Consider the following 54,550-nt stretch of genomic DNA (forward strand, 5'->3'; position numbering starts at 1 on the left):
AGCGACCAGCCGGGGCCGTCCGCACGGACGATGCGGGCGCCCTCGGGGCCCGGCGCGGAGCGCACGCGGCCGGCGGGCGGGGGGTCGCTGGTGTAGCCGATGGCCTCGTCCAGCACGCGCTGGATGTGCGCGGGAGGCGCGGCCCCCGTCGAGTCGAAGGAGGCGTGCAGGCCGACCTGCTCGCGCCAGGTGAGCCACTGCTTGGCCACGTCGTCCGCGGCCATCCGGCGCTGCGCCGCGCCCCAGCCCTGCGGGTCGGGGGCGGTGAGCAGGATCTCGCCCGGCGCGGTCCGGGGGTCGTGGGGGTCGGGGACGCCCGGCGTCGCGACGGTGAGGGCGAGCGGCCAGCCCCCGATGGTGTCGACGACTGTGCGGTCGGGCGCGGAGAGCTCGTAGGGCATGCCGCAGTCCCACGCGGCGATCGCGCAGCCGATCAGCGCGGCGTCGTCGGAGACGACGGTCCAGCGCGCGCCGGTGGCGTCCTGGCCGAAGAGCAGGCCGTAGCCGTCCGTCCAAGGCTCGAGCCCGAGGGCCGCGCAGGCCTCCGGGTAGTCGTCGCCGAGCACGCTCGGGAACTGCCCCGGGGTCAGCAGCAACGCTGTGAGCACGTGAAACGTGTCCAGCTCGTCCTTGGCATTCGCGTTCACGGTCATGCACGCCCCCATCGCCCGGTAGGACCAGCACCCTGGTTCACCCGGTTGGCTCGGTGGTTCGCTCGTCGGGGGCATGCTAGTGACGCGCCGAGGCGCCACGCCAGGGACGAAAGGGACGGGCCGCCGTGACCGGCAAGGTCACAGCGGCCCGACAGCATCGAAACCGGTGTCGGCTCAGCCTGCCGTCACCGCGCGGATGCTCTCGCGCAGCGAGGACATCGTGGCCAGCACGGCCGTCGGCTCGTAGCCGCAGTGCGCCATGCAGTTGTCGCAGCGGGCGTCCTTGCCGCGACCGTAGTTGTCCCACTCCGTGGTGTCCAGCAGCTCCTGGTAGGTCTCCGTGTAGCCGTCCGCCATCAGGTAGCACGGCTTCTGCCAGCCCTTGAGCGAGTAGGACGGGATCGCCCACGGCGTGCACTCGAAGTCCTGCTTGCCCTCGAGGAAGTCGAGGTAGAGCGCGGAGTGGTTGAGCCGCCACTTCTTGCGGCGGCCGTCGCCGAACGCCTTCTTGAAGAGCTGGCGGGTCTGCTCGACGCCGAGGAAGCGGTCCTGGTCCGGCGCCTTCTCGTAGGCGTAGCCGGGCGAGATCTGCATCCGGTCGACCTTGAGCTCGTCGTTCAGGTAGTCGAGCACCTCGATGATGTCCTGAGGGCTGTCGTTGTTGAAGAACGTCGAGTTCGTGTAGACCTGGAAGCCCGCCGCCTTGGCCTGCTTGATGGCGGCGACGGCCTGGTCGAAGACGCCGTCCTTGCTGACCGACTCGTCGTGCCGCTCCTGCAGCCCGTCGATGTGGACCATCCACGCGAAGTTCCGGTGCGGCTTGAACTTGTGGATGTGCTTGGGCAGCAGCACCGCGTTGGTGCAGAGAACGACGAACTTGCCGCGCTTCAGCAACTGGCGGGTGATCTCGTCGATCTGCGGGTGCATCAGCGGCTCGCCGCCGGCCAGGGAGACCATCGGGGCGCCCGACTCCTCCACGGCCGCGACAGCCTGCTCCACCGGCATGCGCTGCTTCAGCACGCTGGCCGGGTGCTGGATCTTGCCGCAGCCCGCACAGGCGAGGTTGCAGGCGAAGAGGGGTTCGACCTCCACGATGAGTGGGAACTTCTCGCGGCGGAGAAGCTTCTGCTTGAGGAGGTAGCTACCCATCTTGACGGTCAGATTGAGTGGGAGTCCCATGATCTCTCTCTCCGTTCCCCCGGGCGACGGGTCCGTGGCCCTCTTCTAACATACAGTCTGTATGGAACAGGATGCAGGTATGACAGCACCTCGATCGACGCGTTCGTTGCGGAGTCGGCGCGCGGAACACACCGCCGACACCCGGCGCGCGCTGCTGCGCGCCGCGCGTACCCTCTTCGCCGAGCGCGGATACACCGCGACCGGGACCGAGGATATTGTCGCTGCGGCGCAGGTCACTCGAGGGGCGCTCTACCACCACTTCAAGGACAAGGCCGACCTGTTCCGCGCCGTGATGGGCGACTGCGCCCAGGACATGGCGGAGCGCCTGGTCGAGCAGGAGACCGCGCGCGCGGAGAGCGAGAGCGGCGACGCCTGGACCCTGCTGCGGCACGGTTTCCAGTCCTTCCTGGACGCCTGCAACGATCCCGACTTCCAGCGGATCGTGCTCGTCGAGGGCCCGGCCGTGCTCGGCCACAGCGCCTGGGACGCGCTCGTCGAGGAGCACGGCTACGTGCTGCTGGCCGAGGAGCTGACCCGGGCGATCGACGAGGGCAGCATCTCGCCGATGCCGATCGGGCCGCTCACCCGGATGCTGGCCTCGCTGATCTCCGAGGCCAGCCTGTACATCGCCCGGGCGGAGGACCACGTCACCGCGCGCAAGGAGGCGGGCGAGGTGCTGGAGCGGCTGCTCACCGGTCTGTCGCGTACTGGCGCGTAACTTCCACGGTCCGAAGCCTTCCCGAGCCGGAGCGTGTCCCCTACCCTCTCGATTGCGCCACTGATTACTGGCACAGTTAGGAGAGGGAGACGGCATGGGGAGCAGCGCGGTCCAACAGGTGAAGGTCGCCGTCATCGGCTCGGGATTCGGCGGTCTCGGCGCCGCGGTGCGGTTGCGCCAAGAGGGTGAACACGACTTCGTCGTGCTCGAGCGCGGCGCGAGCGTGGGCGGCACCTGGCGCGACAACAGCTACCCCGGCTGCGCCTGCGACGTCCCCTCGCACCTGTACTCGTTCTCCTTCGCGCCCAACCCGGACTGGCCGCGCACCTTCTCCGGCCAGCCGGAGATCCGGAAGTACCTGGAGGGGGTCGTCGACCGCTTCGGCCTCCGCGGCCACCTGCGGTTCCACCACACGGTCACCGGCGCGCGCTGGGACGAGGGGACCGCCCGCTGGGAGATCGAGACCGAGCAGGGCCGCTACAGCGCCCAGGTGCTGGTCGCCGCGACCGGCCCGCTCTCCGACCCGTCGGTCCCTGACGTGCCGGGGATCGCGGACTTCCCGGGCGAGGTCTTCCACTCCGCGCAGTGGAACCACGACTACGACCTGGCCGGCAAGCGCGTCGCGGTCATCGGCACCGGCGCCTCCGCGATCCAGATCGTCCCCGCGATCCAGCCGAAGGCCGGCAGGCTGGTGCTGTTCCAGCGCACGCCGCCGTGGGTGATGAACCGGATGGACCGCGACATCACCGCCGCCGAGCGCTTCGTCTACCGGCACCTCCCGGCCAGCCAGAAGGCGCTGCGCGGGGCGCTGTGGCTGGTGCGCGAGTACCAGGTCGGCGCCTTCGTGAAGCGGCCCGGCCTGCTGAAGGTGCCGGAGGCGTTGGCTCTCGCGAACCTGAGGAAGCACGTCAAGGACCCGGCGCTGCGGGTCAAGCTGACGCCCGACTACCGCTTCGGCTGCAAGCGCGTGCTGCTGTCCAACACCTACTATCCGGCGCTCGCCCAGCCCAACGTCGACGTGGTGGCCTCCGGGCTCAAGGAGATCAAGGGCAGCACGCTGGTCGCCTCCGACGGCACCGAGCACGAGGTCGACGCGATCGTCTTCTCCACCGGCTTCCACGTCACCGACCTGCCCGTCGCCGAGCACATCACCGGCATGAACGGCCGGACACTGGCCGAGGAGTGGGAGGACGGCATGGCGGGCCTGCGCGGCACCACCGTGCGCGGCTTCCCGAACCTGCTGCTGATCATCGGTCCGAACACCGGCCTCGGGAACAGCTCGATGGTGCTGATGATCGAGTCCCAGCTCAACTACCTGGCGGACTACCTGCGCAAGCTCGGGTCGACGGGTGCCGCGGCCCTGGACGTGACCGCCTCCGCGCAGCTGCGCTGGTCCGACGAGGTGCAGCGCCGGATGGCCAGGACCGTCTGGAACACCGGCGGTTGCCGCAGCTGGTATCTGGACGCCAAGGGCAACAACACCACGCTCTGGCCCGGCACCACCGCCCACTTCCGCCGCGAGACGCGCACAGTGGACCTGCACGAGTACGACCTGATCCGCACCCCTGCCGCCGCGCCAGTGAACGTCTGAGAGGTATATCGAGATGTCGACAAGTAAGAGTCTGGCCGGTCAGGTCGCGGTCATCACCGGCGCCGCCCGCGGTGTCGGCGCGCAGTTGGCGCGGGTGCTGACCGCGCGCGGGGCGCGGGTCGCCCTGGTGGGCTTGGAGCGCGACGAGCTCAAGCAGGTCGCCGAGGAGTGCGGCCCCGAGGCCGGCTGGTGGGAGGCCAACGTCACCGACCGCGACGCGCTGCGCACCGCGGCCGCGGAGATCCTGGAGCGCTACGGCCGCATCGACGTCGTGGTGGCCAATGCCGGTATCGCGACAGGCGCGCCCTTTCTCGACTCCGACCCGGAGGTGTGGACCCGCGTCATCGAGGTCAACCTCGTCGGCAGCGCGAACACGGCCTGGGCCTTCCTGCCCGCGCTCGCCGACTCCCGCGGCTACTTCCTGCAGATCGCCTCGCTCGCCGCGATCACCCCCTCGCCGCTGATGAGCGCGTACTGCGCGAGCAAGAGCGGGGTGGAGGCCTTCGCCCACTCGATCCGCCCCGAGCTGGCGCTGAAGGGAGTCAAGGTCGGCGTCGGATATCTCAGCTGGACCGACACGGACATGGTCCGCGGCGCGGACGAGGACCCGGTGATGCGCGACATGCGCGCGGCGCTGCCGTGGCCGCTCAACCGGACCTACCCGCTCGGCCCCGCGGTGGACCGGATCGCCGACGGCGTCGCCCGGCGCAGCGCGCACGTCTACGCCCAGGCGTGGCTGCGCGGCATGCAGCCGCAGCGCTACCTGGTCCCCATGATCATGGGAGCGGTCGGCCCGATGCGGCTGCGTGCGATGGGCGAGCGGCTCGCCGAGTTCGCCGAGAAGCCGCGCGGCCTGGTGGGCCGGGGCGGCGCCGCGGACTCCGCGGACCGCCGGTCTCACGTCGGCTAGGCCTTAGGCGTACTCGTCCGACACGTCGTCCGATCCGTCGGGCGGCGTGTCGGGGCAGGGGTAGGCGAAGCGCACGACCAGCGAGTGGAACAGCTCCGCCTCCTCGGGCGTGAAGCCCGTGGTCATCCGCTCCTCCGTGCGCCGGACCGCTGCCATGACCCGCTCAAGTGTGGCTCGACCGGCGTCCGTCAGGATGACGGCGTGGGCCCGGCGGTCGGTCGGGTGCGCCTCGCGGCGCACCAGGCCGCGCGCCTCCAGTGCGTCGAGTGCGCGGACCATCGCGGACTTGTCCACGCCCATGCTGTCCACGAGCTGGCGCTGCGTCAGCATCCCGAGCAGGCCGACGTGCATGAAGATCCCGGCATGGATGTTCTCCAGGCCCAGGGGCTTCAGCTCCTCCGCGAAGAGGCGGGCGGCCCGCAGGTGCGCATGGCGCAGAGCCAGGCCCAGGGACGGCCGCTGTGGGGTAGGGGTCGCGTTCATCTCTTCCAGTATAGGCGTGCGCGAGACAATCTCATATGAGACTATCTCCACAGATACGAAAGATCGTCTCTGGGAGTACACGATGCCGCTCCAAAACGCCCGCCCGCGTTGGCCCTTGGTCTCGCTCCGGGTCACCGCCGCACTCGTCGCCCTGCTGGCCGTGGCCCAGCCGATCCTCGCCGGGGGGTTTCTGCAGGGGTTCTATCCGCTGCTCAACGCGCACATGGTGGCCGCGATGATTCTCGCGACGGCCGTCCTGCTCTCCGTCGTCGCGGGGCTGCTGGTGTGGCGCGTCGGCGGTGGGCCCAGCTCGTTCGCCGTGGGATACCTGGTGCTGCTGGTGCTCTGCGTGGCGCAGATCAGCCTGGGCTTCAGCCGGGTGCTGATCCTCCACATTCCGCTGGGCGTGGGCATCTTCGTGATGGCCGAGAAGTTCATCACCGACGTGATGCGCTACAAGCCCGGGGCCGACGCGGCCGCCACCGCGTCGACCGCGACCAACGAGCCCGCCGAGGCGGAGGCATGAGCGCCTGGAGCCGGCGGAGGTTCCTGGGCGTCGGCGCCGCGGGGGTCGTCGGGGCCGGGGCGGTCGCCGTCGGGCTGCCCGCGCTCGGCGCGCTGATCCCCAGCGGCCAGCCGGGACTGCTGCTCGCCAGTCAGGTGCCGCTGCCCAAGCGCTACGCTACGCAACTGCCGATCCCCTCCGTGCTCCAGCCGGTGCGCACCGACGGGACCACCGACTACTACGAGATCACCGCCCGCCCCGGGATGGCCCGGCTGGTGGCCGGCCACGACACCGAGGTCTGGGGCTACCAGGGCATGTTCCCCGGCCCGACCATCGAGTCGCGTTCGGGCCGCCGGACGGTGGTCACCCACAAGAACGAGCTGCCGCACCCGACCGTGGTGCACCTGCACGGCGGCCACACCCCGCACGACAGCGACGGCTACCCGATGGACCTGATCGCGCCGCTCGGCGGCGGCACGGGCGGGCCCGGCGCCGGTGGCATGGCCGGGATGGCGGGCATGGGCCCGGCGACGGCCAAGCCCGAGCGCGTCTACGACTACCCGATGAACCAGCGGGCCGCGACGCTCTGGTACCACGACCACACCATGGGGTTCACCGGTCCGCACGTGTACCGGGGGCTGGCCGGCTTCCACCTGGTCCGCGACGACGAGGAGGCCGCGCTCGGCCTGCCGCACGGCCCGCGCGAGCTGCCGCTGATGATCGCGGACCGCGCCTTTGCCGCCGACGGCTCCTTCGCCTACCCGGCGTTGGACCCGAGCGAGGTCAAGCCCGGTGTCCAGTCGGCCTACATGAACGGCGTGCTGGGCGACGTGATCCTGGTCAACGGCGCGCCCTGGCCGGTCGCGCCCGTGGACCGGGCCCGCTACCGGCTGCGGATCCTCAACGCCTCCAACGCGCGCCGCTACCGGCTGGAGCTGGACCCGCAGCCGCCCGGCGGCGGGGGGCTGCTGCAGATCGGCTCCGACGGCGGCCTGTTGGAGCGCCCGATCGCCCACGACGCGATCGAGCTGGCCTCGGCCGAACGCTTCGACGTCGTGGTCGACTTCTCCCGCTACCCGGCCGGCAGCAGCGTCCGGCTGGTGAACCGGCTCGGCAGCGGCAGTACGGCCGAGGTGATGCGTTTCGACATCGGCAGCGCGCAGGTGAGTGACGACTCCCGGGTACCGGGCGGCACGCTGGCCAAGGTCGAGAAGCTGGACGCCTCCAAGGCGGTCGCGACGCGAACCTTCACCTTCATCAAGTCGCAGAACAACTGGACCATCAACGGCCAGGGCTACCAGCCGGGTCAGTCCCTGGCCTCGCCCAAGCTGGGCCAGGTGGAGATCTGGCGGTTCGTCAGCGACGTCCACCATCCCGTCCACCTGCACCTGGACCCGTTCCAGGTGGTCCGTCGCAACGGGGACGCCCCCGGGGAGTTCGACGCGGGCTGGAAGGACACGGTCGACGTGCTGCCCGCCGAGGGCGTCGAGGTGGCCGTGCGTTTCACCGACTACGCGGGCCGGTTCCTGGTGCACTGCCACAACCTCGAACACGAGGACATGGCCAGTATGGGGGAGTTCACCACGCAGTGACGTGGCGTCATGTCGCATCCGCCGCGCGGCGTTCCGGGGCCCCTACCGGAGGTCCTGGCCCGCCGCGCGGCACTCCTCCAGCAGCACCCGCAGGTCGTCCTCGGTCGTCCTCGCGTTCAACAGGCAGGCGCGGACGGCCTCCTGGCCGTTCAGCACGGTTCCGGTGACGAAGGCGCGGCCGCGCTCCTGGACGGCCACGCCCAGCGCGACGTTGACGCGGTGCAGGGTCTCCGCGTCCGCGCCCGCCGGGGCGTAGCGGAAGGCGACGATGGAGGTCTCGACGGGCGTCAGCAGCTCCAGGTCCGGCGCCTCCTCGACCATCCGGCCCAGCTCGCGGGCGAGTTCGCAGCAGCGCGTGACATCGGCGGTCACGCCCGAGCGGCCGGCGGCGGCCAGGGTGGCCCAGACCTTGAGCGAGCGGAACGGGCGGGTCTGCTCGATCCCGTACTCCGAGAACCAGCCCAGCCCGCCCGCCGCGTCGTCGCGCAGGTAGGGCGGCACCAGGCTGAACGTGCCGCGCAGCTGCTCCGTGTCGCGGACCAGCAGGCAGCCGCAGTCCACCGGCACGCCCAGCCACTTGTGCGGGTCCAGGGCGAGTGAGTCGGCTCGCTCGAGGCCCGCGTAGCGCGACGCGGAGACCGGGTCGAGCCGCCCGAAGGCGCCGTACGCGCCGTCCACGTGCAGCCAGAGCTTCTCCTCGGCGCACAGGTCGGCAAGAGCGGCGAGGTCGTCCACGACACCGGCGTTGACCGTGCCGGCGGAGCCGACCACCAGGAACGGCGTCAGCCCGGCGGCCCGGTCGGTGCGGAGGCGTTCGCGCAGCGCCTCCGGGTCCAGGTGCCCGGCGGCGTCGGTGGCGACCGTGACCAGGTGGCGGCTGCCGAGCCCGAGCAGCTCGGCGGCCTTGCGGACGCACGAGTGGGTCTCCGCGCTCACGTAGCCGACCAGTGGCGGCAGCGCGGCCACGCCCTCCTCGCGCACGTTCACCCCGAGCTCGGCGGCGGCCCGGTTCCGGGCGGCGGCGACCGCGACGATCGTGGCCATCGACGCCCCCGAGGTCAGCAGCCCGCCCCCGGCCGGGTGCGGGAAGCCGACCAGCTCCGCGAGCCAGCGCACGACGCTCCGCTCCAGGTGCACGTCCGCGTGGTCGCCGCCGGCCGAGCTCGGGTTGACGGCCGCTGCCGCGAACGAGCCGAGGATGCCGGCGGGCGCGGGCGCGGCGTTGACCCAGCCGAAGAAGCGCGGGTGACCGTTGCCCATCGGGTACGGCAGTACGTCCGAGCCGATCGCCTCGACCAGCGCCGCCAACTCAGTGCCGTCCTCGGGCAACGGGCGCGTCAGCAGTTCCTCGCGGGCCGCGGCCGGCATGGGCGTCCACACCTCGCGTGCGGACAGGCCCTCGAGGTAGTCGGCGAGCAGCTCGACGGCGTCGTGGGCGGCGGAACGGAAGTCGCTGGTCATGCGGACACTCTAGGCATGGGGGCCAAGGGGTCCCGCCGCAGGACCCCGTTCCGCGGCGGCGTCTGCGGCGGCCTCAGCCCCGCGGCTCGCTGAGGGCGACCGAGTCGTCCGGCGGCGTCGGCTTCGGGCGGCGGGGGAAGCGGTCGCCGGACGGCTCCGGGCCGGTGTCGGGCCCGGGGTGGTCGCCCCTGCCTCGCATCCGGTCGGAGACGAACCGCAGGGGCGCGCCCAGGGCGACGGCCAGCGGGTGACGGGTGATCCCGGACCCGAGGTGGTTCCGGCCGGAACCCGAACGGATCTTGCGGGGTTGCGCGTTCTCTGATGCCATGTCAGCCTCCCGACCCGTCCAGCGTGCCTCGCGATGACGGCGCGTGCAAACAACGTGCTCATCCGTTGATCGCAAGGGAGACTGGAGGGGTCCGACCCGTTGTGGCGTGGGAGAGGGGCACCGTGAGCGTCGTCGCTGGCAAGAAGGCGATGGGCGAGCAGGACGACGCGTCCGCGCCGCGCGACGGAGGACGACGGTCGGCGCGCTTCTGGGGGCGGGCCAGGGGGCCGCTGCTGGCCGCTCTGACGGGCGCGCTGCCGGTGCTGATCTTTCCCGCGCCGGGCTGGTGGTGGTTCGCCTACGTGTGCCTGGTGCCGCTGCTGCTGGTGCTCCGGGCCGCGCCGACGCCGCGCCGGGCCGCCTGGCTGGGCTGGTGGGGCGGGATCGGCTTCCTGCTGGGCGTGATGAGCTGGCTGATTCCCTCACTGGGCCCCGCGATCCTGGTGCTGGCCGCCTTCCTGGGCGGGCTCTGGGCGCCGTGGGGCTGGCTGGTCCACCGTCTGCTGCATGGCACGCCGGACGCCGGGCGGGCGCTCGCGGCCCTGGTGCTGATCCCGACGGGCTGGCTGCTGACCGAGACGGTCCGCTCCTGGCAGTACCTGGGCGGACCCTGGGGGCTGCTGGGTGCCAGCCAGTACCAGCAGCACTTCGCGCTGCGGCTGGCCTCCGTGGGCGGGGTCTGGCTGGACAGCCTGGTGATCGTCGCCGTCAACACCGCCGTGGTGGTGCTGCTCGCCGCCTGGGGGCGGTCCGCCGTCGCCTGGCTGACGCTGCTGTCGCTCGGCGCGGCGACGGCCGCGGTGACGCTCTGGGCGCCCGCCCCGCACCCCACCGGCCGCACCGCGGCCATCGGGGTCGTTCAGCCCGGCATGGCGGTGGCCAACGACGCCGTGGGCGACCGGACCGTGCGCGGCGAGCAGCTGAGCGGGACGCTCGCCGCGAGCAGGCCGGACCTCGTCCTCTGGGGCGAGAGCAGCGTCTCCTTCGACCTCGACGCCCGCCCGGACCTGGCCACCGGGATCAGTCGGGTCGCCACTCGGACGGGCGCGGACGTGCTGGTCAACGTCGACGCGGTACGGCCGGGCAGGGGCGGCATCTACAAGAGTTCGGTGCTGGTGGGCCCGGAGGGGGTGACCGGTCAGCGGTACGACAAGATCCGCCTGGTGCCGTTCGGCGAGTACATCCCGCTGCGGCCGGTGCTCGGCTTCGTCAAGGACTTCTCCAAGGCCGCCGGGGTCGACCGGCGGCGCGGCAGCGACCCCGTGGTGATGACCGTGCCCACCCGCGACGGCGGCACGCTGAAGGTCGGACCGCTGATCTGCTTCGAGTCGGCCTTCCCCGACATGAGCCGGGCGTTGGTGCAGCGCGGCGCCCAGGTGATCCTGGTCCAGTCGGCGACGCCCACCTTCCAGTCCACCTGGGCGCCCGAGCAGCATGCCTCGCTGGCCGCGCTGCGCGCCGCCGAGACCGGCCGCCCGGTCGTGCAGGCCACGCTGACCGGCGTCAGCGTCGCCTACGACGCGAACGGCCGGCAGACGGGGACGCGGCTCGGCAAGGACGCCTCCGCCGCGACCGTCTACACCGTGTCGCTGACGACGGGCGACACCCTCTACGTCCGCTGGGGCAACTGGGTGCCGACCGGTTCCGCGCTCGTCCTGCTGCTGAGCGGCGGTGTCTGGGCCGTGTCCGCGCGCCGGAACCGGGTCCGCGAGGCCGGTGCGGGCAAGCCGGAGACCCCGTCCGGCGGCCGTTAGTGCGAGATCCTGCCCGATATCGGGCAGGATTCTTGGAGAAGCATCAAGGCTCTGCGTAAGGTCGTGCGTCGTGTCCCAAGCCAGCCACCCTCACGACGACCTGTTGCAGCACGTGCTCCGCACCACCGCGCTCGGCCCGGGCGAGGCAGCCCGGGTGATCGCGGACGTGCTCGCCTACTTCGGCGAGACCACCGAGGACTACGTGCGGCGCCGCCATGGCGAGCTGCAGGCGCGCGGGCTGACCAACGACCAGATCTTCACCCGGATCGACCAGGAACTGCGGCAGCGCCGCGTGGCGGCGCCCGAGCTGTCCGCGCGCCAGCTGCGGCGCCTGGTCTACGGATAGGCCGATCCGGCTCAGGGCTGTTCAGACTCACGAAGTGGAGCGAGACGTATGTGCGGAATCGTGGCCTACATCGGCGGCAAGGACGCGGCCCCCATCCTGCTGGAGGGTCTGGCCCGGCTCGAGTACCGGGGCTACGACTCCGCGGGCGTGGCCGTCACCGGCAAGACCGGCGGCCTCAAGCTGGTGAAGAAGAAGGGCCGGGTGGCCGACCTGGCGTCCGCCGTTCCCGCCCGCTTCAAGGGCAGCGTCGGCATCGGCCACACCCGCTGGGCCACCCACGGCGAGCCGAGCGACGCCAACTCCCACCCGCACCTGGACGGCGCGGAGCGCTTCGCCGTCGTGCACAACGGCATCATCGAGAACGCCGAGGAGCTGCGCGCCAAGCTGGAGAACGAGGGTGTCGTCTTCGCCTCCGAGACCGACACCGAGGTGCTGGCCCACCTGATCGCCGCCCAGGCCAAGGAGACCGACACGCTGGAGGACGCCGTCCGCGCCGCGCTCGCCCGCGTCGTCGGCACCTACGGCATCGCCGTGCTGGACGCCGAGCGCCCGGACCGGATCGTCGTCGCCCGCAACGGCAGCCCGATCGTGCTGGGCATCGGCGAGAAGGAGATGTTCGCCGCGTCGGATGTCGCCGCGCTGGTCCGCTACACGCGCCAGGTCGTCCACCTCGACGACGGCGAGCTGGCGACGGTGCGCGCCGACGGCTTCAGCACCTTCACCGAGGACGCCCGGGCGACGGCCAAGCAGCCGTCCACCGTGGACTGGGAGGAGGCGTCCTACGACACCGCCGGCCACGCCCACTTCCTGATCAAGGAGATCTCCGAGCAGCCGTCCGCCGTCGAGCGCACCCTCTCCGGCCGCGTCGACGAGCGCTTCGCGACCGCGCACCTGGGCGGCCTCAACCTCGACGCCCGCGAGGCCCGCGCGTTCCGCCGCGTCAAGATCCTTGGCTGCGGCTCGGCCTACTACAGCGGCGAGCTCGGCGCCCAGCTGATCGAGGAGCTGGCGCGGATCCCCGCCCACGCCGAGCCCGCCTCGGAGTTCCGCTACCGCAACCCGGTGATCGAGGCCGACACCCTCTACATCGCGGTCAGCCAGTCCGGCGAGACCTACGACACGCTTGCCGCGGTCCAGGAGATCAAGCGCAAGGGCGGCCGTGTCCTCGGCGTCGTCAACACCGTCGGCAGCGCGATCGCCCGCGAGTGCGACGGCGGCGTCTACCTGCACGCCGGCCCGGAGATCTCGGTGGCGTCCACCAAGGCCTTCACCTCGACGGCGGTCGCGTTCGCGCTGATCGCCCTGCACTTCGGGCGCGTCCACGACCTCTCCCCGGCGGACGGCCGCCGCATCTGCGCCGGCCTGAAGGCGCTGCCCGGCCAGATCCGCGAGATCCTCGCGAAGGAGGAGGAGATCGCGAAGCTGGCGGCCCAGTACGCGCAGAACGCCGGAATGATGTTCGTCGGCCGCGTACGCGGCTGGCCGGTGGCGCGCGAGGGCGCGCAGAAGCTGAAGGAGGTCTCCTACGTCCACGCGGAGGCCTACCCCGCGAGCGAGCTGAAGCACGGCCCGCTGGCCCTGATCGGCCCCGAGCTCCCCACCGTCGCCGTCGTCCCCGACGACGAGCTGGTGGAGAAGAACCTCACCACGATGGGCGAGATCCGCGCGCGCCACGGCCGGGTCCTGATGGTCGGTCACACCGCGCCGGACCCCAAGTACGCGGAGGACTGCATCCTGATCCCCAAGAACGAGCCGGAGCTGGACCCGATCCTGCTCGGCATCCCGCTCCAGCTGCTCGCGTACCACGCGGCGGTGGCGCTCGAGCGGGACGTCGACAAGCCGCGCAACCTGGCGAAGTCCGTCACGGTGGAGTGACGCGCTACGGCGTGATGAGGGCGGGCGTCGGAGACAGGTGCGCGGTGATCACCAGCGTGCCCTCCTCGACCTGGTAGTCCAACGGGACGCCGAGCCGGCGGAGCGTCGCGATCATGCCCGTGTTCGACGCCGTCGTCACCGCGTAGACCTCGTCGACGCCCGCCGAGCGCGCGAGCTCGGTGAGGCGTTGGACGAGGGCGCCGCCGATGCCGTGGTGCTGCCAGGCGTCCTCGACCAGGACCGCGATCTCGGCGGCGTCGTCGTCCCACAGCAGGTGGGCGAGGGCGACGAGCGAGCCGTCCTCGGCCTCGACCGCGAGGGTCTGGCCGTGGCGGGGGTCGAGCAGGTGGGTGAGGTAGCGGTCGGCGTCGCCGAGGGGGCCGTGGTAGCGGCGGCGCAGCGTCGCCGCGCTGCAGCGGGCGTGCATCGCGACGGCGGCGGCCCGGTCGCCGGGCTCGGCGCGGCGGACCGCGATCTCGCGCATCGCGTGCGAGGGCCGCAGGCCGCTGACGCGCAGCGTGTCGCGCTCCTCGGGGACGCGCGGGCCGAGCTGCGCGTCGAGCTCCACCAGGGCGCGGGCACGCGCGAACTCGGTGGGCGTGAACGGCGGCTGAGCGCGCGTCAGTTCGATGACGCCTCCGGCGGGGTCGCGCAGACGCATGACCGCTCCGTCCAGCTCGTCCTCGTCGAGCTGCTCGCCGGGCAGCGAGCGGATCCGGCAGCGGCCGAACAACTGCCGTAGGGCCAGGGAGAGTTCGGCGGCGTCGTGAGCGGTGCGGGTGGCCATGGTGAGCACCCGTGTCGGGATGTCGACCAGGTCGTGGGCGTCGGCGCGCTCCAGCCAGACCTCGGAGCCCCCGGCGGCCACCAGGGCCCGGCTCAGCTCCTGCGGCGCGAGCAGCGGGGAGGCGCGCACGACGAACTCGTCGACCGTCTCCTCGGCCAGCGGGTGCGCCTGCATGGAGACGATGTTGACCGGGATGTCGGCCAGCCCGCGGCACAGCGCGGCGAGGCTTCCGGGCGAGTCGGCGACGGTGACGCGGACCCGCCACAGCGCGACCTCCTCCGGGGGCGTCGTCGCCGTCGGAGTCCCGGAGGCCGAGGTGATCGCCCCTGGTGGGGCGTGTGTATGACGGTGTGTCCACCAGCTGTGCCACACCGCCGTGGCGCCGAGCGCGAGCGCGGAGGCGAGCAGCAGCACGGGTCCGTCGTGGCCGTGCACCACGACGTTCGCCACCAGATCGGCCACGGCCACGGCGCTGAAGACGGCGGAGAGTTCGACTGTGTCGCGGCGCCAGCGGTGGCGGGCGGAGGGGAGGGCGTGCTGAGAATGAGAGCGCTTCATGCCCTTATGGTGCCGAAGCTGTGTTTCGTGATCACGAACCGATCATGACCGCGAAGTAAAGCTTGGATTTGAAACGGAATGTCCTAGTTCGCTGCGAGCGGTTCTCGAGCGCGCAGCTGCCCGGGGCCAAGCTGCCCTGGTGGATGTCGGGGGAGCCTGATGTAATAGGTCTATGACGCATTCATCTCTTACATCTTCCGTCGTCGCGGACTGGGTCTCCGGGTGGGTCGTCTCGCGGGGCGCGTCCGAGCCGGCGAGCCGGCCGTGGGGTTGGACGATCGATGTGGGCCAGCCGGCGCAGGTGGCCCGGCATGTCGTGGTCGACGCCGACCGGGCGCGGGTGGAGGAGGCGGCCGCTCGGGCGCAGGGGGAGGGGTGGTGGCTCAAGGTGTTCCTGCCCGAGGCCGCTGAGGCACCCGAGAGCCTCGCCGGGGAGTGGCTCGGGCCACGGTGGGCGTTCGACTCGGCCGCGTACCTGATGACGGCCGAGCTCGGGCCCACCGAGCCGGGCGTGCCCCCGGCCGGCTACGAGCTGCGCACCTGGACGCGCGGCGGTGTGGTGCGTGCGCTGGTCGCCGCCCCGGACGGTTCGCTCGCCGCGCGTGGCCAGGCGGGTCTGGCCGGCGAGGTCGCCGTGCCGGACCAGATCCTCACGGTGCCGGGTCACCAGCGCCGCGGCCTCGGCTCGGTCGTGATGCGAGCCCTGCAGCGCGAGGCGTACGCCGCCGGCGCCACCCGCGCCGTCCTCGGCGCGACGACGGAGGGCCGGGCGCTCTACGAGTCGCTGGGCTGGCGCAGTCGGACGGCCTTCGCGAGCGCCTACCGTGTCGGCGCCGCCGCCTGACGACGAGTTGGCGTTGTGCCGTTCCGTTCGTCGGATTGTGCCCGGGGCTCAACGGCGCAGGACGGTCTCCTCGTTGAGGCGGGACAGCTTCTCCGGGTTGCGCACGGCGAAGACGCCGGTGATCAGGCCCCGCTCGACGCGCAGCGCCAGCACCGTCTCCACCCGGCCCGCCAGGCGCAGCACCAGTGCCTGGTGGCCGTTGACCTGTGCGGCCAGCGGCGACACCGTGGCCGCGATGCGGGCCAGCACGGCAGCCACCTGCTCCGCCCCGACGACCGGTGCGAGCGCCGCCCGTGCGACCCCGCCGCCGTCGGTCAGCAGCACCACGTCCGGGGCCAGCAGGTCCACCAGCGGCTGCAGCTCGCCGGTCTCCACCGCCCGCCGGAAGGCGTCCCAGGTGTGCCGCGTCTGCGCCGCCGAGACCTCCGCGCGCGGTCGGCGGGCCGCCACGTGCCCGCGGGCCCGGTGCGCGATCTGCCGGACCGCGGCCGGGCTCTTCTCGACGGCCTCCGCGATCTCCTCGTACCCGAGGTCGAAGACCTCGCGCAGCACGAACACGGCCCGCTCGGTCGGCGTCAGGGTCTCCAGCACCAGCAGCATCGCCATCGAGACGCTGTCCGCGAGCTCCACGTCCTCGGCCACGTCCGGCGCGGTCAGCAGCGGTTCGGGCAGCCACGGGCCGACGTAGGACTCGCGGCGGCGGGCCAGCGTCCGCAGCCGGGTGAGCGCCTGGCGGGTGCTGATGCGCACCAGGTACGCGCGCTGGTCCCGCACTTCCGCGTGGTCGACGCCGGACCACTTCAGCCAGGTCTCCTGCAGCACGTCCTCGGCGTCGGCGGCCGAGCCGAGCAGCTCGTAGGCGACGGTGAACAGCAGGCTGCGGTGGGCGAGGAACACCTCGGTGGCCGTGTCCGTGTCCGTGCTCTGTGCGCTCATCCCCGACTCCCGTCTCTTCGTTCGCGTCCACCCACCAGACGCGCGACGCGGTCGGAATGTGACATCCGGCGCGGCTGTCACAGGATCGCGGCCGCCGGCGTCCTGTGTCCGTCCGACGTGAGAACGCAGACCGAACCGAGGGGATGCACCCATGGAACCGCGATTCAACCTGTTCGACAGCCCGACCGCCGCGAAGGTCGCCAAGCGCTTCTACCACGCCTCACTCGCCGTCCAGCAGTCGCCGCTGCCGAGGGAGCTGCAGGAACTGGTGTCGCTGCGCGCCAGCCAGATCAACGGCTGCGGCTTCTGTGCCGACGTGCACACCAAGGAGGCGGCGGCCGCGGGCGGGAGCCGGGCCAAGCTCGACCTGGTCGCCGCCTGGCGGCACAGCAGTGTGTTCACCGAGGCCGAGCGCGCCGCGCTGGCGCTCGCCGAGGAGGGCACCCGGATCGCCGACGCCGCGCCGGGCGTCTCGGACGGGACCTGGGCGGCGGCGCGCAAGCACTACGACGACGACCAGCTCGGCGCGCTCGTCTGCCTGATCGCGATGATCAACGCGTCCAACCGGATGGGCGTGATCGTCAACAGCCTCGGCGGCTCCTACCAGCCCGGCGCGTTCACCGCACTGGACTGATCAGGCCTGCGCCTCGCCCGGGTACGGCTCCAGGGCGGGGCGCTTCGCGGGCCGGTGGTCGCCGCTGGAGCGGCCGGTGAGCCGGCGTCCGATCCACGGGAGCACGTGGACGCGCACCCAGCGCAGGTCGGCCTGGAGCTTGGTGAGGCGGGGGACCGCTGCCGCCGGCGGCAGCGGCTCGCGCCAGTCGAAGGACGCGGGGTGGCCGAGGGCCTGCAACACGCCCTCGGCGACCCGGCGGTGACCCTCGGCGGAGAAGTGCAGCCGGTCCTCGGCCCACATCCGCGCGTCGTCGAAGGCCGGCACGTGGAAGAGGTCGACCACGACGATGTTCTCGTGCCGGGCCGCGAAGTCGCGCACGAAACCCTGCAGGCGCAGGATCTGCGGCATGATCCGCGCGCTGCCGCGCATCCGGCGGCTCGGGTCGACGCTGTAGAACATCACGACCTGCCGCGCCTCGGCCGCGACCCGCTCCGCGAGCGCGCCCAGGGTGCGCTCGACGTGGTCGATGTCGCAGCCGGGCCGCATCACGTCGTTGAGCCCGCCGGCCAGCGTCACCAGCTCGGCGCCCAGCGCGACGGCGGCGTCGCCCTGCTCGTCGGCGATCTGCCCGATCAGTTTGCCGCGCACCGCGAGGTTGGCGTACCGGAACGGGCCGTCGGCGTCCGCCGCCAGCCGCTCGGCGACCCGGTCGGCCCACCCGCGGTAGTGGCCGTCGGGCAGGACGTCGTCACACATGCCCTCGGTGAAGGAGTCGCCGAGCGCGACCATGCTGCGGAAACGGGGCGGCAGATTCATAGTGCAACGATTCTAGGCACGCCCCTTCCGCGCCTACGCGCGAGGTCTCACTCCGTGCGCAGGGCCGTGGCGGTCCGGGCACGGGCCGCCCAGCTCGCCGGGGCGAGCGCGCCGAGCGTGGCCAGGAGCAGGCCGCCGACCAGCAGGCCGGCCACCAGGGGCGCGTGGAAGACGTCGAGGTCGACGCCGGGGACCTCGGTGCCGGCCGCGCCCGCCATCGCGGGGAGCACGGTGCGCTGGAGCAGGATGCCGAGGGGGACGCCGACCGTGCCCGCCAGCAGCCCGGTGAGCGTGACGGAGGCCAGCACCATCCCGACCGTCTGCCGCGGCTTCAGGCCCAGCGCCTTGAGCACGCCCAGGTCGTGGACCCGTTCGCGGGTGTCCAGCAGCACCGTGTTGAGCACGCCGAGGCCCGCGACGACGACCAGCATCAGCGTGAGGATGGTGGCCAGGGTGTCCATCGAGATCACGACCAGGTTGATGTGCGGCGGGTTCGGCATCGCCGTGAGCCCGTAGGGCGCGAGCGCGTGGTTGAGGCTGTCGCTGTACGCGACCGGATCCGTGCCGGGCCTGAGGTCGATGCTGAAGAACCGGCTGTCGGGCACCAGCGGCAGGGCCAGCGGGTCGAGCGAACCCGCGTCCGTCAGCAGCTCGTTGTGGAGCGACAGCACCTCGCCGACGATCTTCACCGGTGCGCCGTGGCCGCCCGAGGTGAGTGTCACGGTGTCGCCGACGTGGGCGCCGTAGGCGGTCAGGAACGCCAGCGGCACGTCGGCCTCGCCGGGGCCGGTGAACCAGCGGCCGGAGACCAGCTGCATCGCGGCCCAGGCCGAGTCGCCCTGGTAGGTCACGATCTGGGTCTGCCCCGTCTTCCCGGCGACGCCGGCATGGGCGAAGGACATCTCGGCCGAGCCCGCCGTGCCGGGTTGCGCGGCGATCGCGCGGCCCGCCGCGTCCAGGTCCGCCATCGTGACCAGGCGCGGTTTGGTACTGCTCCCGGGTGCGGGGAACGGCATCACCTGCACCGAGCCCGGCATCTGCTGGCTCAGGCCCTGCTCCACCTGGTTGAGCGACAGGGCGAGGCCGATGCCGAAGGTGACGCCGATGGTGCCGAGCACGACGGCCGCCACCGTGGTGACCGAACGGGCAGGACGCCCGAACGGCAGGGCGAGCCCGAGGGTGAGCCAGCGGGGGAGCGGCAGCCGGGAGGCGAAACCGTGTGCACTGCGGCCGAACCGTCCGGCCTGTTCGGTGCGGCCCACGGCCAGCGCCTCGATCGTGCGCAGCCGACCGGCCCGCCGGGCGGGGATCAGCGCCGCACCGGCCACGGCCGCCAGGGTCACCAGCGGCACGACCAGGTCCAGCCAGAACGGGACGCCCAGCGTGACGCTGTGCAGCGCCTTGTCGGCGACGCCCATGATCGGGATCGAGAGCAGGTTCCCGAGCAGCACGCCCCCGACCGCGCCGACCCCGGCGGGGATCAGCGCCTGCCCGAGGTAGGCGCGCACCACCTGGGAGGGGGTGAAGCCCAGGGACTTGAGGATGCCGATCCGGCGCCGCCCCGCGGTCACCGCGCCGCTCACCACCACGCCGATGACCAGCAGCGACATGAGCAGCCCCAGCACCCCGAAGGCCACCAGGAACGGCACGAAGGTCGCCGAGTTGCGATTGGCGTCCACCTCGACGTCGAGGTAGGAGGTGGAGCTCAGCACGGCCCCGGCCGGGAGAGCCGAGGCGATCGCGGCGTGGTCGGCCTCGACCTCCGTCCGGGTGCCCGCGTGGGCGAAGCGGTAGAGCATCTGCCGGTCGGGGACGGCGCCCGACGGGGTCAGCGCGGGGATCTCCTGTGGCGCGACCCAGCCGTCCGCGGTCGCGGTCACGGACGCGGCCAGACCCACGACGGTCAGCGTCGGGTGCCCCGGCGCGTTCGGGACGACCATCTTGTCGCCCACGGCCAGCGGCGAGTCGCCGTCCGGCAGCACGATCTCGCCGGGGCCGTCGACCCAGCGGCCCACGGTGACCCGCAGGTCGTCCAGCGGGCCGTCGATCGGACGCCCGACGACGGTCATCGCGCCCAGCGGGTCGCCCGCGGGCATGAAGTGGTTGCCCGCGGCGACGCGCGGGTGCAGCGTCAGTGTCGCGTACGGGCCGGCGGTCTGCGTCACGCCCGTGGCGTGCGCGGTGGCGGTGAGCTGCCCGGCGTCCACGGTCGCGCCCGAGAAGTCCGCGGACAGGTGCGCGCCGTGCTGCGCGTCGAAGGCGCGCTGGTACGGGCCCTGCGAGTCGAGCAGCAGCCCGCCGGCCAGGACGGACGCGGTGACGGCGGTCATCGTCGTCAGCGTCATCACCAGGGTCTGCACGCGCTTCCTGCCGACGCCGGCCCGCACGATCCGGCTCAGGGGGCCCTTGCGTCCGCCCTTGTCCTGACGACTCACCGGGCCACCGCCACCGGGGAGTTGCGGACGTCGCGGGCCAGCCGGCCGTCGACCAGCTCGATGATCCGGGTGGCGCACTGCGCGGCCAGCGCCGTGTCGTGGGTGACCAGCACCAGCGTGCGGCCCTCGGCGACCAGGGCACCCAGCAGTTCGCGCACCTCGGCGGCGGAGGCGCTGTCCAGCGCGCCGGTCGGCTCGTCGGCCAGCAGCAGCGGCGGGTTGTTCATCAGGGCGCGCGCCACGGCGACGCGCTGGCGCTGACCTCCGGAGAGCGCGCCGGGGTAGGCGCGGGCGTGGCGGGCGATCCCGAGCCGCGTCAGCAGCCCGTTCGCGCGCTCGCGGGCCTCGGCGCGGGAGACGCCCGCCAACTGGGCGGGGATCAGCACGTTGTCCTCGACGGTCAGGTCGTCGAGCAGGTTGAAGAACTGGAAGACCATGCCGATCTGCTCGCGCCGGTAGCCGGCCAGGCCCGCCTCGCCGAGCTCGTGCACGGCGGTTCCGGCCACTCGCACGGAGCCCCGGCTCGGCCGGTCCAGCCCGGCGATCAGGTTCAGCAGCGTGGACTTGCCGCTGCCGGACGGTCCCAGTACGGCGAGCGCCTCGCCGGGCGCGACCTCCAGGGAGAAGTCGGCGAGGGCGGGACGGGCTTCTGACGCGTCGTAGGTCTTGCTGACGTCGCGGATCTCGATGATCGGCGCGGACACGGGTCCTCCGGGGCAGACGGTTTTCGTTGACGGGAACCGAACCTACGAATCAGCACGTCAGGGGCGACATACGGTTGGACGGTGGGTGCGGGGTGTATCCAGGTACACCCCGTCTCCGGTGTCCAGGCCCAACGACGGGCGGGTCGGTGCGTGGGCAGACTGAGCGGCGATCATCACCGAATCGTGGAGAGCGACCATGAACCCAACTCCGGGCTCCGAGCGCGGCCGTGCCGTCGCCGTACCCCTTGTCGTTCCCGCCGACACGCCCGGGGGGTGGCTCGCCCGCTCGCTGCTGGCTCCGTTCCGGCTCACCTACCTGCTGGCGCTCACCTTCGCCGGGCTGGTGGCGCTGGCCGGCGGGCCGCTGCTGTTGGCACACCACCTGATGGACCGGACGCACAACTCGCCCAGCGACCACCTGCACGTCTACTTCGGGCTGCTGGTCACGATGGTGCCCTGTTTGGTGTGGGGCCTCTCCTGGGCCAGCGGCGGACGCGGCCGGGCGGCTGGAGCGGTGCTCACGCTGCCCGGCCTGATGTCCCTCGCATCCGCGTTGCTTTATCACGGTGACACCCCGGGCGGGAACCACGGGCTGGTGCTCTTCGCGCCGTTCATGGTCGTGGTCGGCGTGTTCGGCGCCCGCTGGGTCGCTTCCGAGCAGCGGCGCGTCGTCGGGCGCTGGTCCGGGACCCCGGTCCGCGACCCCTACCGTCGGCTGCCGGACTCCGGGTCGCAGCCCCGGTGGGTTCGCTCCCGCGCCGCGGCGCTGGGCTGGGTGACGGACCCGGCGCTGTGGCGGGACGTCGCCTGGGCGCTGGTCAGCGGCGTCGTCATGGTGCTCGGCCTCGGCCTGCTGGTGCTCTCCCCATGGCTGTTCGACCAGCTCGGCCCGAACGGCGAGTTCGCCAAGCCGGCGGTCCTCTACGGCCTGGCCCTGATGATGTCCCCGGCCCTGGTCCTCTGGGGCGCGCCCGTCGTCCTCGACCTGCACGCGCGCGCCGCCCACGCGCTGCTCGGGCCCTCCCGGCAGGGGGAACTGGTCGCCCGGGTGCAGCACCTGTCGGAGACGCGCGCCGAGACCATCGACCACAACGCCGCCGAACTGCGCCGCATCGAGCGCGACCTGCACGACGGCGCGCAGGCCCGGCTGGTCGCCCTGGGCATGGCCCTCAACGCCGCCGAGCAGCTCTTCGAGACCGACCCGGGCGCGGCCCGCGCGCTGGTGACGGAGGCCAAGGTCACCTCGGCGAAGGCGCTGGTCGAACTGCGGGACCTGGTCCGTGGCATCCACCCGCCGGTGCTGGCCGACCGCGGGCTGGTCGACGCGGTCCAGGCGTTGGCCCTGGACCTGCCGCTGCAGGTCCAGGTGAGCGGCGAGCTGGACGCCCGCCCGCCGCAGGCGGTGGAGTCGGCGGCCTACTTCGCGGTCAACGAGCTGCTGGCCAACACCGTCAAGCACGCCCAGGCCCGGCGCGCCTGGATCGAGATCGGCCATACTGACGCTGGACCAAATGAAAACGTGCTGCGGATCGTCGTCGCCGACGACGGGCGCGGCGAGGCCGACCCGACCCGGGGGAGCGGGCTGCGCGGCATCGAGCGCAGGCTGGCCTCCTTCGACGGGGTCCTGGCCGTCAGCAGCCCGGTCGGCGGTCCCACCATCGCGAGTCTGGAGATCCCTTGCGCGTCGCCATCGCCGAAGACCTCTTCCTCCTCCGCGACGGCCTGACCCGCCTGTTGCAGGCGCACGGCATTGAGGTCACGGCGGCGGTGGAGAGCGGCGAGGAACTGCTGCAGGCGCTGCGCGCGGACCGTCCGGACGTCGCGGTGGTCGACGTCCGGCTGCCGCCCAGCTTCACCGACGAAGGGTTGCGAGCCGCGCTGACCGCCCGTCAGGAGCTCCCCGGTCTCCCGGTGCTGGTGCTCTCCCAGTACGTCGAGCAGCTCTACGCCCGGGAGTTGCTGGCCGACGGCAGCGGCGGAGTCGGCTACCTGCTCAAGGACCGGGTCCTGGACGGCACCCAGTTCATCGACGCGGTGCACCGGGTGGCCGCCGGCGGCACGGCCATGGACCCGGAGGTGATCGGCCGGCTGCTCACCCACAACGCCGCCGCCGGTCCCGTCGCCACGCTCACCCCGCGCGAGCGCGAGGTGCTGGCCCTGATGGCGGAAGGCCGCTCGAACGCCGCGATCGCGCAGCAACTGGTCATCACCGAACGGGCGGTGGCCAAGCACACCGCCTCGATCTTCGTCCGGCTGGACCTGCAGCCCTCCGACGACGACAACCGCCGCGTGCTGGCGGTGCTGGCCTTCCTGAACCAGGACGCCTGAGCCGTTCCTGAGTCAGCCCGTGGTTGACGGACGGTCAGGCGCCCTCGACCGTCGAGGTGACCGGCGTGCCCAGCTCCACCGTGCGGCTGACGGTGCACAGCCGGTCGTGGGAGGTCTTCACGGCGCGCGGCAGGATGGTGCGGGCCCGGTCCCCGGCCTCGCCCTCGGGGAAGGTGACGTGGAAGGTGACGGCCAGGTTCGTCATGTGCTGGCCGTCCTCGTCGCTGACCTTGTCACCCTGGACGGAGACGGCGAACTCCACCGGCTCCGCGTGCCGGCTGGTCGCCACGTCGGCGTCGATCGCCGTGCAGCCGCCGATCGCGGCCAGGAGCAGCTCCACGGGGGTGAAGTCGGCGTCGCCCGTCGAGCCGAAGGTGATGCTGCCGCCGCGGACATTGGTTGCGGTGTACCGGCCCGTGCCGGTGCGCTCGATCCGGACGGAACGCAGGGTGTCGTCGCTCATGGACCCGACACTATGCCACCGGGCGGATGTCCCGGTGCTGCGCCGCGAGCGCGACGTACCACTCGGAGTTCAGCTTGAGGTGCGCCCGCTCCTCGTCCGTGAGCTCGCGGCGCACCTTGGCCGGCACGCCCGCGACCAGCGAGCCCGGCGGCACCTGCATGCCCTGCGGCACGAGCGCGTTCGCCGCCACCAGCGAGCCCGCGCCGATGGTCGCGCCGTTCAGGACGGTGGCGCCCATGCCGATCAGGCAGTCGTCCTCGACCGTGCAGCCGTGCAGCACGGCGTTGTGCCCGACCGAGACCCGCGCGCCGACCTGGACCGGGAAGCCGAAGTCCGCGTGCGCGGAGCAGTTGTCCTGGACGTTGCTGTCGGGGCCGATGCTGATCGACTCGCAGTCGCCGCGCAGCACCGCCCCGTACCAGACGCTCGCGCCGGCGGCCAGCTTCACGTCGCCCAGCACGGTGGCGTTGACGGCGACGAACGCCGTGTCGCTGACCTCGGGCGTCCGTCCGGCGACGGCTGCGACGAGAGGGGCGGGGATCAGCGGTGCGGGGGACTGGGTCATGAGGGCTCCCTTACGGACGGGCGATGGCGCGCGGTCGTGCCTGCCCGATCCTGCCCCATGTCGCACCACGATTCCCGGCCGCCCCCTGCTTAGGCTCGCGGTATGACTCTTCCTGCCGCGATCAGCGTCGTCACGCTCGGCGTCACCGACCTGGAGCGCAGCGTCGCCTTCTACCAGGCGCTCGGCTGGCCGATGTCCTCCACCTCGCAGCCCGGCACCATCGCCTGGTTCCGGACGGCCGGGGCCACGCTGGGCCTCTTCCCGACCGAGGCGCTGGCCGCCGACGCGGGCGTGCCCGAGGGCGGGGAGCCGGTGTTCCGCGAGGTCACCCTGGCCGTCAACCTGGGCAGCCGGGAGGAGGTCGACGCCGCCATGGCCCTCGCCCTGGAGGCGGGCGCGGACCTGGTCAAGGCGCCGGTGACCGCCGAATGGGGCGGCTACAGCGGCTACTTCGCCGACCCGGACGGCCACCTGTGGGAGCTCGTGCACGCTCCCGGCTTCACGCTCACGGGCGACGGGCGCGTCGAGATGCCGGCCTGAGGGCCGACACTGGCGGTATGGGCCTTCTCTCCCGTCAGGCTGAGCTGCATCGCTACCGTTTCTCCACCCGTTGGGAGCTTCCCGCCGCGTACCAGCGGGTCTTCGAGGTGCTGGCCGACCCGCTGGTCTACCCGCGGTGGTGGCCGCAGATCCTCGAGGTCCAGCAGTTGACGGACGACAGCGGGCGGATGCGGTTCCGCTCGCTGCTCCCGTACGAGCTCCAGGTCACCGCGTTCGCCGCGCGCCACGACCCCGACGCCGGGGTGCTGGAGGCTCGGCTCACCGGCGACCTCGCCGGGGTCACCCGCTGGACGGTCAGCCGGGACGGCGGCGGCCGGACCGTCGCCGTCTTCGACGAGGACGTCGAGGTGCACAAGCCGCTGATGCGGCTCCTCGCCCTGCCCGGAAGACCGGCATTTCGGGCGAATCACGCCTGGATGATGCGCGCCGGCCGCGCCGGACTGGCCCGCCACCTGGGGCTCCGCCATTGGTCTTGACCAATGGCACGGCTGCCCCTATGGTCGCCATATCGCAACGTCCTTTAATAAATAAGGGATCGTAATCACGCCCCTGTCAGCAGGGCGGCGCACACAGGCGGAGGCCAGGGTGGGGACCACAGCGACCGAGGCGGTACCGGAGCCGAAGTACTGGCAACTGCGCACGGTTCTGGTCCGCACCATCGACCAGGAGTTCAGCACCGGCGAGGTGCTCCCCAACGAGCGCGACCTCGCCGCCCGCTTCGGCGTCGCCCGCGCGACCCTGCGTCAGGCCCTCGACCAGCTCGAACTCGAGGGCCGCCTGGTCCGTCGCCGCGGTATCGGCACGCTGATCGCCGCGCCGCGCATGGGCATTCCCGTCGCGGAGGCCTCCAGCCGCGACACCTGGCGCATCGTCGACTGCGGCCTGGGCCCCGCCCCCGCTGCGGTCGCCGCGACGCTCGGGCTCGACGCGACGGACGAGGTCCACACCGTCCGCCGGGTCCGCATGATGGCCGGTCAGGCCGTGGGCACCGAGACGCTGTTCGTCCCCGTCCGGGTCATGCCGCACGTCCCCGGCTTCCTCGCGGAGTCCAGCCGGGCGCGCGCCGTGCTCAAGCAGTTCCAGGCCCTGCCGATCGAGGGCGAGTCCCGCGCGGTCGAGCTCGGCGTCGCCGAGGAGGAGCAGGCCCGCCTGCTGGAGCGCCCGCCGGGCATCCCCGTCCTGGTGCTCACCGCCCGCTACGCCGGTGAGTCCGGCACGCTGGCCGTCGCCACCTCCACCTACCGCGCCGACACCTGCAAGCTGACCTTCGGCGACACGGGCGTGGAGGTCCGCGCCGCGTCCTGACCGCCGGTGCCGCCCTCCCCGGGCCAGGCCACGTCGTCGACCGCCAGCCACGGCTCGCGGGCCACGGCCGTGGGAGTGGTCCCGGCGAAGGCCGCCACGTCGCGGTGCAGGTGGGACTGGTCGGCGTAGCCGCCCTCGGCCGCGACGCGGGCCGCGACCTCACCTGCGACCAGGCGGTGGACCGCCCGGTCGAAGCGGACGAGCTGCGCGGCGCGCTTCGGCGGCAGCCCCACCTGTGCCCGGAACCGCGACCACAGCCGCTTGCGGCTCCAGCCCACCTCGTCCGCCAGCGTCTCGACGCGCAGCCGCCCGCCGCCCACGAGGATCCGTCGCCACGCCCACGCGACCTCCGGGTCGACCAACACCCGTTCCGCGCACCTGCGTTCGAGCAGCGTCTCGGCCAGCGCGAAGCGCTCCGCCCAGGACGAGGTCTCGGCCAGCCGCTCGCGGATCCGCGCCGTCTCCCGGCCCCACACGTCCTCCAGCGCCACGACGCCGTCCAACTCGACCGCGGGCACGCCCAGCACCGCGCCGGCGAGCAACGGCGAGAGGCGGACCTGCACGCACTCCACGCCCGCGCCGCGCACCCACACCGAGCCGCCGAACCCCAACCCCGGCCCGGCGACGACACTGCCGCGCAGCTCATGCCCTGCCGCATCGGTCACGACGGGAGAGCCCGGGCCGAAGTCCAGCGCCAGCATCACCGACGGATGCGGGATCACCCGTTGCCCGACCGACGCCGCCCCGCCGTCGCGGAAGCCCGCCAGCACCACCCCGGGCAGCCCGGTGGGTCGCGCCGGGCTCACCACGTCCCATACGGGTTTCATCCTTCGATGCTACGGACACGGGGCAGGCGGCGGACAGGGCGGAACATTTGTCCAAGACGCCGTCCGGGCACGCGCGGGACCGTGGGCGCATGACGACCACAGAGGACCTGCTGCTCCCCTGCGCGGGAGGGGACATCCACGTCCGTCAGGACGGCCCGCGCGACGCCCCGGCGCTCGCTCTCGTCCACGGGCTCGGCGGCTCGACGCGCTGGTGGGACGCTGTCGTGCCGGACCTGGCCGCGCGTCACCGCGTCGTCCGGATCGACCTGCTCGGGCACGGCCGCTCCGCCCGGCCCGACGGCCCCGGCTACGGGCTCGTGGAGCACGGGCGCCGCGTCGGCGAGGTGCTGGACCGGCTCGGCGTGGCGCGCGTCGCCGGGATCGGCCACTCCACCGGCGGGCTGGTGCTGACTTCCCTCGCCGAGGAACGTCCGGGCCTCGTCGGCGCGTTGGCGCTCATCGACACCGGTCCGGCGCTGGACGCCTTCGTCTCGAACGGACTCGCCGGACGGCTCGTGCTGGCCCCGGGCATCGGCGCGCTGGTGTGGCGACTCCGCACCGACGGCCTGATCCGCAAGGCGCTCAGCACCGCGTTCAGCCGCCCCGGCTATGCGATCCCGCAGGAGATCGTCGACGACCTGCGGGGCATGACCCTGCACGGGACCGTCGCGACCTCGCTCGGCGCGGAGGCGTACCTGAGGCAGCGCCCGGCCCCTGCCCGGCTGACCGCTCTCGGCCTGCCGCTATTGGTCCTGTACGGCGCGGAGGACCGCCGTTGGCAGCCGGCCCGCTTCGCCGACTACGCGGCGGTGCCCGGGGCCACGGTGGACCCGATGCCGGGCCTCGGTCACTCGCCGATGCTGGAGGACCCGGAGCGCACCCTGACGCGCCTGCTCGCCTTCCTCACGGAACACGCCTCACCACAGGGCTGAGGGGCCGGTCAGGTCACTGCTCGACCGAGAAGAGCTGCTTCTCCGCGTGGTCGAAGGCCAGCTTGACCGCGCCGATCGCGATCGCGGCGTCGCCCAGCGCGGCGAGCTGGACCTCCGGCGGGCGCAGGCACAGGCGGCTCAGCTGGCGGCGCAGGGGTTCCACGACGCCGTCGAGGCCGCTCGCCCAGCCGCCGATCACGACGATCTGCGGGTCCATGGCCAGCACCAGCGCCGCGACGTCGCGCACCAGCCGCGCGACGAAACGGTCGCGGACGTCCATCGCCACGTGGTCGCCCTGCTGGGCGAGGCTGAGGACCCGGGCCACCGCCGCCTCGTCGAGCGGATCGCGAAGCTTGCTCTCCGTCGTGGAGAGCAGCTGCGAGGGCTCGTCCTCCTGACCGAGCAGGTGAAGGCTGCCGATCTCGCCCGCCGCGCCGCCGAAGCCGCGGTGCAGGCGGCCGTCGATCAGGGAGCCCGCGCCGGGGCTCAGGCCGGCGAGGACGAAGACCACGTCGCCCTTGCCGACGGCCGCGCCCTTCCAGTGCTCGCCGATCGCGGCCAGGTTGGCGTCGTTCTCGACCAGCACCGGGCAGCGGAACGAGCGGCGCAGCCGGTTGGCGAGGTCGAGGCCGGTCCACCCCGGCAGCGCCGTACCGAGCTTGACGACGCCCTCGGCGTCCACGACGCCGGGTGTGCCGACACCGACGGCCCACAGCGACTCACGGGAGATCCCGCCGGTCCGCAGCAGCTCCGCGACGGTCGCCCGGACCAGGGAGAGCCGCTCGTCCGCCCCGGTCGTCTCGTCGATCGGACGCCCGTAGGCGCCCAGCGTGCGACCCCGCAGGTCGGAGACGATCGCGCGGGCGCCGTGGGTGCCGATCTCGATACCGAGCAGGTGTCCGGCCTCGGCCCGGAAGCGGAAGTGGCGCGCCGGACGGCCGCGTTGCCGCACGCCCTCCTCGGCCGGCTCGACCTCGGCGACCAGGCCCGACTCGATCAGGCCCTCGATCACGCCCTCGACGGTGGGCCGGGACAACCCTGTGCCGCCCACCAGCTGGGTGAGCGTCAGCACGGCTCCGTCGCGCAGCGCCCGCAGCGTCACCGCGGAGTTGATCCGCCGCAGCAGTGAGGAATCACCACCGGTGAGCTGCGCCACGCTCGGTCCTTCCGTGCTTCCCGGATCCGTCTCGACGTCCCTTTCGACGTATGGCGGATGGTAGCCGGGCGAATGAGCGCTCGGCGAGCGTCATCGCAGCTCAGTCGGGGCTTCGGTATCAAACGGCAACACTGGGGGAGGCGGTCAGAGCAGCGCGTACTGGCCCTCTGGGCCCTCCTCCAGGCGGTCGAGCACCGAGGCGGGACGCCGGGCGCTGTCCGGCGCGGGCAGTACGCCCGCTTCGCGCAGGTCCGCACGGGTGAACCAGGGCCCGCCGTCGGCGGCGAGCGCGCGCTGCCGCGGCGCGAGCTCGGCGAGCAGGGCCAGCGTGGTGGTCAGCTCGATCAGCTCCTTGGTGGCCCGCTGCGGCCACGCCGTCAGGCCCAGCGCGCCGAGGGTGCCGCTGGCGGCGCCGCGGAACGCGGTGCGGTCGGCGAACCACTCCCGCAGCGTCGGCTCCGCCGCCCAGGCCGACGCGGCCACCGGCGCGAGGCGGCCCTCGCCGAGAACCAGCGTCTCCTCCTCGGCGTCGTAGGCCAGCTCCTGCGGCTGCCGGTCCACGGGCAGGCGGATGAAGGTCCGTCGGCCGTCGGGAAGGCGCAGGCCGGGGTGGGCGAAGGTGTGCAGGTCCATGACGCGGCGCCCCAGCGCGACGCCCTCGGCCCAGACCGCGGCGGAGCGCGGCAGCGGCACGGCGTCGCGTGGCGCGTCGGCGTGCGCGCAGACCGCGGCGATCCACGCCGGCACGTCCTCGGGCGCGACAGCGGTCGCGTAGGCGCGTCGCAGGAAGCGCAGCAGACCGGGTGCGAGGTTCGGCTCGCGGCCGTCCGGCCGCCGGTGCAGCGGGAACACGCGCACCCGCGGGTCCACGGGCAGCTCCGCGGCGACGGTGAGCGGCGCGGGGGTCGGCTGGCCGTCAGGCTGCAGCAGCAGGTAGCGCTGCCGCGTGCTCTCGGCGCGCCAGAGCTCGGGGCGCGCCTGGTCCAGCAACCTCCGGTCGGCAAGCATCCAGGCGCGGTCCAGCGGCCGGTGGCGGACCCGCACGAGCGGCGGCTGCACGCCGGGCACCCGGGACAGCCGCCAGGTGCTGGTCCGCCGACCGGGCAGCCCCGCCACGGCGGAGTCGGGCGTCCGCGCCCGCGTCGGCTCGAACAGCTCCGCCCGCTCGGCGGCGTCCGCGGTGGCCAGCCGCCGCCAACGCTCCTCCAGCACCTCAGGATCGGCGGCGACCACCCACGCCCGCCCGGCCCGTATCCCGCGCACGGCCCACGGCAGCAGGTCCCCGACGGACGCCGGCGTCTGGTCCCCTCCCGTATCGGCCACGGGAACATGCTAGGCGCAGCGCTGTCGGGCCCGACGGAGCCTCCGGTGTCTTGCCTGGTGGAATTCGACGTGCGGGGCGGGGTCCCGCTGCTTGGGTTTGGCTCATGGGAGAACTGCGCGTACGCACCGCCGAGGCGGCCGATGTCCTGGCCGTGCTCGACTTCTGGAAGGTCGCCGCCGAGGGGACGAGCATCAGCGACGACCCGGCCGGTGTCACCCGGCTGATCGAACGGGACGGGGAGGCGCTGATCCTCGCCGAGCGCGGGGGAGAGCTCGTGGGCACGGTCATCGCGGGCTGGGACGGCTGGCGCGCCAGCCTCTACCGGCTCGCCGTCCACCCCGACCACCGCCGGCAGGGCATCTCGCGCGCGCTGCTGGACGCCGCACACGCGCGCTTCCTGGCCGCTGGCGGCCGTCGCGCCGACGCGATGGTCCTCGTCGAGAACGAGACGGGCCAGGCCGCGTGGGCCTCGGCGGGATACGGCCGCGAGGAGCACTGGCGCCGCTGGGTCCGGCCGCTCGCCTGACGGACCGTAGGGGTCGATTGTCAGTGCGGGGGCGTACGGTCGAGAGCATGGAGGCTCAACTTCCGGACCCATCGCCCTCCCTGACCGAGCTGCGGGCCGTCGGCGGGGCGCTGCTGGCGCGCCTGGCCGAGCTGCGGGAGCGCGACGTGGCGGTCCCGGACGAGCTCTGGCGGGCGGCACGGCGCTTCGAGCCGCTGCTCGACGGCGTCGATCCGGAGCGGGAGGAGGCCGACGACCTCTGGGAGTTGGCCCTCTCGCTCCCGGGCCTGCTGGCCCGTGCGGAGCCGCCCGCGGCCGAGGACGTGCCGCGGGCTGGCGACGCCCCGGAGGGCGCTGATTGCGGGCGTGAGACCGCGTCCGCCGATGTCCCACGGCCGGCCGGCCTTCCGCTGGTGGCCGTGCCGGCGCCCCGGTTATTCGTGGGCGATGGCGTCGAGCACGTCGAGGCGCGAGGCACGTAGTGCCGGGCCGAGCGCGGCCAGGAGGCCCACCACCGCGGCGCCGACGACGACCGCGATGATCGTGGCCCACGGAACGGCCAGCGACTGCAGGCCCTTGGCTGCCAGCAGCCGCTGCGCCGCCAACCCCCAGCCCAGACCCAGCCCGAGGCCGAGCACGGCCCCGAAGAGCGCGATCACGACGGCCTCCAGCCGCACCATGCGCCGCAACTGCGCGCGCCCGAGCCCGATCGCGCGCAGCAGCCCGATCTCCCGGGTCCGTTCGATGACGGAGAGCGCGAGCGTGTTCACCACGCCCAGGATCGCGATGATGATGGCCAGTGCCAGCAGCCCGTAGATCAGGTTGAGCAGCAGGTCGATCTGGCCGCGGATCAGCTTCTTGTAGTCGGACTGGTCGCGCACCTGCACCTGCGGGTCCTTGGCCAGAGCCGTCGTCAGCGCGCTCTTGACCTGTGCCTTGCTCGCGCCCGGCGCGACGTTCACGAAGACGACGTCGTCCAGCGCGCCCGGCACGTACTGACGCAGCGTCGTGGACGCGACGACCGGCTCGTCGCCGAGCCCGCCTGGGTTGGTGTCGGTCACGTCGATCCCGCCGACCGTCAGCGTGCCCACGCGGCCGCTCTGGAAGAGGATCGTGACCGGGCTGCCGAGGTGGAGGCCGTGCGCGTCGGCGTAGTTGGAGCCGATCAGGGCGTGGCCGGGCGCGGTGCCTGCGGCCACGCTGCCGGAGCGCATCTGGATCCGCACCACCTTGTCGAGCCCCGGGCCGGTGCCCACCACGACCGTTCGCTTCTGCGTGCCGTCGGCCGCGACGAGCGCGCCGCGCGTGCCCTGCCCCCGTACGACGAGGCCCACGCCGGGAGTGGCCTGGACGGCGTCGCCGACCTCGTTCGGGAACGGCAGACCGGTGCTGTTCTGCACGATCAGGTCCGCGCCGATGGTCTTGTCGATCTGGGCGTCGAAGGACGCGGCGATCGAGGAGCCGACCACGGAGAGGGAGGCGACCAGCGCCAGCCCGATCATCAGCGCGGAGGCCGTCGCGCTGGTGCGGCGCGGGTTGCGCAGCGCGTTGCGCTGGCTGAGCGTGCCGACCGGCCCGAAGACGCGCGGGAACCAGCCGCCGATCGCCCGGATCACCGGGCGGGCCAGTAGCGGGCCGAGGACGATCAGCCCGACCAGGCTGAGCAGCACGCCGCCGCCGAGCAGGATCCCGGCCTGCCCCAGATTCCGGTCGGTGGCCGCCCCCACCAGCAGGCCCGCCGCCACGGCCAGCACGACCAGCCCCACGACGGCGCGGACCCGCAGCGGTGCGCCGCGCTCCGGGGTGTCCGCCTCGCGGAGCGCCGCCATCGGGGAGATCCGCGACGCGCGCCGGGCCGGCAGATAGGCGGAGACGGTGGTGACGAGGATCCCCACCGCGTAGGCGGCCACGATCGTCGGCCAGTGGACAGCCAGCTGACTGCCCTTCAGCACCATGCCGCCGCGCGCGATCAGCCTGATCAGCCCGAGCGCCAGACCCACGCCGAGGACCAGCCCCAGCGTCGAGCCGATCAGCCCCAGCAGGGCGGCCTCGACCAGCACGGACCGGTTCACCTGCTCCCGGCTCGCCCCGAGCGCCCGCATCAGCCCGAGCTCACGGGTGCGCTGCGCCACCAGCATCGAGAAGGTGTTGAGGATCAGCGACACCCCGACCAGCACCGCGATCCCCGCGAAGCCGAGCAGCGCGTCCTTGATCACGGAGAGGAACGTGCCGAGCGTCTGCGCCGCGTCCTTCGCGGTCTGCTCCGCCGTCTTCACGTCGTACGCGCTGCCGACGACGGGTGCGACCCGGTCGCGCAGCTGCTCGTGGGTGACCCCCTTCGCGGCGGTGAGGTCGATCGAGGTGAAGACGCCCTCGTGCCCGAGCAGCCGCCGCTGCGCCGTGCCGGTGTCCAGGAAGACCAGCGTCGCGCCCGGGTTGGTGGTGTTGAACGTCGCGATGCCGGACAGCGTCACCGGGAAGCCGCCCGTCGCCGCGATGACGTGCAGCGGCTGGCCGAGCGCGAGGTGGTGCTTCTTGACGGTGTCCGCGTCGACGACCACGTGTCCGTCGCCCGTGGGCGCGGTGCCGGAGGTGAGATCGACCGGTGAGTTCGGCCCTGGGTTCCAGTTGATCCCGATGGTCGGCGCGCCGCCGATCGCCCCGATGCTCTTGTTGTTCGCGTCCGTCAGCACGATCCCGGCCAGCGCGACCCGCCCGTTGACGGCGGCGGCGCCGGGCAGATGCGCGACCTGCGGGATGAGGGAGGCGGGGACGGTCGGGACGGTGCCGGAGAAGTTCTGGTCGTTGCGCCCCGCGACGTCGTTGTGGGCGGTGATGCTGACGTCCGCCGAGGTCGAGCGGAAGAGCCGGTCGAAGGTCGAGCCGATGGTGTCGGTGAACATCAGCGTCCCGGCGACGAAGGCCACGGACAGCAGCACCGCCAGCAGCGACAGGGCGAGCCTGCCCTTGTGGGCGAGGAAGCTGCGCAGTGTCGCCTTCAGCATCGCCGGACCCCTCGCGCTCAGTCTTCCGGGGCGGGCAGGGTGACCTGTCTGCCGCCGCGCACGTCGAAGCGGCGCATCCGCTCCAGCACGGCGTCCGCGGTCGGCCGCTCCAGCCGGTCCACGATCCGCCCGTCGGCGAGGAACAGCACGAGGTCGGCGTAGGAGGCCGCGTTCGGGTCGTGCGTCACCATGACCACGGTCTGCCCGAGCTCGTCCACGCTGCGCCGTAGGAAGTCGAGGACCTCGGCGCCGGAGCGCGAGTCCAGGTTCCCCGTCGGCTCGTCCGCGAAGATCAGCTGCGGCCGGGCGGCGAGCGCCCGCGCGACGGCGACGCGCTGCTGCTGCCCACCTGACAGCTCGTGCGGCCGGTGCCGCAGCCGGTCCGCGAGGTTCAGCGTCTCCACGACCTGCGCCAGCCAGGCGCCGTCCGCGCGGCGCCCCGCGATGTCGCCGGGCAGCGTGATGTTCTCCTCGGCGGTCAGCGTCGGCAGCAGGTTGAACGCCTGGAACACGAACCCGATCCGGTCCCGCCGCAGCCGCGTCAGCGCTTTGTCGCCGAGGCGCGACAGTTCCGTGTCGCCGACCCACACCTCCCCCGCGGTGGGCTTGTCCAGCCCCGCGAGGCAGTGCATCAGGGTCGACTTCCCCGACCCCGACGGCCCCATGATCGCGGTGAACCGACCGGCGTCGATCTCCACGTCCACCCGGTCCAGCGCGAGCACGGCGGTGTCACCGCTCCCGTACGCCTTACTCAGCGCGACGCCCCGCGCCGCGGGCTCCCCACTTGCCGCCATACGGCCGAGCCTAGTTCTGACCTCGGCACGCGGCATCCGCCGCAGGATCGAGCAGACCCTGGGTTGCGCCCTCAGGGGCGCGAGTCTCCGCCGCGTGGGCGCGAGCCCTTGAGGTAGTGCAGGGACTTGCGGGAGCGAATGCTCTGCTGGTCGCGCCCGAGCGGCGGAGCCGCACATCGGCGGAGCCCCGCGCCCCTAGGCGGCTGCCCAGGTGCCGCCCAGCGTGGGGGCCAGCGCCGCGCGGGCGATCGGGAGGAAGGCTGCCGCGGTCACCTCCGGGCCCGCGCACGCCTCCGGGAGGGCGCCCAGCAGCGGGGCGTCGGCGACGAGGGGGAGGTCCGCGACGTTGCAGCGCATCGCGAGATCCGGCTCCGCCGGCCACGCGCCGATGACGACGCCCCGCAGCGGGATGTTCCGGGAGCGGAGGGCCTCCGCGGTGAGCTCGGTGACGTTGAGGGTGCCCAGGCCCGCCGTCACCACGACCAGCGCCTCCGCGGCGTGACCCAGCGGGGCCAGCTCCGCCGGGACGTCCGCCAGGGACGCGCCGTGCGCGTCGAGGCGGACGAGGAGGCCGCCGGCGCCCTCGATCAGCACCAGGTCGTGGGTCTCCGCGAGGCGCGCGGCCTCCGCGGCGATCTCCGCGGGGGTGATCGCCCGCATGCCCGCGCGGGTCGCGGCCGTGCCCGGGGCGAGCGGCTCCGGGTAGCGCGCGAGTTCGCTGAAGGTCAGCTCGCCCGCGAGCCGCCGCACCTCTGCCAGGTCACCGGGCTCGCCGGGGGCCATCCCCGTCTGCGCGGGCTTCATCACGGCGACCTTGCGGCCGTCGGCCGCGGCCAGCGCCGCGACCGCCGCGGTGGTGACGGTCTTGCCGATTTCCGTGCCCGTGCCGGTCACGAGGAGGATGGTGCTCACGCTGCGGTTTCGCTTTCTCGTAGGTGGAGGGGTTGGCACGAGCGGCGTCCCGTGACCGTCGCGCCGCCCCGGCGCGGGGCCAACCGGGCCGGCTCCCGGCCGTCCGGCGGCTCGCCACGGGGGTCCCCCCGGGGTCCCGTGGCCCGCGCGGCAGCGCCCTAGCCCGCGGCGGCCGCCGCGCGCACGCCCGCGCACAGCGTGGCGAGGTCCGCGTCGGAGGTGACGTACGGCGGCATGGTGTAGACGAGGTCGCGGAACGGGCGCAGCCAGACGCCCTCCCGGGCGGCCGCCGCCGTCGCCGCGCGCATGTCGACGTCGTGGTCGAGCTGGACGACGCCGATCGCGCCCAGCACCCGGACGTCCCGTACGCCGGGAAGCTCGCGCGCGCCGGCCAGGCCGGCGTTCAGGCCGTCGCCGATCCGCTTGACCTCGCGCTGCCAGTCCTGGCCCAGCAGCAGGTCGAGGGAGGCGTTGGCGACCGCCGTCGCCAGCGGGTTGCCCATGAACGTCGGGCCGTGCGCCAGGATCGGCACCTCGCCCCGGCTGATGCCCTCCGCGACGCGCGTCGTGCAGAGCGCGGCGGACAGCGTGAGGTAACCGCCCGTCAGCGCCTTGCCGACGCACATGACGTCGGGTGAGACGCCCGCGTGGTCCGCGGCGAAGAGCGCGCCGGTGCGACCGAAGCCGGTGGCGATCTCGTCGAAGACCAGCAGCACGTCGTGCGCGTCGCACAACTCCCGCAGCACCCGCAGGTACCCGGGGGAGTGGAAGCGCATGCCGCCCGCGCCCTGCACGACCGGCTCGACGATCACCGCCGCCGCCTCGGCGGCGTGACGGGCCAGCAGCTCCTCCAGATGCGCGACGTAGGCCGGGTCCGGCTCGGCGTCGAAGCCGTCCGGCGGGACGTCGGCGAAGATCTGACGCGGCAGCACCCCGGTCCACAGCTGGTGCATCCCGCCCTCGGGATCGCACACGGACATGGGCTGGAAGGTGTCACCGTGGTAGCCGCCGCGCCAGGTCAGCAGCCGGTGCTTCTCCGGGCGGCCCTGCGAACGCCAGTACTGCAGGCACATCTTGGCCGCGACCTCGACCGAGACCGAGCCGGAGTCCGCCAGGAAGACGTGCTGCAGCGGCTCGGGCGTCAGCTCGACCAGCTTGGCCGCCAGCCGCACGGCGGGCTCATGGGTGAGCCCGCCGAACATCACGTGGCTCATCCGCCCGAGCTGGTCGCGCACCGCCTCGTCGAGGACCGGGTGGCCGTAGCCGTGGATCGCGGACCACCACGAGGACATGCCGTCGATCAGCTCGTCCCGGTCCTCGACCGGGCGGGCCAGCCGCAGCCGGACGCCGCTCGCCGAGACGACGGGGTAGGGCTCGGCCGCGCCCGGCATCGCCCCGTAGGGGTGCCAGACGTGGGCGCGGTCGAGCTCCAGCAGCCGGTCGACGTCCATCGGCTCGGGAGGGAAGGAGGTCACGCGTTCGGCGGCAGGTCGGTGCCCGCGCCGCGGCGCCGCACGGCGACGTCGGCGTGCTCGCGCTCACGGTCGCGCGGCAGGGTGGCCTCGTCGGAGCCCTCCACCACGAAGCCCGCGTCGGCGATCATGTCCAGGTCGGCCTGGCCGGCCTGGCCCTCGCTGGTGAGGTAGTCGCCGAGGAAGATCGAGTTGGCCAGGTGCAGCGCCAGCGGCTGCAGTGAGCGCAGGTGCACCTCGCGGCCGCCCGCGATGCGGACCTCCATGTCCGGGAAGCAGAACCGGACCATCGCCAGGATGCGCAGGCAGCGCTGCGGAGTGAGGTTCCACTCCTTCGCCAGCGGCGTGCCCTCGAACGGGATGAGGAAGTTGACCGGCACCGAGTCCGAGCCGAGCTCCCGCAGCGCGAAGACGACGTCGACCAGGTCGTTGTCGCTCTCGCCCATGCCCGCGATCAGACCGGAGCAGGCGGACAGGCCGGCGGCCTGCGCCTTCTGCACGGTGTCGACCCGGTCGGCGAAGTCGTGCGTGGAGCAGATGTCCTCGTAGGTGGCCTCGGACGTGTTCAGGTTGTGGTTATAGGCGTGCACGCCCGCCTCGCGCAGGCGCTCGGCCTGGCCGTCGGAGAGCAGGCCCAGGCACGCACAGATCTCGACCTGCTCGTTCTCTTCCTTGATCGCCGCGATGGTGTCGGTGACCCGGTCCACGTCCTTGTCCGTCGGGCCGCGCCCGCTCGCCACCAGGCAGACCCGCTTGGCGCCGCCCGCGACGCCGGCCTTGGCGGCGGCCGCGGCCTGGTCCGGCTTCAGCCAGGTGTACTTGAGGATCTCGGCCTTGGAGCCGAGGCGCTGCGAGCAGTACGAACAGTCCTCCGGGCACAACCCGCTCTTCAGGTTGACCAGGTAGTTGAGCTTGACGCGGCGGCCGAAGAACGCCCGGCGCACCCGGCCGGCGGCCGCGACGACGTCGAGCAGCTCGTCGTCCGTGGTGGCGAGGACGGCGAGGGCCTCCTCGCGAGTGGGCATGTCGCGGTCGAGCGCCTTGGAGACGAGTGTGTCGAGCAGGTCCATGGGGGCGATCCTGCCTTGCCGGGATCGAGCGCCGCCATAGGGGAACCGGATAGAACATCTCACACAGAGCTGGGTGTGTTGTCCTGGATCAACCACTTCCGACGACAATCGTCCCCGGTCGGACGCCTCAAGGCGGGTGCGGGGCCCTGGCCAGCACAGACCCGGATCGTTCGGACGGGCGTTTGAGCCCTACACTCGTTCAGCATGACGAGCAGCGGAGAGCCGGCCCCGGAGCAGCGGCCCCGCCGCACGCGCGCGCTGGCGCTGATAGGCGCGCTCGCGGTGGCCGCCGCGGTGGCCACCTGGGCGGAGGTCCACTACACCGGTGGTGACGCGGGATCCGCCAGCAGTGCCGGCGGCAGTGTCTCCCAGGACAGCCTGGCCCTCCCGCAGAGCGGGGACAGCAGCTCCTCCGCCGCCCCCTCGGCGATGCCCGACGCGGCGGAGATGCTGCCGGCGACGGTGGACGTGCCCGCCGGCGCGAACAACCCCACCCCTTTCCAGGCCACCCGCTACGCCCTCGGTACGGCGGCGAACTGCGCGGACGTGCTGACCCCGACCGCGACCGCCGCCGCCACCACCTCCTGCCAGGGCTATGTGGCGGCCAGTTACGTCAGCGCCGACCACACCGTGATGGCCTCGGTCACCGTGCTCGGCTACCCGGACGCCGCGACCGCCGGCCGCGCCAAGCCGGCCTTCGGCGCCGCGACCGCCGCCGGCACGGTCGCCATCTTCCGCACGCCCGGCCAGGAACTCCCGGCCCTCGCGCAGCTGCCGGCGACGGAGCAGCAGCGGGTCCAGCAGATCGGGCGCTTCGTCACGGTGATCCAGACCGCGGCGGTCACCGGCGCGAACCAGACCACGCCGGCCACCCTGGCGGCGACGGAGTACACGCTGTCAGCGGAGGTCGGCGACACGGTCCTGTGGGACGAGTAGCGGTACGACGGCGCCGCACAGCGTGATCGACATCGCACCGTGGGTGAGTTGTCCCGTCCCGGGCCGAGCTGACAGTGTCGGCGCATGACCATCGCCACCGCGGACCCGTTCGCCTGGATCGACTCCGCCGCCGAGCAGCGCCGGAACGCCGGGCTGGTGCGGACACTGCGCCCCCGTCCCGCCGTCGGCGACGTGCTGGACCTCGCCAGCAACGACTACCTCGGTCTGACGCACGACCCCCGGGTCACCGGCGCCGCGGCGGACGCGGCGCTGCGCTGGGGCGGCGGTTCGACCGGTTCGCGCCTGGTCACCGGCACCACCGAGCTGCACGCCGAGCTCGAGCGCGAGCTCGCCGAGTTCTGCGGCGTCGAGGCCGCGCTCGTCTTCTCCTCCGGCTACACCGCGAACCTGGCCGCACTCACCGCGCTGACCGGTCCCGGCGCGCTGATCGTCTCCGACGCGCTCAACCACGCCTCGCTCATCGACGGCTGCCGCCTCTCCCGCGCCCGGATCGCCCGCGCCGCCCACCGCGACCCCGACGCGTTCCGCGCGGAGCTGACCGCGCGCGCGGAGGAGCGGGCGATCGCCGTCAGTGACACCGTCTTCTCCGTCGACGGCGACGCCGCGCCGCTGGCGGAGCTCGCCGCCGCCTGCCGCGACCACGGCGCCGCGCTGGTCGTCGACGACGCCCACGGCCTCGGCGTCCTCGGCCCGGGCGGCGCGGGCGCGACGGCCGCGGCCGGCCTCGCCGGCGCGCCGGACGTCGTCACCACGGTCACCCTCTCGAAGTCCCTGGCCTCGCAGGGCGGCGCCGTGCTGGGCCCGCGCCGGGTGATCGAGCATCTCGTGCAGGCGGCGCGCACGTTCATCTTCGACACCGGCCTCGCCCCCGCGGCGGCCGGTGCCGCGCTCGGCGCGTTGCGCGTGCTGCGCTCCGAGCCGGAGCGCGCGGAGCGCGCCCGCGGGGTCGCCCACGCCCTCTCGACGGCGCTCCGCGCCGAGGGCCTCAAGGCGAGCGTCCCCGACGCGGCGGTGGTCGGCGTCCGCGCCCCCTCCCCGGAAACGGCTCTCGCCTGGGCGACCGCGCTCCGCGCCTCCGGCCTCGGCGTCGGCTGCTTCCGCCCCCCGTCCGTCCCTGACCGCTTCTCCCGCCTCCGGCTCACGGCCCGGGCGGACCTGACGGACGACCAGATCGCCTGGGCGGTCAAGCTGATCGCCGAGACGGCGCCCGACGGCGCGCGTTAGGTTGCACTACCCAGGGGCGCGGGGAACTGCGCGAGAAACCACTGACGTGCGGACAGCCCTGCGCGTTCGGGCTCTACCTGCGTGGGTGGCTTGTCGCGCAGTTCCCGGCGCCCCTGGACAGTGCAACTGAGACCGTCACTGCCCTAGCTCGGCCAGGTGCCGGTCGACGACCGCGCCCATCAGCTCCGGGGTCGCGCGGTCGGGGCGCATCACCGCGTGGAGGACGAGGCCGTCGATGAGGGAGTAGAGGCGCTCGATCTCCGCGGCCCGGTGCGGGTGTTCGGGGGCGAGCGCGTCGACCAGGTCCGCGCACAGGCCCTCCAGAGCGTCGTAGCTGGCGTCCCGCAACGCGCGGAGCGCGGGGTCGACCTGGGCGCGGGTGGTGAACGCGAGCCAGACCTCCGCCTCGGCGCGGCGTTCCGGGTCCAGCGGGAGGAGTTCGTCGATCACTCGGCGGACCGTCGTCACGGGGTCGGGGCCGGGGCCGATGGCATCGACGCGGGCGCGGACCCGGTCGGCGACCAACTGCATGGCGAAGGCGAGCAGCTCCGCCTGGGTGGCGAAGTAGTGCCGCAGGGAACCGGCGGAGAGGCCGGCCTCCGCCGCGACCGTGCGGACGGAGACGCCGTCGAGTCCGCTCCGGCGGACGACACGCCACACCGCCGCGGCGACGGACGCGCGGCGCTCCTCGGGATCCACGACCTTGGGCACGGTCATTTTGTAGCACAGTCGTGCCAGAACCCGTGTTAGCGTTATTTGGTACGACCGTGCCAAAAACGGACGGAGTGAGGCGACCGTGCTCTACCTGCTCATCGCCGGGTGCGAGATCGCGTTCTGGGTGGTGCTGTGCGCCGCGCTGCTGGTGCGCTACCCGCTGCGGCGGCCCCGCGCCGGAGCGGTCCTGCTGCTGACGCTGCCGGTGATCGACCTCGCCCTGTTCGTCGCCGCCCTGGTCGACCTCGCGCGCGGGGCGACCCCGACGCAGGCGCACGCCTTGGCCGCGCTGTACGTCGGGGTGTCCCTCGCCTTCGGCGCGGCGATGGTGCGCTGGGCGGACATCCGCTTCGCGGGCCGCTTCGGCACGCCGGAGCAGGCCGCGGCGGCGGAGGCGCAGCGGCCGCCGAAGCGTGGGCCCGCGCACGCCGCACACGAGCGGCGGATGTGGTTGCGGCACCTGCTCGCGTGGGGGATCGGCGCCGCGCTCGTCGCGGTGGACGTCGCCGTGATCGGCGACACGCAGCGCGCCAAGCCGCTGCTGCAGTGGATGGGCGGCTGGGGCGTGATCCTCGCGATCGACTTCGTCTGGTCGTTCAGCTACACGCTGTTCCCGCGCCGGCCTCGCGCAGGGGAGTGATCAGCCGGGCAGCCGTTGTCGCAGGCGGAGGACGCCGCCCCGGTCCGCCGGCCGGCGGTGCTGCGCACACCACCGGCCGATGACCGTCCGTGACGCGGCCTCAGGGCCTAGTTCACCCGGCCGAACCACACCTCGTGCGTCCAGATCCGCTCCAGCTTCACGTAGCTGCCGGAGTGCGGCGCGTGCCAGATCTCCCAGTGGCCCGCGTAGATGCCGACGTGGTAGACGGACGAGCCGTAGTGGAAGAAGACCAGGTCACCCGGGCGTAGTTGACGGTAGGAGATGTGCTTGACCCGGATGTACTGGTCCTGCGCCGTTCGGGGGAGGTGGCGGCCCACGTGGCGGAAGGCGTAGTACGTCAGGCCGGAGCAGTCGAAGGAGTTGGGGCCCGTCGCGCCCCAGCTGTACGGGTCGCCGTGCTTCGACTCGGCGACCTTGAGGGCCCGCTGCCCTATCGTCAGGGCGCTGGCGTCGGCGCTGGGGGCCGTGGCGACGGTGCCGCCGAGCAGGACGCCGGTGGCGGCGAGGGTGGTCAGTCCGGCCTTGAGTTTCGGCCCGGTGTTCCCGCTACGGCCCTGGGGGCGCCGTGCGTGGCGGCCCCTGGTCTGCCCGCCCAGGTGTTTCGGGTTCTGGATCTGGTTCAGGGCATGGTGGTGCGCGGAATCATTGGACGCGGCCATGAGGAAGCCCTTCCGGAACCGCCTACGAAAGTCGTCCCTGTCGGGTTCGGGCTCCAGAAGCTGCCCGGCCGCGCACCATTCGTGCTCGCGGCTTCACCCCAAGGCCCGGCGTTTCCTTGACGCCGTGCCGTCGTGCCTGGGTCTCCCGTTCTCGCCTGTCAGGTGTGTGTGAGCACCTGGCGTCCGACCGGTGGCGAGACTAGGCGTCCGGCCGGACCGCCCCGCCACGGTGGCGAGGACTTGTTCGTTCGGCGGACAGTATTGGCACGTTTTTATGCCCTCTTCACGTTCCGCCGGACCATTGTGATTCTTGTCACCCAGCGTTTGGCGCGCAATTTTTGCTGCGTCCGGAGTAACGCCGATGGCTTTTAAGAAAACGCTTTCTTGTCGCCGGAATACGGAATGACCTGCGCGAATGCGGTAATCGGAGGAATACGTTCACCCGGACGGTCCACGCCGTTCGGCGCCCTCCGATCGGCTGGCGCCGAAGCCACTTCCGCCACGCGCGACACGCCGCCTAGATTGATCGGGTGACTGATGATCAGGACCCCGGCACGCCCCAGGGCGTGGGTCGCACCGCCCTCGGCGTCGCGTACGCGCGGGCCGTCGAGAGCGCCCGCCCCGACCGGCTCTTCGACGACCCCTACGCCGCCCTCTTCCTGCGCGCCGCCGCCCCCGCGGAGGGCGGGCCGGGCACCGGCGGCCTCGGCCGGAGCGAGGCGTGGACCGAGATGTCCGCCCATCTCGTGCTGCGCACCGCCTACTTCGACGACTACCTGCGCGACGCCGTCACGGAGGCCGGCTGCACCCAGGTGGTGCTGCTCGCGGCCGGGCTCGACGCGCGCGCCTTCCGCCTCGACTGGCCCGACGGCGTCCGGCTCTTCGAGCTCGACCTCCCGGAGATGGTGGCCTTCAAGGAGCGGGTCCTCGCCGAGGCCGACGCCCGGCCGCGCGTGGAGCGGCAGGTGGTGACGGCGGATCTGCGCGAGGACTGGGCGGCGCCGTTGCGCGCGGCCGGGTTCGACCCGGCGCGGCCGACCGCGTGGATGGTCGAGGGCCTGCTCATCTACCTGGAGGCCGAGGACGCCGCCGCGCTGCTGCGGCGGATCGGCGCGCTCTCCGCACCGGGCAGCCGCCTCGCGCTCGTGCGCGACGGCTCGCTGCGCCGCACCCGCGAGCTCGCGCGGCGTGATCCGGCCATGGCGGGCGCGACCCGGCTGTGGCGCGGCGGGCTGCGCCGCGACCACGCGCAGTGGCTGCGCCGGCACGGCTGGCTCGTCCACGAGATCCGCGAGCAGGAGCTGCGCGAGCGTTACGGCGCCGAGCGGGTGAGCGAGGGTCACGGCTTCCTGCTCGCCGAGCGGCCCCTGCCCGTCGAGCGCCCGCGCCGCCCCGCCGCGCGCCTGCTGGTACTGGACCCGGACGGCTCCGTCTTCCTGCAGCTCCACCACGACGCCGAGGTCGGCCCGCACTGGGTGCTGCCGGGCGGCGGTCTGGAGCCCGGCGAGGCCCCCCTCGCCGGGGCGCTGCGCGAGACCGTCGAGGAGACCGGCTGGACGGACGTCGTCACCGGCCCCGCGCTGTGGCGCTGGGAGCACGACTACCACCGCGGGGACGTCGGCCTGGTCCGCCAGCACGAGGTGATCTACCTGGCCTCGGCCCCGCACCGCGACCCGATCGGCGACCTGACCGCCTCCTTCGCCGCCGACGGGATTCTGACCTGCCGTTGGTTCACCCCCAAGGAGCTGGCGGAGGTCACCGAGGTGCTGTGGCCGCCGCAGCTGGTCTCCCTGCTGGAGGACCTGCGCCGCGACGGCCCGCCCGCGGAGCCGATCGACCTCGGCTATGTGCCGAACCCTCAGGAGCCCGGCAGTGACGGCTGAACGAGGTCAGGGCGGCCGGTGGGAGCACTGGGAGCGGCGGCTCCCTGGGTTCCTGCAGCCGCCCGCCTTCCTGACCTCCGCGCTGGAGCACAGTGAGCGGGTGGTGCGGCCCCGGCTGGCCCTGCTGTACTTCGTCGCGGCGATCGGGCTCGTGCCGTGGACGGTGCTGCTCTTCCTCACCCTGCCGGGCCGGGAGCGCGCCGCGCACTGGGACGTGGCCTGGGGCGGTTTCGACGCGTTGATGATCATCGTCTTCACCGGCTGCGCGGTCCGGATCCTGCGGCTGTCGCCGCGCAGCGCGATCGTCACGGCGGTCGCGGGCACGCTGCTGGTCACCGACGCCTGGTTCGACGTGATGCTGGCCGCGACGACGCGCGACACCGTCGTGGCGCTGCTGATGGCGTGTCTGGTGGAGCTGCCGCTGGCGGCGCTCTGCTTCCGCACCAGCTTCCGCGTGGTGTCCTTGCTGGAGCAGGCACGGCCGTACCTGCGGGAGTTGGGCTTCACCGTTCACGACGGGCGGTTGGAGCCGCCCGCGTCCCAGGACAGGCCCTAGCGGTTGCCACCGCGCGGGAGCGCGAAGGTGAACAGTGCGACCAGGGCGAGGACGCCGGCGACGCAGGTGAGGGTCCAGGCCGCGGCCGGGATCGGGCCGTGCGTGGGGGACCAGGAGAGGAACGCGGTGCCCAGCGCGGCCACGCCGACCGAGCCGCCCAGCTGCTGGAGGGCGTTGAGGACACCCGACGCGGAGCCGGACTCCTCCGGGGCGACGCCCGCGAGGGCGATGTCGAAGAGCGGGCCCATGAGCAGGCCCATGCCGGCACCGGTGACCAGGAGTGCGGGCAGCAGCTCCCAGGTGGTGACCGGCAGACCCCAGTGGGTCAGGCTCGCCGCCAGGGCGAGCGCGCCGAGGGACATCACGACCGCGCCGGCGTGGATGACCCGGCGGCCGAAGCGCGGGCCCAGCGCGGCGCCGCTGGCCACCGCGCCGCCGACGATGCCGACGGACATCGGGATGAAGGTCAGGCCCGCGTGCAGCGCGGTCCAGTGCGCGCCGAGCTGGAGCGTCAGGGTGAGGGCGAGCATCAGGCCGGAGACCGCGGCGGAGAAGAGCGCGACGACCAGGACGGCGGAGGGGAAGGCCCGGCCGCGGAAGAGGCTCGGCTCGACCAGCGGGGCGCGGCCCGTCGCGGCCCGGCGGCGCTGGAGCGCGGCGAAGCCGGCGAAGAGCGGGAGCGAGCCGGCCATGGAGGCGAAGGTCCAGGCGGGCCAGCCGAGCTCGCGGCCCTGGATCAGCGGGTAGACGAGCAGCACCATCGCGGCGCTGAGCACGGCGACGCCGGGCAGGTCGAGCCGGCGGGCGCCGGCGGTGCCGTGGTCGGCGGGGATGGCGCGGGCGCCGATCAGCGCGGCAGCCAGCCCCACGGGCAGGTTGATCAGGAAGATCATGCGCCAGCCGGTGCCCCACAGGTCGGAGCCGAGCAGCAGACCACCGAGCGTCGGACCGGCCACCGAGGAGAGACCCAGCACGGGGCCGAAGGCGCCGAACGCGCGGCCCAGCTCCTCGGCCGGGAAGACGGCGCGGATGATGCCGAGCCCCTGCGGGATGACGAGCGCGGCGAACGCGCCCTGGCAGGCGCGGGCGCCGATCAGCATCCCGGCGCCGGTCGCGGCCGCGCAGAGCGCGGAGCACAGGGTGAAGCCGAGGGTGCCGAGCAGGAACATCCGCTTGCGGCCCACCAGGTCGCCCAGCCGGGCGCCGGTGATCAGCAGCATCGCGAAGGCGAGCGTGTAGGCGGCGCTGACCCACTGGATCTGGCTCGTGCCGCCGCCGAGCGCGGCGCGGATGCCGGGGGCGGCGACGTTGACGATCGTCGTGTCGAGCAGATCCATGATCTCCGCGAGCAGGATCGCGCCGAGCGCGAGCTTCCGCAGCGGGTGGGCGACGACGGCGCGCGCGGGATCCGCGCGTTCGGTCTCTGGTGCGGCCGTGGACATGAGAGCTCCTTCCGGAGGCCGGGAATCACGAACAGTGTTCGCTATGACGAACGATGTTCTACTAGCGAACGCTGTTCGTGTCAACTAGGCTGTGGCTCATGACGACCCCGCCTCCGCCCACCTGGCCCGGCGCCTTCGGCGCGGAACCGCGCCGCAAGCGGCGCGCGCTCAGCCGCGAGCTGATCGTGGAGACGGCGCTCAAGATCGTCGACACCGAGGGCCTGGACGCGCTGAACATGCGCCGCGTCGCGCAGGGGCTCGGCACGGGCGCGGCCTCGCTCTACGCGCACGTGGCCAACAAGGACGAGCTGCTCGCGCTGCTGCTCGACCGCGTCTACGGGGATCTCAGCCACCCCGAGCCGGATCCGGAGCGATGGCGGGAGCAGGCCAAGGAGTACCTGACCCGGCAGCGGGACAACCTGGTGGCCCACGGCGACCTGGCCCGCGCCGCGATGACCCAGAACATCCCCACGTCGCCCGGCGCGCTCGACGCAGCCGAGACGATGCTGGCGCTGCTGCGCGCCGGCGGCCTGCCCGAGCAGGTCTGCGCCTACGGCGTCGACGTGATCAGCCTCTACGTGGTGGCCACGGCGCTGGAGGAGACCTCGCGCAAGGGCCCCGAGGGCGCGCCGGACCAGGGACAGGTCGACGCGTACCTCGGCGGCATCCGCTCGTTCTTCGCGTCGCTGCCGCCGGAGCGCTACCCGCTGATCACGGGCATGGCCGGGCCGCTCACCCGCAACGTCGGCGACGAGCGCTTCGAGTTCGGTCTCGACCTGCTCTTCGACGGGCTGGTGGCCCAGGCTGGCCGGGTCTACGACTGAGGCGCATGCTGGTCTGAGCGGGCCGGCACGTCACCGAGGCCCCGGTAGTGGCCTCAGGAGGTTCGGCCATGAACGTCTACGGAATGCGTGCGGAACTCGGGCGCGACGGCTCGGTCAAGACCTGGCACATGATGAAGGACGGCGCGCTGACCGCCCTGTGCGGGCACGACCTCGACGCCGCCGCGCCGGTCGGCCACGACTCGGACTGGTCCCACACCAGGGAACCCGTCTGCCACACCTGCGGTGCGCTCTACCTGCGCCAGGTGCCCTACGAGGACATGATCAGCGGCTGACCGGGGCCCGTCCTCAGCCGGCCGAGCGCTGGCCGAGCCGGGTCAGGTAGGCGTTGTAAGCCTCCAGCTCCTGGTCGCCGTTGCGGTCCGCCACGCGGTCCTTGCGCCGGGAGATCCGCTCCTCGGACTTGGCCCACTGGAAGGTCAGCGCGATCAGCACCACGGCCGTCGGGATCTCACTGAACGCCCAGGCCAGCCCGCCGGCCAGGTGCTGGTCGGTCAGCGGGTTGATGCCCATGGACGCGGGCGGGTGCGCGAAGGTGTCCACCATCAGGCCGGAGGCCATCATCACCGCCACGCCGAAGAAGGCGTGGAACGGCATGCCGACGAACAGCTCCAGGATCCGCAGCACGTAGCCGGGGCGGTGCGGGCCCGGGTCCACGCCCATGATCGGCCAGAAGAAGGCCAGGCCGACGGCGAGGAAGTGCACCATCATCGCGAAGTGGCCCCACTGCGTCTTCATCAGGAAGTCGAACAGCGGGGTGAAGTAGAGGCCGTAGAGGCTGGCGATGAAGAGCGGGATCGTGAACGCCGGGTGCGAGATGATCTTGACGTAGCGCGAGTGCAGCAGCGCGACCAGCAGCTCGCGGGGGCCGCGCTTCCCCTTGCCCGCCGGGCGCAGCGCCCGCAGTGAGAGCGTGATCGGGGCGCCGAGCAGCAGCAGGATCGGCGTCAGCATGGACAGCACCATGTGCTGCATCATGTGCGCGCTGAGCAGCACCATCCCGTACTGGGCCAGCCCGGTGCAGGTGACCATCACCATCGTGCCGACGCCCAGCAGCCAGGCGACCAGCCGGCCGATCGGCCACTTGTCGCCGCGTCGCCACAGGCGCACGCAGCCGGTGACGTAGCCGACGACCATCAGTACCGCCAGGGCGAGGAACGCCCAGTCGGCGGAGGGGTGGAAGGCCAGGGCGCGACCGAAGGTGAAGGGCGCGAGCTCGTGGTCCATCCCCGGCATGCCCGGCATGCTGCCCATCGGCGGTTCCTGCTTCCCTCGTGGTGGTGCCCAGCCTGCTGCCGCAGTCTGCTACCGCACCAGGGTAGAACCGTCTGTTTTGTCCCCCGGCACCGGGTGGCTACGGGCGCGGCACGAGCGTGTTCTTCGACCGCCGGTCCGCCAGGAAGTCCTCCACGTTGGCCACGGTGGTGTCGATGATCTGGCCCACCGCCGTCGAGGTGAAGTAGGCCTGGTGGGAGGTCACCAGCACCTGGGGGAAGGTCATCAGGCGGGCCAGCGTGTCGTCGGCCACGCCCTCCAGGGAGCGGTCGAAGAAGAAGAGCCCCGTCTCCTCCTCGTAGACGTCCAGTCCGACGCCGCGCAGGCGGCCGGCGCGTAGCGCCTCGACCAGGGCGTGGGTGTCGATCAGGCCGCCGCGGCTGCTGTTGACCAGGATCGCGTCCGGCTTCATCCGGGCCAGCGCGCTCGCGTCGATCAGGTGGTGGGTGTCCGGCAGCAGCGGGACGTGCAGGGAGATCAGGTCGGACTCGGCCAGCAGCCGGTCCAACGGGGTGTACTCCATGGCGAGGTGGTCGCGGCAGTACGCGTTCTCGGCGATGTCCCAGCCGAGCAGCCGGGTGCCGAAGCCGTGCGCGATCCGGGCGAAGCACTCGCCGATCTTGCCGGTGCCGACGACGCCCACGGTGGTGCCGTGGACGTCCGTGCCCATCAGGCCGTCGAGGCGGAAGTCGAACTCGCGGGTGCGGTTGGCGGCGCGGATGACGCGGCGGTTGACGGCCAGGGCCAGGGTCCAGGCGAACTCGGCCACCGAGTAGGGGGAGTAGTAGGAGACCCGGGCGATGGTCAGGCCCAGCTCGGCCGCGACGTCCAGGTCGATGTTGTTGAACCCGGTGGAGCGCTGCGCGATCATCCGGGTGCCGCCCTTGGCGAGCGTGCGCAGCGTGGTCGCGTCGAGCTGGGCGTTGACGCTGGTGCTGATCACCTCGTGCTCGGCGGCCAGCGGAGCGGTGTCGGAGTTGAGGAACACCTCCAGACACCGCACCTCGTGACGGCCGGCGAACGCGGCCTCCAGCAACGGCTTCTCGTCGGTCTGGACGCCGTACGCGAGGATCTCCATGCGGCCACGCTAATCGGACATCCCACCCCACGCCCGTCGGGCGTGGGGTCCGAACGGGGCTCAGATGACGGTCTCGGCCTCGGCGTAGCGCTCGGCCGGGACGGTCTTCAGGTCGGCAACGGCCTCGGCCAGCGGGACCAGGTTGATGTCGGTGCCCTGCAGTGCCGTCAGATGCCCGAAGGCGCCCTTGTGCACGGCCTCGACCGCGTGCCAGCCGAAGCGGGTGGCGAGGATCCGGTCGTAGGCGGTCGGCGTGCCACCGCGCTGGACGTGGCCGAGGATGACCGGGCGGGCCTCCTTGCCGAGCCGCCGCTCCAGCTCGCCGGAGAGTCGGGTGGCCACGCCGGCGAAGCGCTCGTGGCCGTAGATGTCGATGCTGCCCTGCTCCCACTCCATGGTGCCGGGCTCCGGCTTGGCGCCCTCGGCGACCACGACGATGGCGAACTTCTTGCCGCGCTCGAAGCGCTCGCCGACGACGCGGGAGAGCTTCTCGATGTCGAACGGCCGCTCCGGGACCACGATGGCGTGCGCACCGGCGGCCATGCCCGCGTTCAGCGCGATCCAGCCGGTGTGGCGACCCATCAGCTCGACCACCATGACGCGCTGGTGCGACTCGGCGGTGGTCTTCAGGCGGTCCAGCGCCTCCGTGGCCACCGAGACGGCCGTGTCGAAGCCGAAGGTGACGTCGGTGCAGGCGATGTCGTTGTCGATCGTCTTCGGCACGCCGACGATGGGCAGGCCCGCGTCGGAGAGCATCCGGGCCGCCTTGAGCGTGCCCTCGCCGCCGATCGGGATGATGCCGTCCAGGCCCAGCCGCTCGCACATGGCCTTGGCGGCGGGCACGCCCTCGCGCAGCTTGCTCGGCTGCACCCGGGTCGAGCCGAGGATGGTGCCGCCCTGGGCCAGGATGCCCGAGACGGAGTCCAACGTGAGTGCGCGGTAGTCCTCTTCGAGCAGACCGCGCCAGCCGTCCACAAAGCCGATGATCTCGTCCCCGTGGTCCACCACGCCGCGATGGACCACCGAGCGGATCACGGCGTTCAGGCCTGGGCAGTCCCCACCACTGGTCAGCACACCAATTCGCATCGTTCAACTACTCCCGAGCAGAGCGCGGTGACCGGAAATCGGACAAAACAACCCTATCGCGATGATACCGAGCGGCTCCCGGTCGTACCGGCCCGGTCGCGAGGGCGGCGCCTTCGGCGCCCCGCGGGGGGAGGGTGAGGGTGGGGTGTGGCTCAGGAGGCGGACTGGGCCGCCGCGATGCGCTCCGAGCGCAGCGCGTCGTACCAGGTGTTGTCCACCGGGGGCAGCGCGCTGACGTCGAGGGCCAGCTTGATCAGCAGGTCCGCGACGATCGGGTTGCGCGCCATGATCGGGCCGTGCAGGTAGGTGCCGAAGACGGTGTCCCGCCAGGCGCCCTCGGTGCCGTCGCCGGTGCCGTTGCCGCCGCCGACCGAGACCCGCGCCAGCGGCGAGACTCCCTGGCCCAGGTGGGTGACGCCCTGGTGGTTCTCGAAGCCCGTCAGCGTCGGCAGGCCCAGGCGCGGGTCCGGCTCGGCGACGATGTCACCGACGTTGCGCTTGCTCTCGCCGCGGGTCGACCACACGTCGAGCAGGCCGAGGCCCGCCGTGCGCTCGCCGCGGTCGTCGATGAACTCGTGGCCGAGGATCTGGTAGCCGGCACAGACCGCGAAGACGATCGCGCCGTTCTCGATGGCCCGGCCGAGGCCCGGGTCCTGCCGCAGCCGCTCACCGGCGAGCCGCTGCGGACGGTCCTCGCCGCCACCGATCAGGTAGATGTCACCGCTGGTCGGCACCGGCTGGTCGGAGCGCACGTCGATGCGCTCGACCTCGAGCCGCCGCTGCCGGGCCCGGCGCTCGACGACCAGCACGTTGCCGCGGTCGCCGTACGTGGACAGCAGGTCCGGGTAGATCCAGACCAGCCGCAGGGCGCTTTCACTCATGGCGGGGGAAGTCCTTCTTCCTACGATGTCCGGGCCGGTGTCAGTTGACGTTCGCCACGTCGCGGCGCAGCTGCTGGAAGGCCGTGTAGTTGGCGATCGCCTCGATCCGGCCCTGCGGCGCCATCGCCACGGCCTGCTGGATCGAGTCGACGACCTGGAACTGTACGCCCGCGACCTCGAGCCGCACTGCAAGGTCGAGCTTGCGCTGGCCCATCACGAAGACCGGGTGGCCGACCAGGCGCTCGTAGTCGACGTCCCACAGCCAGGAGGTGTCGGTGCCGTCCGCGGAGAGCGCGTTGACCGACAGGACCACCGGGGCGGGGGCCGGGTCGATCAGGCTGAAGGTCTCCAGCCAGCCCGCCGGGTTCTTCGCCAGCAGCAGGCGCACCTCGCGGCCGTGCACCACGACCGACTCGTAGCGGCCGGCGACGGCCTGGACCGACTCCATCCGCTGCAGCGCGATCTGCGGGTGCACACCGAAGACCGACACCACGGCGGCGGTGCTGGTGGCGTTGGACAGGTTGGCCCGGCCCGGCAGCTGCAGCCGGATCGGCCACGGGTTGCCCTGCGGGTCCACCACGAACTCGCCCTGCAGCGCCCAGTGCGGCTGCGGACGGCGGAAACCGCAGCTCGGGCAGAACCACTCCTCGTCCGGCCGCTGCATGACACCGCCGCAGCTGGGGCAGGACCAGGCGTCCTCCTTGTAGGCCTGGCCGGCCGCGACCCAGATGACCTTCTTGCAGGACGAGGCCGCCCAGGTCACCAGCGGGTCGTCCGCGTTGGCGATGATCACGGCCTCGCTGCCGGCCAGACCCTCGCGCCAGTTCTCCGCGAGCATGCGGGTCTCCGAGGAGCGGTCCAGCTGGTCGCGGGAGAGGTTCAGCAGCGCGATCGCCTTGGGGTGGGTTGCCCGGGCGACCTGGTTCAGGTACTTCTCGTCGACCTCGATCACGCCGAAGCGGGCCTCACCGCTGTCCGCCAGCGCGGAGGTGATGCCGGCCGGCATGTTGGCGCCGAGCGCGTTGGAGACCACGGGACCGGCGGCCTTGAGCGCCTCCGCGATCAGACGGGTCGTCGTGGTCTTGCCGTTGGTGGCGGAGACCAGGATCACGTCCAGGCCCTCGGAGACCCGGCTCAGCAGCTCCGGATCGAGCTTGAGGGCCACCCGTCCGCCGATGACCGATCCACTGCCGCGTCCCGCCGCGCGCGACACGGCGGCGGCGGCCTTGCCGGCGGTGACGGCCAGCTTGGCACGGGCGTTCAGCGAGGCCGAGGGCGCGGCCGGATCGGGATGCGCTGACATCGGTTGCTTTCCTCCTGCGGGACGGCCTGCGGGACGTGTGTGCCCCCGGCTGCCCGTAGCCTACCGGCACGATCGCTTCCGGCGTTGTCCGCGTCCATGCTGCGGCCCGGCGCGGCCCCGTGCGGGCCACGCCCGGCCGCCGTGCTCCCGGTCGCCGCCGACGCGGCGGGGTCGTGCGCGGTGCACATAGAGTCCTCTCATGCTCTCCCGCATTCCCGGCAGCGCCGGCGCCGTCCACCCCGTCACCCCGTGGGCCTCGCCCGTGCTTCGTGCCGTCTGCTCGCCGGTCGAGCGCTTCGACGCGGAGCTGGGTGCGCTGGTGGAGTCCATGTTCGCGACGATGTACGCGGCGGACGGGGTGGGGCTGGCGGCCAATCAGGTCGGGGTCGGCCTGCGGGTCTTCGTCTACGACTGCCCGGACGACGAGGACGTGCGCCATCTGGGACACGTCGTCAACCCCGTGCTGGTCGAGACGGACGGCGTGGTCGTCGCGGGTGAGGAGGGCTGCCTCTCGCTGCCGGGGCTGCGCGCGCAGACCCCCCGTTACGACCGCGCGGTGGTGCGCGGTCAGGACCTCACCGGCGCGCCGGTCGAGATCGAGGGCACCGGGTTCTTCGCCCGCTGCCTCCAGCACGAGGCCGCCCACCTGGACGGCGGCGTCTTCCTGGACGAGCTGGGTGGCTGGCGCCGGGCGCGGGCGCTGCGCGCGATGCGACGCGCCCCCTGGTACGTCCCGGCGGAGGCCGGTGCGGACGTCGGTGCGGACGGTGCGGGCCGCGGGAGCCGCGCATGACGGACGACTGGTGCGCACAGCCGGAGCGGTGGTCGCTCCACGACGACGCCGGCGTGGTCGTCGCCGACTTCGTGCAGGTCCGCGGGCTGCTCCGGGGCCACGACTTCTGGTGGGCGGCGGACCTGCGCCCCGCCCCCGGCGCGGACCCGGCGGTCGCGGCGGCCGCGGTCCGCCGCAGCCTGCCCGGCTGGATGGCCGAGCTGCGCGTGACCGGTCAGGAGGACTCCTTCGCCCGGCTGCTGCTCGACGCCTCCCTGAGCCGGGGCCGCTACGCGCACCACTACGTCTGGGACTTCGCACGCCGCGCCCCGGACCCCGCGTGGTCCGAGCCGGCCCTGCCGCCGGACCTGACGCTGGTCCCGCCGGAGGAGGTGAGCCCGCGGCGCCTCCACCGGGTCCACCGGCGCGCGTACCCGCGCACCCACCCCGACCACCCGGCGGGGGACTTCGACCGGCTCACCCAGCTGGTCGGCGGTGCGCTCTTCGGCGGCCTGCTCGGCGGCAGCGCCGTCGCCCTCCGGGGCCGCCGCCCGGTCGCCGGCATCATGATCGGCCAGGAGAACGGCGACTCCTCCCTCGCCGCCTCCGTCCTGCCCCGGGCCGGACACTCGGTCGCCGACCTGGCCCTTTCCGGCCCCGCCGTCGTCGACATATTCCGCGACCCCGACGACGCCCCGCCGGGCCTCGGCGCGCTGCTGCTGCGCCGGGCCCTGGCCCTGACGGCCAAGGAGGGTGAGCCCTCGCTCTCCCTGACGGTCACCGAGGGCAACCCGGCCCGCCGCGTCTACGAGCGCACCGGCTTCACCCACTCCCACAGCACGGTCGCGCTGCGCCTGCCGATCTAGTGACCCTGGTGACCGTTGTGGTTGTTGGTCGCGGACGGGTT

56 protein-coding genes (1 of these 56 cut by a window edge) are annotated in these 54,550 nt (G+C 73.0%); 27 read left to right on the forward strand and 29 right to left on the reverse strand.

What is annotated here, in order from left to right:
- Together DN069_RS24620 and hpnH are read right to left on the reverse strand one after the other, a co-directional pair.
- The coding region (locus DN069_RS24620; protein WP_111504366.1) for a hypothetical protein at positions 1–653 on the reverse strand (653 nt) is incomplete at its 3' end.
- 174 nt (positions 654–827) lie between these two features.
- Positions 828–1,832, reverse strand: coding sequence for an adenosyl-hopene transferase HpnH (gene hpnH, locus DN069_RS24625; protein ID WP_111504368.1), 1,005 nt, complete (start codon positions 1,830–1,832; stop codon positions 828–830).
- A gap of 79 nt (positions 1,833–1,911) precedes the next feature.
- Between hpnH and DN069_RS24630 the strand changes: the two genes are divergently transcribed.
- The 3 genes from DN069_RS24630 to DN069_RS24640 all read left to right on the forward strand — a co-directional run bounded on the left by DN069_RS24630 (position 1,912) and on the right by DN069_RS24640 (position 5,051).
- Complete coding sequence (locus tag DN069_RS24630; RefSeq protein ID WP_111504370.1) at positions 1,912–2,550, forward strand: TetR/AcrR family transcriptional regulator; 639 nt, start codon at positions 1,912–1,914, stop codon at positions 2,548–2,550.
- Positions 2,551–2,644: 94 nt separating this feature from the next.
- A complete protein-coding gene (locus DN069_RS24635) occupies positions 2,645–4,141 on the forward strand; it encodes a flavin-containing monooxygenase (protein WP_111504372.1) in 1,497 nt (498 codons plus the stop codon).
- Between the two features lie 13 nt (positions 4,142–4,154).
- The gene (locus DN069_RS24640) at positions 4,155–5,051 is read left to right on the forward strand and encodes an SDR family oxidoreductase (RefSeq protein ID WP_111504374.1); all 897 of its coding nucleotides are present in this window, start codon (positions 4,155–4,157) and stop codon (positions 5,049–5,051) included.
- 3 nt (positions 5,052–5,054) lie between these two features.
- Here the strand turns inward: DN069_RS24640 and DN069_RS24645 are convergent, their stop codons facing one another.
- Positions 5,055–5,534, reverse strand: coding sequence for a MarR family winged helix-turn-helix transcriptional regulator (locus DN069_RS24645; RefSeq protein ID WP_111504376.1), 480 nt, complete (start codon positions 5,532–5,534; stop codon positions 5,055–5,057).
- An 82-nt stretch (positions 5,535–5,616) separates the two neighbouring features.
- Here DN069_RS24645 and DN069_RS24650 point away from each other — a divergent pair, with 82 nt between their 5' ends.
- Complete coding sequence (locus tag DN069_RS24650) at positions 5,617–6,060, forward strand: hypothetical protein (protein ID WP_133260034.1); 444 nt, start codon at positions 5,617–5,619, stop codon at positions 6,058–6,060.
- A complete protein-coding gene (locus DN069_RS24655) occupies positions 6,057–7,631 on the forward strand; it encodes a multicopper oxidase family protein (RefSeq protein ID WP_111504380.1) in 1,575 nt (524 codons plus the stop codon). The genes DN069_RS24650 and DN069_RS24655 overlap by 4 nt, the downstream gene beginning before the upstream one ends.
- A 42-nt stretch (positions 7,632–7,673) precedes the next feature.
- Here DN069_RS24655 and DN069_RS24660 read toward each other — a convergent pair whose 3' ends face one another.
- Both DN069_RS24660 and DN069_RS24665 read right to left on the reverse strand, forming a co-directional pair.
- Positions 7,674–9,092, reverse strand: coding sequence for a pyridoxal phosphate-dependent decarboxylase family protein (locus tag DN069_RS24660; protein WP_111504382.1), 1,419 nt, complete (start codon positions 9,090–9,092; stop codon positions 7,674–7,676).
- Between the two features lie 73 nt (positions 9,093–9,165).
- Complete coding sequence (locus tag DN069_RS24665; protein ID WP_111504384.1) at positions 9,166–9,420, reverse strand: hypothetical protein; 255 nt, start codon at positions 9,418–9,420, stop codon at positions 9,166–9,168.
- Positions 9,421–9,569: 149 nt separating this feature from the next.
- Between DN069_RS24665 and lnt the strand changes: the two genes are divergently transcribed.
- The 3 genes from lnt (at position 9,570) to glmS (ending at position 13,395) form a co-directional block, all read left to right on the forward strand.
- Positions 9,570–11,174, forward strand: coding sequence for an apolipoprotein N-acyltransferase (gene lnt, locus DN069_RS24670; protein ID WP_111504468.1), 1,605 nt, complete (start codon positions 9,570–9,572; stop codon positions 11,172–11,174).
- Positions 11,175–11,244: 70 nt separating this feature from the next.
- Positions 11,245–11,520, forward strand: coding sequence for a hypothetical protein (locus DN069_RS24675; RefSeq protein WP_111504386.1), 276 nt, complete (start codon positions 11,245–11,247; stop codon positions 11,518–11,520).
- Between the two features lie 48 nt (positions 11,521–11,568).
- Positions 11,569–13,395, forward strand: a complete 1,827-nt coding sequence (glmS, locus tag DN069_RS24680; RefSeq protein ID WP_111504388.1) for a glutamine--fructose-6-phosphate transaminase (isomerizing) — start codon at positions 11,569–11,571, stop codon at positions 13,393–13,395.
- Positions 13,396–13,399: 4 nt separating this feature from the next.
- Here glmS and DN069_RS24685 read toward each other — a convergent pair whose 3' ends face one another.
- Positions 13,400–14,740 (reverse strand): GNAT family N-acetyltransferase, encoded by a 1,341-nt coding sequence (locus DN069_RS24685; protein ID WP_111504390.1) that lies wholly within the window; start codon positions 14,738–14,740, stop codon positions 13,400–13,402.
- A gap of 172 nt (positions 14,741–14,912) precedes the next feature.
- Here DN069_RS24685 and DN069_RS24690 point away from each other — a divergent pair, with 172 nt between their 5' ends.
- A complete protein-coding gene (locus DN069_RS24690; RefSeq protein WP_111504392.1) occupies positions 14,913–15,584 on the forward strand; it encodes a GNAT family N-acetyltransferase in 672 nt (223 codons plus the stop codon).
- Between the two features lie 48 nt (positions 15,585–15,632).
- Here DN069_RS24690 and DN069_RS24695 read toward each other — a convergent pair whose 3' ends face one another.
- Positions 15,633–16,520: an RNA polymerase sigma-70 factor gene (locus DN069_RS24695; RefSeq protein ID WP_111504394.1), complete on the reverse strand. Its 888-nt coding sequence runs from the start codon at positions 16,518–16,520 to the stop codon at positions 15,633–15,635.
- Positions 16,521–16,671: 151 nt separating this feature from the next.
- On the opposite strand from DN069_RS24695, the gene DN069_RS24700 reads away from it, so the two are divergent.
- Positions 16,672–17,154, forward strand: a complete 483-nt coding sequence (locus DN069_RS24700; RefSeq protein ID WP_111504396.1) for a carboxymuconolactone decarboxylase family protein — start codon at positions 16,672–16,674, stop codon at positions 17,152–17,154.
- Here the strand turns inward: DN069_RS24700 and DN069_RS24705 are convergent, their stop codons facing one another.
- The 3 genes from DN069_RS24705 to DN069_RS24715 are packed head-to-tail and all read right to left on the reverse strand — an operon-like array spanning position 17,155 to position 21,091.
- Positions 17,155–17,952 carry an SGNH/GDSL hydrolase family protein gene (locus DN069_RS24705; RefSeq protein WP_111504398.1) on the reverse strand — a complete coding sequence of 266 codons (798 nt, stop codon included), beginning with the start codon at positions 17,950–17,952 and terminating at the stop codon, positions 17,155–17,157.
- Between the two features lie 47 nt (positions 17,953–17,999).
- Positions 18,000–20,387, reverse strand: a complete 2,388-nt coding sequence (locus tag DN069_RS24710; RefSeq protein WP_341538498.1) for an FtsX-like permease family protein — start codon at positions 20,385–20,387, stop codon at positions 18,000–18,002.
- Positions 20,384–21,091 carry an ABC transporter ATP-binding protein gene (locus DN069_RS24715; RefSeq protein WP_207892254.1) on the reverse strand — a complete coding sequence of 236 codons (708 nt, stop codon included), beginning with the start codon at positions 21,089–21,091 and terminating at the stop codon, positions 20,384–20,386. The genes DN069_RS24710 and DN069_RS24715 overlap by 4 nt, the downstream gene beginning before the upstream one ends.
- A gap of 196 nt (positions 21,092–21,287) precedes the next feature.
- Between DN069_RS24715 and DN069_RS24720 the strand changes: the two genes are divergently transcribed.
- Positions 21,288–22,817 (forward strand): sensor histidine kinase, encoded by a 1,530-nt coding sequence (locus tag DN069_RS24720; protein WP_111504400.1) that lies wholly within the window; start codon positions 21,288–21,290, stop codon positions 22,815–22,817.
- On the forward strand, positions 22,769–23,419 hold the full coding sequence (locus tag DN069_RS24725) for a response regulator transcription factor (RefSeq protein WP_111504402.1): 651 nt from the start codon (positions 22,769–22,771) through the stop codon (positions 23,417–23,419). The genes DN069_RS24720 and DN069_RS24725 overlap by 49 nt, the downstream gene beginning before the upstream one ends.
- A 34-nt stretch (positions 23,420–23,453) precedes the next feature.
- On the opposite strand, the gene DN069_RS24730 is transcribed toward DN069_RS24725, so the two are convergent.
- On the reverse strand, positions 23,454–23,882 hold the full coding sequence (locus DN069_RS24730; RefSeq protein ID WP_111504404.1) for an OsmC family protein: 429 nt from the start codon (positions 23,880–23,882) through the stop codon (positions 23,454–23,456).
- A gap of 10 nt (positions 23,883–23,892) precedes the next feature.
- The gene (locus DN069_RS24735; protein ID WP_111504406.1) at positions 23,893–24,447 is read right to left on the reverse strand and encodes a gamma carbonic anhydrase family protein; all 555 of its coding nucleotides are present in this window, start codon (positions 24,445–24,447) and stop codon (positions 23,893–23,895) included.
- A 102-nt stretch (positions 24,448–24,549) separates the two neighbouring features.
- Between DN069_RS24735 and DN069_RS24740 the strand changes: the two genes are divergently transcribed.
- The 3 genes from DN069_RS24740 to DN069_RS24750 all read left to right on the forward strand — a co-directional run bounded on the left by DN069_RS24740 (position 24,550) and on the right by DN069_RS24750 (position 26,313).
- A complete protein-coding gene (locus DN069_RS24740; protein ID WP_111504408.1) occupies positions 24,550–24,987 on the forward strand; it encodes a VOC family protein in 438 nt (145 codons plus the stop codon).
- Between the two features lie 17 nt (positions 24,988–25,004).
- Positions 25,005–25,484, forward strand: a complete 480-nt coding sequence (locus tag DN069_RS24745) for an SRPBCC family protein (protein ID WP_111504410.1) — start codon at positions 25,005–25,007, stop codon at positions 25,482–25,484.
- Between the two features lie 109 nt (positions 25,485–25,593).
- Entirely contained in the window at positions 25,594–26,313 is a 720-nt protein-coding gene (locus DN069_RS24750) for a GntR family transcriptional regulator (RefSeq protein ID WP_111504412.1), read from the forward strand.
- Here DN069_RS24750 and DN069_RS24755 read toward each other — a convergent pair.
- Positions 26,247–27,140: a helix-turn-helix domain-containing protein gene (locus DN069_RS24755; RefSeq protein WP_111504414.1), complete on the reverse strand. Its 894-nt coding sequence runs from the start codon at positions 27,138–27,140 to the stop codon at positions 26,247–26,249. The two genes, DN069_RS24750 and DN069_RS24755, sit on opposite strands and share 67 nt — an antisense overlap.
- 89 nt (positions 27,141–27,229) lie before the next feature.
- Here DN069_RS24755 and DN069_RS24760 point away from each other — a divergent pair, with 89 nt between their 5' ends.
- A complete protein-coding gene (locus DN069_RS24760) occupies positions 27,230–28,072 on the forward strand; it encodes an alpha/beta fold hydrolase (protein WP_111504416.1) in 843 nt (280 codons plus the stop codon).
- Positions 28,073–28,085: 13 nt separating this feature from the next.
- Here DN069_RS24760 and DN069_RS24765 read toward each other — a convergent pair whose 3' ends face one another.
- Positions 28,086–29,228, reverse strand: a complete 1,143-nt coding sequence (locus tag DN069_RS24765) for an ROK family protein (protein ID WP_111504418.1) — start codon at positions 29,226–29,228, stop codon at positions 28,086–28,088.
- Between the two features lie 144 nt (positions 29,229–29,372).
- Positions 29,373–30,551, reverse strand: coding sequence for a type ISP restriction/modification enzyme (locus tag DN069_RS24770; RefSeq protein WP_111504420.1), 1,179 nt, complete (start codon positions 30,549–30,551; stop codon positions 29,373–29,375).
- A gap of 104 nt (positions 30,552–30,655) precedes the next feature.
- On the opposite strand from DN069_RS24770, the gene DN069_RS24775 reads away from it, so the two are divergent.
- Together DN069_RS24775 and DN069_RS24780 are read left to right on the forward strand one after the other, a co-directional pair.
- Positions 30,656–31,078, forward strand: coding sequence for a GNAT family N-acetyltransferase (locus DN069_RS24775; protein WP_111504422.1), 423 nt, complete (start codon positions 30,656–30,658; stop codon positions 31,076–31,078).
- Positions 31,079–31,125: 47 nt separating this feature from the next.
- Positions 31,126–31,539, forward strand: coding sequence for a hypothetical protein (locus DN069_RS24780; protein ID WP_133260035.1), 414 nt, complete (start codon positions 31,126–31,128; stop codon positions 31,537–31,539).
- Here DN069_RS24780 and DN069_RS24785 read toward each other — a convergent pair.
- The 5 genes from DN069_RS24785 to bioB form a co-directional block, all read right to left on the reverse strand.
- Positions 31,492–34,062, reverse strand: a complete 2,571-nt coding sequence (locus DN069_RS24785; protein ID WP_111504426.1) for an ABC transporter permease — start codon at positions 34,060–34,062, stop codon at positions 31,492–31,494. The genes DN069_RS24780 and DN069_RS24785 overlap by 48 nt on opposite strands.
- Before the next feature lie 17 nt (positions 34,063–34,079).
- The gene (locus DN069_RS24790; RefSeq protein ID WP_111504428.1) at positions 34,080–34,856 is read right to left on the reverse strand and encodes an ABC transporter ATP-binding protein; all 777 of its coding nucleotides are present in this window, start codon (positions 34,854–34,856) and stop codon (positions 34,080–34,082) included.
- Positions 34,857–35,051: 195 nt separating this feature from the next.
- The gene (gene bioD / locus DN069_RS24795) at positions 35,052–35,768 is read right to left on the reverse strand and encodes a dethiobiotin synthase (protein ID WP_111504430.1); all 717 of its coding nucleotides are present in this window, start codon (positions 35,766–35,768) and stop codon (positions 35,052–35,054) included.
- A 158-nt stretch (positions 35,769–35,926) separates the two neighbouring features.
- Positions 35,927–37,219: an adenosylmethionine--8-amino-7-oxononanoate transaminase gene (locus tag DN069_RS24800; protein WP_111504474.1), complete on the reverse strand. Its 1,293-nt coding sequence runs from the start codon at positions 37,217–37,219 to the stop codon at positions 35,927–35,929.
- 20 nt (positions 37,220–37,239) lie between these two features.
- Positions 37,240–38,310 (reverse strand): biotin synthase BioB, encoded by a 1,071-nt coding sequence (gene bioB / locus DN069_RS24805; RefSeq protein WP_111504432.1) that lies wholly within the window; start codon positions 38,308–38,310, stop codon positions 37,240–37,242.
- A 204-nt stretch (positions 38,311–38,514) separates the two neighbouring features.
- Between bioB and DN069_RS24810 the strand changes: the two genes are divergently transcribed.
- Positions 38,515–39,246 carry a hypothetical protein gene (locus tag DN069_RS24810; protein WP_111504434.1) on the forward strand — a complete coding sequence of 244 codons (732 nt, stop codon included), beginning with the start codon at positions 38,515–38,517 and terminating at the stop codon, positions 39,244–39,246.
- A gap of 84 nt (positions 39,247–39,330) precedes the next feature.
- A complete protein-coding gene (locus DN069_RS24815; protein WP_111504436.1) occupies positions 39,331–40,491 on the forward strand; it encodes an 8-amino-7-oxononanoate synthase in 1,161 nt (386 codons plus the stop codon).
- Between the two features lie 135 nt (positions 40,492–40,626).
- Here the strand turns inward: DN069_RS24815 and DN069_RS24820 are convergent, their stop codons facing one another.
- The gene (locus DN069_RS24820; protein ID WP_111504476.1) at positions 40,627–41,202 is read right to left on the reverse strand and encodes a TetR/AcrR family transcriptional regulator; all 576 of its coding nucleotides are present in this window, start codon (positions 41,200–41,202) and stop codon (positions 40,627–40,629) included.
- A gap of 85 nt (positions 41,203–41,287) precedes the next feature.
- Here DN069_RS24820 and DN069_RS24825 point away from each other — a divergent pair, with 85 nt between their 5' ends.
- The gene (locus tag DN069_RS24825; RefSeq protein ID WP_111504438.1) at positions 41,288–41,845 is read left to right on the forward strand and encodes a hypothetical protein; all 558 of its coding nucleotides are present in this window, start codon (positions 41,288–41,290) and stop codon (positions 41,843–41,845) included.
- A gap of 107 nt (positions 41,846–41,952) precedes the next feature.
- On the opposite strand, the gene DN069_RS24830 is transcribed toward DN069_RS24825, so the two are convergent.
- Positions 41,953–42,525: a C40 family peptidase gene (locus tag DN069_RS24830; protein ID WP_111504440.1), complete on the reverse strand. Its 573-nt coding sequence runs from the start codon at positions 42,523–42,525 to the stop codon at positions 41,953–41,955.
- Positions 42,526–43,055: 530 nt separating this feature from the next.
- Between DN069_RS24830 and DN069_RS40285 the strand changes: the two genes are divergently transcribed.
- Both DN069_RS40285 and DN069_RS24845 read left to right on the forward strand, forming a co-directional pair.
- Entirely contained in the window at positions 43,056–44,408 is a 1,353-nt protein-coding gene (locus DN069_RS40285; protein ID WP_243639678.1) for an SAM-dependent methyltransferase, read from the forward strand.
- Positions 44,398–44,964: a hypothetical protein gene (locus tag DN069_RS24845; protein ID WP_111504442.1), complete on the forward strand. Its 567-nt coding sequence runs from the start codon at positions 44,398–44,400 to the stop codon at positions 44,962–44,964. Before DN069_RS40285 ends, DN069_RS24845 begins: the two co-directional genes overlap by 11 nt.
- On the opposite strand, the gene DN069_RS24850 is transcribed toward DN069_RS24845, so the two are convergent.
- Entirely contained in the window at positions 44,961–46,406 is a 1,446-nt protein-coding gene (locus DN069_RS24850) for an MFS transporter (RefSeq protein WP_111504444.1), read from the reverse strand. The genes DN069_RS24845 and DN069_RS24850 overlap by 4 nt on opposite strands.
- 98 nt (positions 46,407–46,504) lie before the next feature.
- Here DN069_RS24850 and DN069_RS24855 point away from each other — a divergent pair, with 98 nt between their 5' ends.
- The gene (locus DN069_RS24855; RefSeq protein ID WP_111504446.1) at positions 46,505–47,230 is read left to right on the forward strand and encodes a TetR/AcrR family transcriptional regulator; all 726 of its coding nucleotides are present in this window, start codon (positions 46,505–46,507) and stop codon (positions 47,228–47,230) included.
- A gap of 68 nt (positions 47,231–47,298) precedes the next feature.
- The gene (locus tag DN069_RS24860; protein ID WP_111504448.1) at positions 47,299–47,523 is read left to right on the forward strand and encodes a hypothetical protein; all 225 of its coding nucleotides are present in this window, start codon (positions 47,299–47,301) and stop codon (positions 47,521–47,523) included.
- 13 nt (positions 47,524–47,536) lie between these two features.
- Here DN069_RS24860 and DN069_RS24865 read toward each other — a convergent pair whose 3' ends face one another.
- From DN069_RS24865 to DN069_RS24885, 5 genes are all read right to left on the reverse strand, one after another.
- Complete coding sequence (locus tag DN069_RS24865; protein ID WP_243639680.1) at positions 47,537–48,502, reverse strand: cytochrome c oxidase assembly protein; 966 nt, start codon at positions 48,500–48,502, stop codon at positions 47,537–47,539.
- Between the two features lie 100 nt (positions 48,503–48,602).
- On the reverse strand, positions 48,603–49,601 hold the full coding sequence (locus DN069_RS24870; protein WP_111504450.1) for a 2-hydroxyacid dehydrogenase: 999 nt from the start codon (positions 49,599–49,601) through the stop codon (positions 48,603–48,605).
- Positions 49,602–49,661: 60 nt separating this feature from the next.
- Positions 49,662–50,687 (reverse strand): 6-phosphofructokinase, encoded by a 1,026-nt coding sequence (locus DN069_RS24875; protein WP_111504452.1) that lies wholly within the window; start codon positions 50,685–50,687, stop codon positions 49,662–49,664.
- Between the two features lie 152 nt (positions 50,688–50,839).
- Positions 50,840–51,568, reverse strand: a complete 729-nt coding sequence (locus DN069_RS24880; protein ID WP_111504454.1) for a type 1 glutamine amidotransferase — start codon at positions 51,566–51,568, stop codon at positions 50,840–50,842.
- Positions 51,569–51,608: 40 nt separating this feature from the next.
- A complete protein-coding gene (locus DN069_RS24885; protein ID WP_111504456.1) occupies positions 51,609–52,871 on the reverse strand; it encodes a MurT ligase domain-containing protein in 1,263 nt (420 codons plus the stop codon).
- A 199-nt stretch (positions 52,872–53,070) separates the two neighbouring features.
- On the opposite strand from DN069_RS24885, the gene def reads away from it, so the two are divergent.
- Together def and DN069_RS24895 are read left to right on the forward strand one after the other, a co-directional pair.
- Positions 53,071–53,664, forward strand: a complete 594-nt coding sequence (gene def / locus DN069_RS24890; RefSeq protein WP_111504458.1) for a peptide deformylase — start codon at positions 53,071–53,073, stop codon at positions 53,662–53,664.
- Positions 53,661–54,509 carry a hypothetical protein gene (locus tag DN069_RS24895; protein WP_111504460.1) on the forward strand — a complete coding sequence of 283 codons (849 nt, stop codon included), beginning with the start codon at positions 53,661–53,663 and terminating at the stop codon, positions 54,507–54,509. Before def ends, DN069_RS24895 begins: the two co-directional genes overlap by 4 nt.
- Here DN069_RS24895 and DN069_RS24900 read toward each other — a convergent pair.
- A protein-coding gene (locus tag DN069_RS24900) for a TetR family transcriptional regulator (RefSeq protein WP_111504462.1) crosses the window boundary here: on the reverse strand, positions 54,506–54,550 show its 3' end. It continues 588 nt past the right edge of the window; 45 of the gene's 633 nt are visible here — the last part of the coding sequence; its start codon lies beyond the right edge, outside the window; the stop codon is at positions 54,506–54,508. The genes DN069_RS24895 and DN069_RS24900 overlap by 4 nt on opposite strands.

Origin of the sequence: Streptacidiphilus pinicola (genome assembly GCF_003258295.1) — a bacterium.
GTDB lineage: Bacteria > Actinomycetota > Actinomycetes > Streptomycetales > Streptomycetaceae > Streptacidiphilus > Streptacidiphilus pinicola.

Excerpts from the sequence above, each read along its gene's own strand:
- DN069_RS24800 (WP_111504474.1), bottom strand. The coding sequence starts at position 37,219 with ATGGACGTCGACCGGCTGCTGGAGCTCGACCGCGCCCACGTCTGGCAC.
- DN069_RS24645 (WP_111504376.1), bottom strand. The coding sequence starts at position 5,534 with ATGAACGCGACCCCTACCCCACAGCGGCCGTCCCTGGGCCTGGCTCTG.
- DN069_RS24705 (WP_111504398.1), bottom strand. The coding sequence starts at position 17,952 with ATGAATCTGCCGCCCCGTTTCCGCAGCATGGTCGCGCTCGGCGACTCC.
- DN069_RS24850 (WP_111504444.1), bottom strand. The coding sequence starts at position 46,406 with ATGTCCACGGCCGCACCAGAGACCGAACGCGCGGATCCCGCGCGCGCC.
- DN069_RS24735 (WP_111504406.1), bottom strand. The coding sequence starts at position 24,447 with ATGACCCAGTCCCCCGCACCGCTGATCCCCGCCCCTCTCGTCGCAGCC.
- DN069_RS24630 (WP_111504370.1), top strand. The coding sequence starts at position 1,912 with ATGACAGCACCTCGATCGACGCGTTCGTTGCGGAGTCGGCGCGCGGAA.
- DN069_RS24875 (WP_111504452.1), bottom strand. The coding sequence starts at position 50,687 with ATGCGAATTGGTGTGCTGACCAGTGGTGGGGACTGCCCAGGCCTGAAC.
- DN069_RS24660 (WP_111504382.1), bottom strand. The coding sequence starts at position 9,092 with ATGACCAGCGACTTCCGTTCCGCCGCCCACGACGCCGTCGAGCTGCTC.
- DN069_RS24690 (WP_111504392.1), top strand. The coding sequence starts at position 14,913 with ATGACGCATTCATCTCTTACATCTTCCGTCGTCGCGGACTGGGTCTCC.
- DN069_RS24640 (WP_111504374.1), top strand. The coding sequence starts at position 4,155 with ATGTCGACAAGTAAGAGTCTGGCCGGTCAGGTCGCGGTCATCACCGGC.
- DN069_RS24855 (WP_111504446.1), top strand. The coding sequence starts at position 46,505 with ATGACGACCCCGCCTCCGCCCACCTGGCCCGGCGCCTTCGGCGCGGAA.
- glmS (WP_111504388.1), top strand. The coding sequence starts at position 11,569 with ATGTGCGGAATCGTGGCCTACATCGGCGGCAAGGACGCGGCCCCCATC.
- lnt (WP_111504468.1), top strand. The coding sequence starts at position 9,570 with ATGGGCGAGCAGGACGACGCGTCCGCGCCGCGCGACGGAGGACGACGG.
- DN069_RS24695 (WP_111504394.1), bottom strand. The coding sequence starts at position 16,520 with ATGAGCGCACAGAGCACGGACACGGACACGGCCACCGAGGTGTTCCTC.
- DN069_RS24775 (WP_111504422.1), top strand. The coding sequence starts at position 30,656 with ATGGGAGAACTGCGCGTACGCACCGCCGAGGCGGCCGATGTCCTGGCC.
- DN069_RS24685 (WP_111504390.1), bottom strand. The coding sequence starts at position 14,740 with ATGAAGCGCTCTCATTCTCAGCACGCCCTCCCCTCCGCCCGCCACCGC.
- DN069_RS24650 (WP_133260034.1), top strand. The coding sequence starts at position 5,617 with ATGCCGCTCCAAAACGCCCGCCCGCGTTGGCCCTTGGTCTCGCTCCGG.
- DN069_RS24755 (WP_111504414.1), bottom strand. The coding sequence starts at position 27,140 with ATGAAACCCGTATGGGACGTGGTGAGCCCGGCGCGACCCACCGGGCTG.
- DN069_RS24780 (WP_133260035.1), top strand. The coding sequence starts at position 31,126 with ATGGAGGCTCAACTTCCGGACCCATCGCCCTCCCTGACCGAGCTGCGG.
- DN069_RS24880 (WP_111504454.1), bottom strand. The coding sequence starts at position 51,568 with ATGAGTGAAAGCGCCCTGCGGCTGGTCTGGATCTACCCGGACCTGCTG.
- def (WP_111504458.1), top strand. The coding sequence starts at position 53,071 with ATGCTCTCCCGCATTCCCGGCAGCGCCGGCGCCGTCCACCCCGTCACC.
- DN069_RS24665 (WP_111504384.1), bottom strand. The coding sequence starts at position 9,420 with ATGGCATCAGAGAACGCGCAACCCCGCAAGATCCGTTCGGGTTCCGGC.
- DN069_RS24815 (WP_111504436.1), top strand. The coding sequence starts at position 39,331 with ATGACCATCGCCACCGCGGACCCGTTCGCCTGGATCGACTCCGCCGCC.
- bioB (WP_111504432.1), bottom strand. The coding sequence starts at position 38,310 with ATGGACCTGCTCGACACACTCGTCTCCAAGGCGCTCGACCGCGACATG.
- DN069_RS24635 (WP_111504372.1), top strand. The coding sequence starts at position 2,645 with ATGGGGAGCAGCGCGGTCCAACAGGTGAAGGTCGCCGTCATCGGCTCG.
- DN069_RS24830 (WP_111504440.1), bottom strand. The coding sequence starts at position 42,525 with ATGGCCGCGTCCAATGATTCCGCGCACCACCATGCCCTGAACCAGATC.
- DN069_RS24655 (WP_111504380.1), top strand. The coding sequence starts at position 6,057 with ATGAGCGCCTGGAGCCGGCGGAGGTTCCTGGGCGTCGGCGCCGCGGGG.
- DN069_RS24730 (WP_111504404.1), bottom strand. The coding sequence starts at position 23,882 with ATGAGCGACGACACCCTGCGTTCCGTCCGGATCGAGCGCACCGGCACG.
- DN069_RS24860 (WP_111504448.1), top strand. The coding sequence starts at position 47,299 with ATGAACGTCTACGGAATGCGTGCGGAACTCGGGCGCGACGGCTCGGTC.
- DN069_RS24885 (WP_111504456.1), bottom strand. The coding sequence starts at position 52,871 with ATGTCAGCGCATCCCGATCCGGCCGCGCCCTCGGCCTCGCTGAACGCC.
- DN069_RS24790 (WP_111504428.1), bottom strand. The coding sequence starts at position 34,856 with ATGGCGGCAAGTGGGGAGCCCGCGGCGCGGGGCGTCGCGCTGAGTAAG.
- DN069_RS24895 (WP_111504460.1), top strand. The coding sequence starts at position 53,661 with ATGACGGACGACTGGTGCGCACAGCCGGAGCGGTGGTCGCTCCACGAC.
- DN069_RS24720 (WP_111504400.1), top strand. The coding sequence starts at position 21,288 with ATGAACCCAACTCCGGGCTCCGAGCGCGGCCGTGCCGTCGCCGTACCC.
- DN069_RS24870 (WP_111504450.1), bottom strand. The coding sequence starts at position 49,601 with ATGGAGATCCTCGCGTACGGCGTCCAGACCGACGAGAAGCCGTTGCTG.
- DN069_RS24740 (WP_111504408.1), top strand. The coding sequence starts at position 24,550 with ATGACTCTTCCTGCCGCGATCAGCGTCGTCACGCTCGGCGTCACCGAC.
- DN069_RS24760 (WP_111504416.1), top strand. The coding sequence starts at position 27,230 with ATGACGACCACAGAGGACCTGCTGCTCCCCTGCGCGGGAGGGGACATC.
- hpnH (WP_111504368.1), bottom strand. The coding sequence starts at position 1,832 with ATGGGACTCCCACTCAATCTGACCGTCAAGATGGGTAGCTACCTCCTC.
- DN069_RS24700 (WP_111504396.1), top strand. The coding sequence starts at position 16,672 with ATGGAACCGCGATTCAACCTGTTCGACAGCCCGACCGCCGCGAAGGTC.
- DN069_RS24745 (WP_111504410.1), top strand. The coding sequence starts at position 25,005 with ATGGGCCTTCTCTCCCGTCAGGCTGAGCTGCATCGCTACCGTTTCTCC.
- DN069_RS24785 (WP_111504426.1), bottom strand. The coding sequence starts at position 34,062 with ATGCTGAAGGCGACACTGCGCAGCTTCCTCGCCCACAAGGGCAGGCTC.
- DN069_RS24810 (WP_111504434.1), top strand. The coding sequence starts at position 38,515 with ATGACGAGCAGCGGAGAGCCGGCCCCGGAGCAGCGGCCCCGCCGCACG.
- DN069_RS24865 (WP_243639680.1), bottom strand. The coding sequence starts at position 48,502 with ATGGGCAGCATGCCGGGCATGCCGGGGATGGACCACGAGCTCGCGCCC.